General features: G+C 63.1%; 45 protein-coding genes and 2 pseudogenes. 19 read left to right on the plus strand and 28 right to left on the minus strand.

All coding sequences use genetic code 11. The features are described from left to right. The first annotated feature begins 128 nt into the window (after window positions 1-128). Window positions 129-935, plus strand: a complete 807-nt coding sequence (locus tag ACIPZ8_RS10505) for a pentapeptide repeat-containing protein (protein WP_400722355.1) — start codon at window positions 129-131, stop codon at window positions 933-935. Between the two features lie 163 nt (window positions 936-1,098). On the opposite strand, the pseudogene ACIPZ8_RS10510 reads toward ACIPZ8_RS10505, so the two are convergent. Together ACIPZ8_RS10510 and ACIPZ8_RS10515 are read right to left on the minus strand one after the other, a co-directional pair. Beyond that, a pseudogene (locus ACIPZ8_RS10510) lies at window positions 1,099-1,596 on the minus strand (cytochrome b/b6 domain-containing protein). Further along, window positions 1,547-1,831: a PepSY domain-containing protein gene (locus ACIPZ8_RS10515; RefSeq protein WP_400722358.1), complete on the minus strand. Its 285-nt coding sequence runs from the start codon at window positions 1,829-1,831 to the stop codon at window positions 1,547-1,549. Before ACIPZ8_RS10515 ends, ACIPZ8_RS10510 begins: the two are co-directional and overlap by 50 nt. Window positions 1,832-1,987: 156 nt before the next feature. On the opposite strand from ACIPZ8_RS10515, the gene ACIPZ8_RS10520 reads away from it, so the two are divergent. After that, the gene (locus ACIPZ8_RS10520; protein ID WP_400722361.1) at window positions 1,988-3,166 is read left to right on the plus strand and encodes an acetyl-CoA C-acetyltransferase; all 1,179 of its coding nucleotides are present in this window, start codon (window positions 1,988-1,990) and stop codon (window positions 3,164-3,166) included. Here ACIPZ8_RS10520 and ACIPZ8_RS10525 read toward each other — a convergent pair whose 3' ends face one another. Then, window positions 3,167-3,976 (minus strand): 5-methyltetrahydropteroyltriglutamate--homocysteine methyltransferase, encoded by an 810-nt coding sequence (locus ACIPZ8_RS10525; protein WP_400722364.1) that lies wholly within the window; start codon window positions 3,974-3,976, stop codon window positions 3,167-3,169. A gap of 229 nt (window positions 3,977-4,205) precedes the next feature. Between ACIPZ8_RS10525 and ACIPZ8_RS10530 the strand changes: the two are divergent. Next, window positions 4,206-5,693, plus strand: a pseudogene (locus tag ACIPZ8_RS10530) (methylenetetrahydrofolate reductase C-terminal domain-containing protein). Here the strand turns inward: ACIPZ8_RS10530 and yjiA are convergent. The 3 genes from yjiA to ACIPZ8_RS10545 form a co-directional block, all read right to left on the minus strand. Then, window positions 5,653-6,630, minus strand: coding sequence for a GTPase (gene yjiA, locus ACIPZ8_RS10535; protein WP_400722367.1), 978 nt, complete (start codon window positions 6,628-6,630; stop codon window positions 5,653-5,655). The pseudogene ACIPZ8_RS10530 and the gene yjiA sit on opposite strands and share 41 nt — an antisense overlap. A 78-nt stretch (window positions 6,631-6,708) precedes the next feature. Continuing rightward, window positions 6,709-6,906 (minus strand): YbdD/YjiX family protein, encoded by a 198-nt coding sequence (locus ACIPZ8_RS10540; protein WP_400722370.1) that lies wholly within the window; start codon window positions 6,904-6,906, stop codon window positions 6,709-6,711. Between the two features lie 13 nt (window positions 6,907-6,919). Next, window positions 6,920-8,986 carry a carbon starvation CstA family protein gene (locus tag ACIPZ8_RS10545; protein ID WP_027918411.1) on the minus strand — a complete coding sequence of 689 codons (2,067 nt, stop codon included), beginning with the start codon at window positions 8,984-8,986 and terminating at the stop codon, window positions 6,920-6,922. Window positions 8,987-9,204: 218 nt separating this feature from the next. Here ACIPZ8_RS10545 and ACIPZ8_RS10550 point away from each other — a divergent pair, with 218 nt between their 5' ends. From ACIPZ8_RS10550 to ACIPZ8_RS10560, 3 genes are all read left to right on the plus strand, one after another. Beyond that, on the plus strand, window positions 9,205-10,008 hold the full coding sequence (locus ACIPZ8_RS10550) for a lytic polysaccharide monooxygenase auxiliary activity family 9 protein (RefSeq protein ID WP_400722373.1): 804 nt from the start codon (window positions 9,205-9,207) through the stop codon (window positions 10,006-10,008). Window positions 10,009-10,082: 74 nt separating this feature from the next. Then, window positions 10,083-10,448, plus strand: coding sequence for a PilZ domain-containing protein (locus tag ACIPZ8_RS10555; RefSeq protein ID WP_400722376.1), 366 nt, complete (start codon window positions 10,083-10,085; stop codon window positions 10,446-10,448). Window positions 10,449-10,711: 263 nt separating this feature from the next. Further along, window positions 10,712-12,229: a nucleobase:cation symporter-2 family protein gene (locus ACIPZ8_RS10560; RefSeq protein ID WP_400722379.1), complete on the plus strand. Its 1,518-nt coding sequence runs from the start codon at window positions 10,712-10,714 to the stop codon at window positions 12,227-12,229. Between the two features lie 60 nt (window positions 12,230-12,289). On the opposite strand, the gene radA is transcribed toward ACIPZ8_RS10560, so the two are convergent. Beyond that, entirely contained in the window at window positions 12,290-13,657 is a 1,368-nt protein-coding gene (gene radA, locus ACIPZ8_RS10565; RefSeq protein WP_060485566.1) for a DNA repair protein RadA, read from the minus strand. A gap of 176 nt (window positions 13,658-13,833) precedes the next feature. On the opposite strand from radA, the gene mscL reads away from it, so the two are divergent. Further along, window positions 13,834-14,253, plus strand: coding sequence for a large-conductance mechanosensitive channel protein MscL (gene mscL, locus ACIPZ8_RS10570; RefSeq protein ID WP_110639453.1), 420 nt, complete (start codon window positions 13,834-13,836; stop codon window positions 14,251-14,253). Window positions 14,254-14,286: 33 nt separating this feature from the next. On the opposite strand, the gene ACIPZ8_RS10575 is transcribed toward mscL, so the two are convergent. Next, window positions 14,287-15,063, minus strand: coding sequence for a ferredoxin--NADP reductase (locus ACIPZ8_RS10575; RefSeq protein WP_400722382.1), 777 nt, complete (start codon window positions 15,061-15,063; stop codon window positions 14,287-14,289). Window positions 15,064-15,274: 211 nt separating this feature from the next. Here ACIPZ8_RS10575 and ACIPZ8_RS10580 point away from each other — a divergent pair, with 211 nt between their 5' ends. Next, window positions 15,275-15,985 carry an autoinducer binding domain-containing protein gene (locus ACIPZ8_RS10580; RefSeq protein WP_400722385.1) on the plus strand — a complete coding sequence of 237 codons (711 nt, stop codon included), beginning with the start codon at window positions 15,275-15,277 and terminating at the stop codon, window positions 15,983-15,985. A gap of 93 nt (window positions 15,986-16,078) precedes the next feature. Then, complete coding sequence (locus ACIPZ8_RS10585; protein WP_400722477.1) at window positions 16,079-17,203, plus strand: methyltransferase; 1,125 nt, start codon at window positions 16,079-16,081, stop codon at window positions 17,201-17,203. 32 nt (window positions 17,204-17,235) lie between these two features. Here ACIPZ8_RS10585 and ACIPZ8_RS10590 read toward each other — a convergent pair whose 3' ends face one another. Genes ACIPZ8_RS10590 through ACIPZ8_RS10600 form a run of 3 tightly spaced genes read right to left on the minus strand, consistent with a single transcriptional unit; the run spans window position 17,236 to window position 19,848 of the window. After that, the gene (locus ACIPZ8_RS10590) at window positions 17,236-17,391 is read right to left on the minus strand and encodes a DUF2474 domain-containing protein (RefSeq protein WP_060508707.1); all 156 of its coding nucleotides are present in this window, start codon (window positions 17,389-17,391) and stop codon (window positions 17,236-17,238) included. A gap of 9 nt (window positions 17,392-17,400) precedes the next feature. After that, on the minus strand, window positions 17,401-18,408 hold the full coding sequence (cydB, locus tag ACIPZ8_RS10595) for a cytochrome d ubiquinol oxidase subunit II (RefSeq protein WP_079226526.1): 1,008 nt from the start codon (window positions 18,406-18,408) through the stop codon (window positions 17,401-17,403). A 3-nt stretch (window positions 18,409-18,411) separates the two neighbouring features. Beyond that, window positions 18,412-19,848, minus strand: coding sequence for a cytochrome ubiquinol oxidase subunit I (locus ACIPZ8_RS10600; protein WP_400722388.1), 1,437 nt, complete (start codon window positions 19,846-19,848; stop codon window positions 18,412-18,414). A gap of 345 nt (window positions 19,849-20,193) precedes the next feature. Here ACIPZ8_RS10600 and ACIPZ8_RS10605 point away from each other — a divergent pair, with 345 nt between their 5' ends. The 3 genes from ACIPZ8_RS10605 (at window position 20,194) to trmA (ending at window position 23,984) form a co-directional block, all read left to right on the plus strand. Beyond that, window positions 20,194-21,414 (plus strand): MFS transporter, encoded by a 1,221-nt coding sequence (locus tag ACIPZ8_RS10605; RefSeq protein ID WP_400722391.1) that lies wholly within the window; start codon window positions 20,194-20,196, stop codon window positions 21,412-21,414. Between the two features lie 192 nt (window positions 21,415-21,606). Next, entirely contained in the window at window positions 21,607-22,902 is a 1,296-nt protein-coding gene (locus ACIPZ8_RS10610; protein WP_400722394.1) for an NCS2 family permease, read from the plus strand. Beyond that, on the plus strand, window positions 22,899-23,984 hold the full coding sequence (gene trmA / locus ACIPZ8_RS10615; protein WP_400722397.1) for a tRNA (uridine(54)-C5)-methyltransferase TrmA: 1,086 nt from the start codon (window positions 22,899-22,901) through the stop codon (window positions 23,982-23,984). Before ACIPZ8_RS10610 ends, trmA begins: the two co-directional genes overlap by 4 nt. A gap of 98 nt (window positions 23,985-24,082) precedes the next feature. Here the strand turns inward: trmA and pcaG are convergent, their stop codons facing one another. Beyond that, complete coding sequence (gene pcaG, locus ACIPZ8_RS10620; RefSeq protein WP_400722400.1) at window positions 24,083-24,688, minus strand: protocatechuate 3,4-dioxygenase subunit alpha; 606 nt, start codon at window positions 24,686-24,688, stop codon at window positions 24,083-24,085. Window positions 24,689-24,698: 10 nt separating this feature from the next. Next, a complete protein-coding gene (gene pcaH, locus ACIPZ8_RS10625) occupies window positions 24,699-25,418 on the minus strand; it encodes a protocatechuate 3,4-dioxygenase subunit beta (protein WP_400722402.1) in 720 nt (239 codons plus the stop codon). Window positions 25,419-25,606: 188 nt separating this feature from the next. Here pcaH and ACIPZ8_RS10630 point away from each other — a divergent pair, with 188 nt between their 5' ends. Then, window positions 25,607-26,497 carry a neutral zinc metallopeptidase gene (locus ACIPZ8_RS10630; protein ID WP_400722404.1) on the plus strand — a complete coding sequence of 297 codons (891 nt, stop codon included), beginning with the start codon at window positions 25,607-25,609 and terminating at the stop codon, window positions 26,495-26,497. A 180-nt stretch (window positions 26,498-26,677) separates the two neighbouring features. Further along, a complete protein-coding gene (locus tag ACIPZ8_RS10635; RefSeq protein WP_400722407.1) occupies window positions 26,678-28,597 on the plus strand; it encodes a methyl-accepting chemotaxis protein in 1,920 nt (639 codons plus the stop codon). Between the two features lie 129 nt (window positions 28,598-28,726). Here the strand turns inward: ACIPZ8_RS10635 and ggt are convergent, their stop codons facing one another. The 3 genes from ggt to ACIPZ8_RS10650 form a co-directional block, all read right to left on the minus strand. Then, on the minus strand, window positions 28,727-30,394 hold the full coding sequence (gene ggt / locus ACIPZ8_RS10640; RefSeq protein ID WP_400722409.1) for a gamma-glutamyltransferase: 1,668 nt from the start codon (window positions 30,392-30,394) through the stop codon (window positions 28,727-28,729). A 117-nt stretch (window positions 30,395-30,511) separates the two neighbouring features. Beyond that, window positions 30,512-31,408, minus strand: a complete 897-nt coding sequence (locus tag ACIPZ8_RS10645; RefSeq protein WP_400722412.1) for a LysR family transcriptional regulator — start codon at window positions 31,406-31,408, stop codon at window positions 30,512-30,514. 30 nt (window positions 31,409-31,438) lie between these two features. Further along, the gene (locus ACIPZ8_RS10650; protein ID WP_400722415.1) at window positions 31,439-32,029 is read right to left on the minus strand and encodes an NAD(P)H-dependent oxidoreductase; all 591 of its coding nucleotides are present in this window, start codon (window positions 32,027-32,029) and stop codon (window positions 31,439-31,441) included. 167 nt (window positions 32,030-32,196) lie between these two features. Between ACIPZ8_RS10650 and ACIPZ8_RS10655 the strand changes: the two genes are divergently transcribed. Next, window positions 32,197-32,511, plus strand: a complete 315-nt coding sequence (locus ACIPZ8_RS10655; protein ID WP_110639467.1) for a putative quinol monooxygenase — start codon at window positions 32,197-32,199, stop codon at window positions 32,509-32,511. Here ACIPZ8_RS10655 and ACIPZ8_RS10660 read toward each other — a convergent pair. Further along, entirely contained in the window at window positions 32,501-33,265 is a 765-nt protein-coding gene (locus tag ACIPZ8_RS10660) for a sulfite exporter TauE/SafE family protein (protein ID WP_400722478.1), read from the minus strand. The genes ACIPZ8_RS10655 and ACIPZ8_RS10660 overlap by 11 nt on opposite strands. Window positions 33,266-33,343: 78 nt before the next feature. Here ACIPZ8_RS10660 and ACIPZ8_RS10665 point away from each other — a divergent pair, with 78 nt between their 5' ends. After that, on the plus strand, window positions 33,344-34,228 hold the full coding sequence (locus ACIPZ8_RS10665; protein WP_400722418.1) for a LysR substrate-binding domain-containing protein: 885 nt from the start codon (window positions 33,344-33,346) through the stop codon (window positions 34,226-34,228). Between the two features lie 22 nt (window positions 34,229-34,250). Here ACIPZ8_RS10665 and ACIPZ8_RS10670 read toward each other — a convergent pair whose 3' ends face one another. The 3 genes from ACIPZ8_RS10670 to ACIPZ8_RS10680 all read right to left on the minus strand — a co-directional run bounded on the left by ACIPZ8_RS10670 (window position 34,251) and on the right by ACIPZ8_RS10680 (window position 35,331). Then, on the minus strand, window positions 34,251-34,658 hold the full coding sequence (locus ACIPZ8_RS10670; protein WP_400722421.1) for a type II toxin-antitoxin system HicB family antitoxin: 408 nt from the start codon (window positions 34,656-34,658) through the stop codon (window positions 34,251-34,253). Next, window positions 34,655-34,882, minus strand: a complete 228-nt coding sequence (locus ACIPZ8_RS10675; protein WP_400722424.1) for a type II toxin-antitoxin system HicA family toxin — start codon at window positions 34,880-34,882, stop codon at window positions 34,655-34,657. The genes ACIPZ8_RS10670 and ACIPZ8_RS10675 overlap by 4 nt, the downstream gene beginning before the upstream one ends. Window positions 34,883-35,055: 173 nt before the next feature. Next, the gene (locus ACIPZ8_RS10680) at window positions 35,056-35,331 is read right to left on the minus strand and encodes a metal/formaldehyde-sensitive transcriptional repressor (protein WP_400722427.1); all 276 of its coding nucleotides are present in this window, start codon (window positions 35,329-35,331) and stop codon (window positions 35,056-35,058) included. A gap of 70 nt (window positions 35,332-35,401) precedes the next feature. Between ACIPZ8_RS10680 and dmeF the strand changes: the two genes are divergently transcribed. Next, a complete protein-coding gene (dmeF, locus tag ACIPZ8_RS10685; RefSeq protein WP_400722430.1) occupies window positions 35,402-36,340 on the plus strand; it encodes a CDF family Co(II)/Ni(II) efflux transporter DmeF in 939 nt (312 codons plus the stop codon). A gap of 96 nt (window positions 36,341-36,436) precedes the next feature. Continuing rightward, on the plus strand, window positions 36,437-36,781 hold the full coding sequence (locus ACIPZ8_RS10690) for a cupin domain-containing protein (RefSeq protein ID WP_003258412.1): 345 nt from the start codon (window positions 36,437-36,439) through the stop codon (window positions 36,779-36,781). An 87-nt stretch (window positions 36,782-36,868) separates the two neighbouring features. Here the strand turns inward: ACIPZ8_RS10690 and mmsB are convergent, their stop codons facing one another. Continuing rightward, entirely contained in the window at window positions 36,869-37,759 is an 891-nt protein-coding gene (gene mmsB / locus ACIPZ8_RS10695; RefSeq protein ID WP_400722433.1) for a 3-hydroxyisobutyrate dehydrogenase, read from the minus strand. A gap of 10 nt (window positions 37,760-37,769) precedes the next feature. Continuing rightward, window positions 37,770-39,296 (minus strand): CoA-acylating methylmalonate-semialdehyde dehydrogenase, encoded by a 1,527-nt coding sequence (locus ACIPZ8_RS10700; protein WP_400722436.1) that lies wholly within the window; start codon window positions 39,294-39,296, stop codon window positions 37,770-37,772. A gap of 132 nt (window positions 39,297-39,428) precedes the next feature. Between ACIPZ8_RS10700 and ACIPZ8_RS10705 the strand changes: the two genes are divergently transcribed. Further along, window positions 39,429-40,379 carry a LysR family transcriptional regulator gene (locus ACIPZ8_RS10705; RefSeq protein ID WP_400722439.1) on the plus strand — a complete coding sequence of 317 codons (951 nt, stop codon included), beginning with the start codon at window positions 39,429-39,431 and terminating at the stop codon, window positions 40,377-40,379. A 148-nt stretch (window positions 40,380-40,527) separates the two neighbouring features. Here ACIPZ8_RS10705 and ACIPZ8_RS10710 read toward each other — a convergent pair whose 3' ends face one another. From ACIPZ8_RS10710 to recC, 6 genes are all read right to left on the minus strand, one after another. Further along, window positions 40,528-41,019 (minus strand): OmpA family protein, encoded by a 492-nt coding sequence (locus ACIPZ8_RS10710; protein ID WP_400722442.1) that lies wholly within the window; start codon window positions 41,017-41,019, stop codon window positions 40,528-40,530. Window positions 41,020-41,022: 3 nt separating this feature from the next. Then, window positions 41,023-42,303, minus strand: coding sequence for a diguanylate cyclase domain-containing protein (locus ACIPZ8_RS10715; RefSeq protein ID WP_400722445.1), 1,281 nt, complete (start codon window positions 42,301-42,303; stop codon window positions 41,023-41,025). Next, window positions 42,300-42,866: a YfiR family protein gene (locus tag ACIPZ8_RS10720; RefSeq protein ID WP_400722448.1), complete on the minus strand. Its 567-nt coding sequence runs from the start codon at window positions 42,864-42,866 to the stop codon at window positions 42,300-42,302. The genes ACIPZ8_RS10715 and ACIPZ8_RS10720 overlap by 4 nt, the downstream gene beginning before the upstream one ends. Window positions 42,867-42,937: 71 nt before the next feature. Then, window positions 42,938-45,013, minus strand: coding sequence for an exodeoxyribonuclease V subunit alpha (recD, locus tag ACIPZ8_RS10725; protein WP_400722451.1), 2,076 nt, complete (start codon window positions 45,011-45,013; stop codon window positions 42,938-42,940). Continuing rightward, entirely contained in the window at window positions 45,010-48,681 is a 3,672-nt protein-coding gene (recB, locus tag ACIPZ8_RS10730; RefSeq protein ID WP_400722453.1) for an exodeoxyribonuclease V subunit beta, read from the minus strand. Before recB ends, recD begins: the two co-directional genes overlap by 4 nt. Then, a complete protein-coding gene (recC, locus tag ACIPZ8_RS10735; protein WP_400722455.1) occupies window positions 48,678-52,142 on the minus strand; it encodes an exodeoxyribonuclease V subunit gamma in 3,465 nt (1,154 codons plus the stop codon). Before recC ends, recB begins: the two co-directional genes overlap by 4 nt. Window positions 52,143-52,311 lie beyond the last annotated feature (169 nt).

A 52,311-nucleotide genomic window follows, 5' to 3' on the forward strand; every position in this document is an offset into this window, starting at 1 on the left:
TCCCTAGTCAATGCACATTACAGAGGGAGTACTCACTTTTTTTATCTGATCAAAGGTGCCATGATCCGACACAGACAAACACCAACCCAGCCCCCAAACAAGATTTATAATCTAGAATCCTTTAGCACATGAAGAACACCTCAATTATTGCGCTACTTGCAACCATAATCGTAATAGCAATAACAGGATTTTGGCCATCAGTTTCAAGCACTGTATTACCTAATACCACGTGGGGTCTATATTCTAAAGATTTTTTCGAGAATGTATTGGTTGAAGCACACGGCACACTCATTGACCTGATCGTAGTGGGTCTTGTTTTATACTGGTTTGAGCAACGCAACACAAAAAAAGAAGAAATTACAAAAAATTTAGAGCTGCTCAAAGACTTAAGATTTTATCAGTCCGAAGGTGCACCCTATAAAACATTCGGCACAATAAGACGACTTTTAAGCTTAAACGAAACCTCACTAAACCTGTCAGAGTCAAACTTAAGCAAGCTGACTATAACATCATTCAACTTCACAAAATGCAGACTACATGCAACACTACTGATAGACACCACTCTGAAAAACGTTGAATTCTCTAACTGCTTATGTGACGGAATAATCCTAGCAGGAGCAACTTTGCAAAATACAACCTTTGCACAATGCTCATTGAGAAGAGCAAAATTTAACAATGCCAAACTAAACGGCATAGATTTCACGACCTGCGAAATTCAAGACGCAAACTTTACCAATTCAACGTTAAGAAGCTCAAACTTTAAAAATATTGACTGCCTAGGAGTGAATTTTTCCAACGCAGACTTGAGATCAGCAAATCTTATTGGCGTAAGAAATATTGATCTTCAATCACTGGAAAACGCCAAGAGCCTGAGAGGGGTAAAAACAGACAATTCAGATATTAAACGACTCATTGCGAGTCGCGTATGGCCATAATAACTGGGGAGGGAATCGAACCCTCCTCATTGATTGAGCGCTAAGCACTCCCTCACAGCACCAGCCAGTTGACCTACAGGCTAACACAAGGCACGACATGAACGCCACAGAGGCATTCATGTCATCGCATCTGCTGGAGATGGCATTAATCGCAAGACGTACATCACTGCCGGCAACGGCGGCCGGCCAGCATCGACATTGGCAGACCCTCATTCAAGCGCAGGCACTAGGCCAACGCTGCCAACAGGCACATCGGCGATGAAGCTATAGATTTCCAATGGCCAGTCTGCGCCCCCACAGCACGTCCGCTTCTACTAAGAATCCGCTCAGGCCATAGCAGCGAGCCAGGTCAGCATCAGCACCATCACCATCACCAGCGCGCCTATCATTGAATGGCCAAGGCGATCGAATGGCTTGCCTTGCAGCAAGGCGCGTGTGTGGGCAACCAGCCGGCCCAGCGCGCACTCTGCGGCCCGACGAAGCCCCACACCAGACGCAGCAACACGCAGCCAACGGCGTAGTAACCCAGCCAGCGGCGCCAGCCATCACCCTCTTCGTTGAAGAAGTAGTTGGCGAAGAACACCGTGGCGAACGACAGGTGGCGGCGGGAATCAGTAGCCCTCGACCTCGCTCTTGACCGCCTTGCCAGTGACCGGGTCATGGTAGATTTCGACTTTCTTGCCGTCCTTGTTGAAGCCGTAGATCTCGTAGCAGTTGCCTTTGGTGACCTTGAACTTGTTGATCTTGTAGCCCTGATCCTTGAGCTCGGCCTGAAATTTTTTCGGGTCTTGCCAGATGCTCTTGTCAACCATGGTGCATTGGGTGGCGGCGAACGTGGATCCGCTGGCAAGCAGCAGGGGCGAGAGTGAAAACAATACGCATGGAGAGAGTCTCATTCGGGTAAGAAGCGAGCCTGGTTCAGCTTAGCTCACACCCGGCAACGGCCCGATTGATTGGCTTTTCACATCAATCACAAAGAAAAACAAACTTAACAAATCAACCAAACCCGCCGATGCTGGCAGCACTACGCCCATTGCCCGGAGAACAACAACATGAACGACGTGGTCATCGTCGCCGCAACTCGCACCGCCATCGGCAGTTTCCAGGGGGCCCTTGCCAATGTGCCGGCCGTCGACCTCGGTGCAGCAGTGATCAAGCAGCTGCTGGAGCAGACCCGGCTGGACCCGGCCCAGGTCGATGAAGTGATCCTCGGCCAGGTGCTCACCGCCGGTGCCGGGCAGAACCCGGCGCGCCAGGCCGCGATCAAGGCAGGCCTGCCTTACAGCGTGCCGGCACTGACCCTGAACAAGGTCTGCGGCTCGGGCCTGAAGGCCCTGCACCTCGCGGCGCAGGCAATCCGTTGCGGTGACGCCGAGGTGGTAATCGCCGGTGGCCAGGAGAACATGAGCCTGGCCCCCTATGTGATGCCATCTGCGCGCACCGGCCAGCGCATGGGCCATGGCCAGCTGATCGACAGCATGATCAGCGACGGCCTGTGGGATGCCTTCAACGACTACCACATGGGCATCACTGCCGAGAACCTGGTGGACAAATACGGCCTCAGCCGCGAGCAGCAGGACGCCTTCGCCGCCGAGTCGCAGCGCAAGGCCGTGGCGGCGATCGAGGCGGGCCGCTTCAAGGACGAGATCACCCCGGTCGTGATGCCGCAGAAAAAGGGCGAGCCCAAGGTCTTCGACCGTGATGAACAGCCCCGTCCGGACACTACCGCAGAATCGCTGGCCAAGCTGCGCCCGGCCTTCAGGAAGGACGGCAGCGTCACCGCTGGCAATGCCTCCAGCCTCAACGACGGCGCCGCCGCGGTACTGCTGATGAGCGCCAGCAAGGCCCAGGCCCTGGGGCTGCCGGTGCTGGCGAAGATTACCGGTTATGCCAGCGCGGGCGTGGACCCGGCGATCATGGGCATCGGCCCGGTGTCGGCGACCCAGCGCTGCCTGGACAAGGCTGGTTGGAAGCTGGCTGACCTTGACCTGATCGAAGCCAACGAGGCCTTTGCCGCGCAGGCACTGGCAGTGGGCAAGGCGCTGGAGTGGGATGCGAGCAAGGTCAACGTCAACGGCGGGGCGATTGCCCTGGGGCATCCGATTGGTGCGTCCGGCTGCCGGGTGCTGGTGACCTTGCTGCATGAAATGATCAAGCGTGATGCCAAGAAAGGGCTGGCCACCTTGTGCATTGGGGGTGGCCAAGGGGTCGCACTGGTGATCGAGCGTTGATCAGGCCGTAGCGCGCAATTCGCGGGCAGCCGCGTCATTGACGCCACTGGCCAGCCGCGCGACGTCCTGGCACTTGTGCACGGCCTGCTCCACCGGGCTGTGCAGTAACGGGCAGGCTGTGGCCAGCCACAGCCGCTCACCCAGGCGGTCGTGGGCATCGCGCAGCAGAGCCAGGGTATTTTCCTGGTCGCATGGCGAGGCGTTACGGCCGTCGACCAGGCCGAGCGACAGCACCTTGTAGGCCGGTATGCGGTCGAGGACAGTCTGATACTGATCGGGGGCCTGCACCAGGTCGATGTGCAGGCCATCGACCGGCAGGTTGACGGCCAGGCCGAGGTTGCCTTCCAGGCCACCGGAGTAGGTGGCGATCAGCTTCTTCAGCGGTGCACGCTGAAGGATGTTGTAGACACGTTCGAAAGCGTTTTTCCAATCCTGCGGCAGTTCCTGGGCCAGGATCGGCTCATCGATCTGCACCCATTCGGCCCCCAGGGCAGCCAGGCGGTTCAAGCCCAGGTCATACAGCGGCAGCAGGTGTTCCAGCTCGTCGAGGTCAGCGTTGCCTTTGCTGGCCTGCCACAGGTAGGTCAAAGGGCCAATCACCACGGGTTTGACCACATGGCCCAACGCCGTGGCTTCGGTCACTTCGTCGAACAGTTGCTGCCAGCATTGGGCAAACGGCTGATCGCACCAGGCAAAGTCGCCAACTGGCAGCAACTCGATGCCGGCGTCTTTCTGCACTTGCCAATGGCGGGCACGCAGCTCGCGATCACTGCCAAAGCGTGGAAAGCCCAGGTTGTGTGCCAGTGCCATGTCTTGTCCCTCAGAGTTCCGAAAAAGAGTACCGAAATGAATGAGGGCATTTTCCGACCGGCTAGCGCCTGAGACAAACTCATTAAATTTGAGATGAACTCAAGAAATGCTCATGATGCCGATGAATCTGAATGTCTTGTTCAGAGCAGCACCCTACGTATTCAGACATGAGCCCGACCGATAAGCTGCCGCACAATGCCAACCTGAATACGCCAGGTGCCCTCGAACCATGAGCCTGCTGAAAGCCGCGCTGCGCGAAAAACACTTCGTCTGCGTCATGGAATTCGTCCCCAAGCCCTCGGCGGAACGCTTCGCCGCGATGGAAGCGATCATGGCCCGCGGGCAGCTGTGCGGCTGGCCCATGACCGTCGCCATTGGCGACCGCGTGGGCAGCCCGCTGGACATGTCGCCACTGGACGCCCTCGCCTCGTTCAACACCCCGCTCCCCGCCCTGCCGCACTTCTCCGGCAAAGACCGCGAGCGCCATCATCTTTTGGCACAGCTGCAGCGCATGGACGCCGCTGGCCTCGATCAGTTGCTGCTGCTCACCGGCGACCGCCTGCCTGGGCACCAACCCGGTGAACGCCCGGTGCGCTACCTGGAGTCGGTCGCGGCCCTGCTGATTGCGCGCCAGGCCTGCCCGCACTGGTTGCTCGGGGCGGCATTGAACCCGTTCAAGTACCACGAGGAAGAAGGCGGCGCACAATACTTCAAGGCCGAGAAAAAACTCGCCGCCGGCGCCGACTTCCTTACGCTGCAACTGGGCTTCGATGCCAGCAAGCATCAGGAAGCCATCCGCTGGATGCAGCGCCAGGCCTCGCCGAAACCGATGCTGGCCTGCCTGATGAGCCTGACCCACGGCCGCGCAACGATGCTTGAGCAGGTGGCGGGGGTAACCGTCTCGCCTTCGATGCGCGACCTGCTTGAAGCCGAAAGCAAGGTGTCCAAGGCTTTCGCCCAGGCGCGCAGCGTCGACCGCCTGGCCTTGCAGATCATCGGTGTGAAGCTGATGGGATATGCAGGCGTGCACCTGTCGGGGATTCACGAACTCAAGTAGTTGCTGGCATTGGAAGAGCGCCTGGAACACTGGCAGGCGCAGATCCACTCACTGGAGCACTGGGCGCCCGCCTGGGCCGACAGCTGGCAGATGCCAGGCTTGCCCATCGTTGCGTTCCATCCGCCACAGGGCAACTGGCACCAGGGTGAATCGACCGTCAGCGCCTCAGGCAAGGAAAAAGTCCGTTATCACCTGCTGCACGGCGCCCATTCGCTGCTGTTCAGCCGCACCAACTGGCTCAGCAAGGCGTTCGGCTGGACCGTGCGCCAGCCACTGTGGGCAACCAAGCGTGGGGCCCGGGTGTTGCACGGGCTGGAACGGGCGGTCAAACGCCCGCTGATTGGCTGCGATACCTGCGGCCGCTGCCGCCTGGAAGACACCCTCTACACCTGCCCCGAAACCTGCCCCAAAGGCCTGGCCAACGGCCCTTGCGGGGGTACGGCGCTGAACCGCTGCGAGTTTGGCGACCGCGAGTGCATCCACAGCGTCAAGTACCGCACCGCCAAGGCCGTGCGGCAAACCGCCGTGCTCACTGAACGACTGATCCCGTGCATCGAGGTCGAGACACGCCACCGCAGCTCCTGGCCGCAGTGGTTCGAGGCTCAGCCGTCGCGCCAGCTCAACCCGCAGCCAGCGCCTCGAACCCAGCCCGAATCTTAGCTTCGGGCAGTTCATCGGCGATGAAAACCATCACGCTCTCACGGTTTTCGCCTGTCGCCCATTCGGCATCCCAGTCGAAGCCGTAGAGTTTGAGCACGCCCTGGAACACCAGGCGACGCTCCTCGCCGGCGATGTTCAGCACGCCCTTGTAGCGCAGCAACTGTTTGCCGTGCTCTTCCAGCAATTCGTTCATGAAGTCGCTGAGGCGGTTGATGTCCAGCGCGGTCTCGGTGCGCAGCACCAGGGTAGAAATCCGGTCCGGCGTGGCCGGCTTGAGCACCGGGCGCAGGCTTGGCTTGAGGTTGGCACCCAGGTCCGGGTTCAGGTTGAAACCGCGCACATCGAGCAGCTCGGCGAGGTCGATACGGCCATGTTCGACCGCACGGATGGCTGCGCGGCCATTGATCCGCGCCAGGCGTTCGCGCAGGGCCTCCACCGCAGCCGGTTCGACCAGGTCGGTCTTGCTCAGCAGCAGGCGATCGGCAAAACCGACCTGGGCCTGGGCGATGGTCTGGGTCAAGTGCACCTCAGCGTGGGCAGCATCGACCAGGGTAATGATGCCGTCGAGGATGTAGCGATCGCGCAGTTCTTCATCAATGAAAAAGGTCTGCGCCACGGGTGCCGGGTCGGCCAGGCCGGTGCATTCGATCACCAGGCGGTCGAAGGCGATCTCGCCAGCGTCCAGGCGCTCGAGCAGCAGGTACAGCGCACGGGTCAGGTCGCCATGGATGCTGCAGCACACGCAGCCGTTGGCCAGGGTCATGACCTGTACCGGCTCGTCGCCGAGCAACTGGCTGTCGATACCGGCCTCGCTGAACTCGTTCTCGATCACGGCGATCTTCAGGCCGTGTTCGGCCTTGAGCATGTGCTTGAGCAGCGTGGTCTTGCCGGCACCGAGGAAGCCGGTAAGGACAGTAACGGGAATTGGCGTCTGCACGCAGAAATCTCCTGAAGCTGAAAATGATTGTGGGAGGCCGGTTGCCCGGCCTCCCACAGGTTCACGCATGTTGCAGGTTCAACAGCACTTGGGCCCGGACTTGCCACCGTAACGTGCTTCCTGGCGTTCGCGGAAAAATTCCTCGTACGTCATCACCGGCTGGTCCGGGTGCTTGTTGCGCATGTGCTCGACATAGTTGTCGTAGTCGGGCATGCCGACCATCAGGCGGGCTGCCTGCCCCAGGTATTTACCCAGTCGACCCAGGTCGTTGAACATCACTGCAGTCCTCTCAAGCGTCAGGCAGGGCCTGGAACGGGGTTTCCTTGTCGGTGCGTTCTTTGCGGCCGAGGGCGGCGTAGCCGACCTTGAGGGCGAAGAACAGCACACTGAACACCACCAGCAGGAACAGAATGGTCAGGCCGGCGTTGGTGTAGGCGTTGAAGATCACGTGCTGCATCTGATTGATGTCCTTGGCCGGAGCCAGGACCTGACCGGCGTCCAGCGCGGTGCTGTACTTCTTGGCCAGGGCCAGGAAGCCGACGGCCGGGTTCGGGTCGAACAGCTTGATCAGGCCCGCCGCAGTGGTGCAGATCAGCAACCAGGCAGCCGGCAGCAGGGTGACCCAGATGTAGCGCTCGCGCTTCATCTTGATCAGCACCACGGTGCCGAGCATCAGGGCGATACCGGCCAGCATCTGGTTGGAGATACCGAACAGTGGCCACAGGGTGTTGATGCCACCCAGCGGGTCGATCACGCCCTGGTACAGCAAGTAGCCCCACAGCGCCACGCAGCCAGCGGTGCCGATCAGGTTGGCAGTCCACGACTCGGTGCGCTTGAGGGCCGGCACGAAGCTGCCCAGCAAGTCCTGCAGCATGAAGCGACCGGCACGGGTACCGGCGTCCACCGCAGTGAGGATGAACAGTGCCTCGAACAGGATCGCGAAGTGGTACCAGAAGGCCATGGTGTTTTCACCCGGCAGCACCTGGTGCAGGATCTGCGCGATACCCACCGCCAGGGTCGGTGCACCACCGGCACGGGCGAGTACGGTGTGCTCGCCGATGTCGCGAGCCACCGCTTCGAGCTGCTCAGGGGTGATCATGAAGCCCCAACTGCTGACCGTTTGCGCCACCGAAGCGACGTCGGCACCCACCACGGCGGCCGGGCTGTTCATGGCGAAGTACACGCCCGGCTCGATCACCGAAGCGGCGACCATGGCCATGATGGCGACGAACGATTCCATCAGCATGCCGCCATAGCCGATGTATCGGGCGTTGGCTTCGTTGTCCAGCAGCTTCGGCGTGGTCCCCGAGGAGATCAGCGCATGGAAGCCGGATACCGCGCCGCAGGCGATGGTGATGAACAGGAACGGGAACAGGGTGCCCTTCCACACCGGGCCGGTGCCGTCGGTAAACTGGGTCAGCGCCGGCATTTTCAGCTCGGGCATGGTCACCAGGATGCCGATCGCCAGGGCGATGATGGTGCCGATCTTGAGGAAGGTCGACAGGTAGTCACGCGGCGCCAGTACCAGCCAGACCGGCAACACGGCAGCGACGAAACCGTACCCCACCAGCATCCAGGTGATCTGCACACCGGTGAAGGTGAATGCCGGGCCCCAGACCGGATCAGCTGCAATCTGGCCCCCCAGCCAGATCGATGCCAGCAGCAATACCACGCCGACCACCGAGATCTCACCGATGCGGCCCGGGCGGATGTAGCGCATGTAGATGCCCATGAACATCGCGATCGGGATGGTCGCCATCACCGTGAACATGCCCCATGGGCTTTCGGCCAGGGCCTTGACCACGATCAGCGCCAGCACCGCGAGGATGATGATCATGATCAGGAAGCAGCCGAACAGGGCGATGGTCCCCGGAATGCGGCCCATCTCCTCGCGCACCATGTCGCCCAGCGAGCGGCCGTTGCGGCGAGTGGAGAGGAACAGGACCATGAAGTCCTGCACCGCACCGGCCAGCACCACGCCGGCGATCAGCCACAGCGTGCCAGGCAGGTAGCCCATTTGCGCCGCGAGTACCGGGCCGACCAAGGGGCCGGCGCCAGCGATGGCGGCAAAGTGGTGACCGAAGAGGATGTGCTTGTTGGTCGGAACGTAGTCCAGACCGTCGTTGTTGAGCACCGCTGGGGTGGCTCGGCGAGGGTCGAGTTGCATCACCTTGGTGGCGATGAACAGGCTGTAGTAACGGTAGGCGACCAGGTAGATGGCCACCGCGGCGACCACGATCCACAAGGCATTGATCGCCTCGCCGCGACGCAGGGCGACGACACCCAACGCGCAGGCCCCTATGACCGCCAGCGCCAGCCACGGGATGTGGCGTAGCAGGCTGTTATTGTTGTTCATGGCATGCTTCCAGCTAAGTGGTTGGAATAGACAGCCTCTTGAGTCTAGGGCCTGCTTGGCAGCTTTACCATATGCAATTGTGATCGGTGCTCTGCGGCAAATGGCGCACTAGAGCGGCAAAAGTAAATCTCGCGATGTTGACCTGACATTTTTGCCAGTTGTCAGCTTTTACAGGCTGGTACATTTTCATCACTCATTAACTCGTCAGGGATGTCACCATGAAAATGTTTCTGCAAACCAGCCTTGCTTGCCTGATTGCCGCTGCAAGCCTGCAGGTCAATGCCGCTCCATCTCAACCAAGGCATGGCGCAATGGAGGTACCCGTTGCCCGGCAGTATGCCTGCTACAACGCCCAGGACTACTACTGGCCTGAGGATGGTTCAGGCATCAAGAGCGAGGGCTGTCGCGCGGCCTATCAACATGTATTCAAGAAATATGACAATGATGCTCAGCAGGCTGTCTATCAGTTCAACCAGTGGCATGAAGTTTCGAAGAACGTGACTGACTACAACAACATGGCTGCCGTGAAAGCAGCGATTCCTGACGGGCAGCTTTGCTCGGCGGGCAATGATCCCGATAAGTCCGACGCCACTAAATTGCTGAAGAGCATCAACAACCTGGCTGAAAAATCAAATTCCGGCAGTATCGGTGTCACAGCCTTGGTGAACGACAAGAGTGGCCTTGATCAACGTGCCGACTGGGCAGCCCAAATACTCAAGAAAGGTGCCGACAACAAAGCAGATTTCCGCTTCAAGATCATGGCACCACACAATCCAAGTTTCTGGCAGATTTATGTCTCCAAACCGGACTACGATCCGAAGCAACGTCCACTGAAATGGGACGATCTTGAACTCGTTCAGGAGATTGGCGACGTTCAACCTGTCAACGGCTACTACGAGATGAAGGTTGACCTCAAGGAAAATACCGGCCGCCGTGTCATCTACACCCGTTGGCAACGGGAAGACGCCGCAGGCGAAGGCTTCTACAACTGCAGCGATGTAAACATCGTTTCCAGCAAGTAGGTTCCTGTCACCGCTCCTCCGGCAGAGTTGGCCATGCCTGGTCTATAGTCAGTGCAACTGACGAGGGGCCTGCCATGACCACTTCTGCCGACGACCGCCGCCGTTTCCAGCGCATCGATTTCGACGCCCCCACCGAGCTGCGCCAAGGTGATCGCCGGTGGCCGGTGAAGCTGCTGGACCTGTCGCTCAAGGGCCTGCTGGTCGAGTGCCCCTCCCCCTGGGACGCCGACCTGACCCAGGACTTCGATGCGATCATCCACCTCGACCACAATGTCCGTGTGCAGATGCAAGTGGAGCTGCGCCATGAAGAAGCCACACGCCTGGGCTTCATCTGCCTGTACATCGACGTCGAATCGATGACCCACCTGCACCGTCTTGTGGAACTGAACGTGGCCGACAGCACCGAAATGATGCGCGAACTGCGCGAACTCATCGAATAATGCAATCTCTTAGCTAGCTAACAGCATTCCCACCCTCTGTTTCTTGTCTACCCAGACAGCTTTATGCCTGGGTAGCAACGCTTTGTACACACCCCTCTAGCTCAGCTTCTGTCGACTTGGTACGCGATCTGCATTGGCGTCTTGCACACATTGCAAGGCCAGCTGTTCGCGCTCCAATCAAAAACTTGTATACAATTTATGTAGCAATCTTTTGTAGGAAATGTCTACAGTAGTGCCACAACAATAAACAGAGAGCCTGCTCCATGACTACGTCCCCTAGCACGTCTCCCGCCCAGCGCCCCGAGGACGAAAACCTCGGTCTGGGTGCCAACCTGGCCTATGGTCTGCAGCACGTGCTGACCATGTATGGCGGGATCGTCGCGGTACCCCTGATCCTGGGCCAGGCAGCCGGCCTCAACGGTGCCGAGATCGGCATGCTGATTGCCGCTTCGCTGTTTGCCGGTGGCCTGGCGACCTTGCTGCAGACGCTGGGCATCCCGTTCTTCGGTTGCCAGTTGCCGCTGGTACAGGGCGTATCGTTCGCCGGCGTGGCGACCATGGGCGCCATCCTCAGCAGCGAAGGCGGTGGAGGCCTGCCGGGTGTGCTCGGCGCGGTCATGGCAGCGTCGGTGATCGGCTTCCTGATCACCCCGGTGTTCTCACGCATCACCAAGTTCTTCCCGCCGCTGGTGACCGGCATCGTCATCACCACCATCGGCCTGACCCTGATGCCGGTCGCCGCGCGCTGGGTAATGGGCGGCAACAGCGCTTCGCCGGAGTTCGGCAGCGTGGCCAACATCGGCCTCGCCGCACTGACCTTCGCCATCGTGCTGGTGCTGAGCAAGCTGGGCAGCGCGACCATCTCGCGCCTGTCGATCCTGCTGGCCATGGTGGTCGGTACGCTGATCGCCTGGGCGTTGGGCATGACCGACTTCAGCAAGGTCAGCCAAGGCCCGATGTTCGCCTTCCCCACCCCGTTCCATTTCGGCATGCCGGAATTCCACATCGCCGCGATCCTGTCGATGTGCATCGTGATCATGGTGACCCTGGTGGAAACCTCGGCGGACATCCTCGCCGTAGGTGAGATCATCGACACCAAGGTCGACTCCAAGCGCCTGGGCAACGGCCTGCGCGCCGACATGGCGTCGAGCATCCTGGCGCCGATCTTCGGTTCGTTCACCCAGAGCGCCTTTGCCCAGAACGTCGGCCTGGTGGCCGTGACCGGGGTCAAGAGCCGCTACGTGGTGGCCACCGGTGGCGTGATCCTGGTGGTGCTCGGCCTGCTGCCGGTGATGGGCCGGGTGATTGCCGCCGTACCGACCCCGGTACTGGGTGGCGCGGGCATCGTGCTGTTCGGCACCGTGGCCGCCAGCGGTATCCGCACCTTGTCGAAGGTCAATTACAAGAACAACGTCAACCTGATCATCGTCGCGGCCTCGCTGGGCTTCGGCATGATCCCGATCGCCGCGCCGACCTTCTACCACAACTTCCCGAACTGGTTCGAGACCATCTTCCACTCGGGCATCAGCTCGGCAGCAATCATGGCCATCCTGCTGAACCTGCTCTTCAACCACTTCAAGACGGGCAACTCGGAGAACCAGTCGGTATTCGCCGCGGCCTACGAACGCACCATCCAGTACTCGGACATCTCGTGCCTGCGTGATGGCGACTTCTTCAAGGATGGCAAGCTGTTCGATGCCGATGGCAACGAAGTGCCGGTGATGGAGCTGGACGAGCACGGCAACCAGGCGCCCAGGCGCAGTGCGGTTGCCGAACATTGACCACTGACTGAGTGGTGACGTGGGGGGAGCCGATGCGCATCGTCGGCTCCCCTTTTTCGTTTATTCGAACAATGCATCCAGGGCCTGTTCCAGCCGGGTCACGGCAATCACCTGCAACCCCGCAGGCGGCTCCTTCGGCGCATTGCCCTTGGGCACGATGGCGCGCTTGAAGCCATGCTTGGCCGCCTCTTTCAGGCGCTCCTGGCCACTGGGCACTGGCCGCACTTCGCCCGACAAGCCGATCTCGCCGAACACCAGCAGCCCATGGGCCAGCGGCCGGTTGCGCAGGCTGGACATCACCGCTGCCAGCAACGCCAGGTCCGACGCTGTCTCCAGCACCTTTACCCCGCCGACCACGTTGAGGAACACGTCCTGGTCATGGGTGGGAATGCCACCATGCCGGTGCAGTACCGCCAGCAACATGGCCAGGCGGTTCTGATCCAGGCCCAGGGTGACCCGCCGCGGATTCGCCAGGTGGCTGTCATCGACCAGCGCCTGCACTTCGACCAGCATCGGCCGGGTGCCTTCCCAGGTGGCCATGACCACACTGCCGGGCACTTCTTCCTGGGTGCGGTTGAGGAAGATCGCGGACGGGTTGGATACCTCTTTCAGGCCGCGGTCGGTCATGCCGAACACGCCCAGTTCATTGACCGCGCCGAAGCGGTTCTTTACAGCCCGCAACAGACGCAGCCGGCCGTCGGACTCGCCCTCGAAATACAGCACGGTATCGACCATGTGCTCCAGTACCCGCGGCCCGGCCAACGAACCTTCCTTGGTGACGTGGCCGACCAGGAAGATCGCCGTGCCACTCTGCTTGGCATATCGCACCAGCAGGGCCGTGCTCTCGCGCACCTGGGCCACGCCGCCAGGGGCGGACTGCAACTGCTCGGTGAAGATGGTCTGGATCGAGTCGATCACCATGACCCGCGGTTTTTCCACCCGCGCGGTGGCGATGATGGTTTCGATGCAGGTCTCGGTCATCACCTTGAGCTGGTCCTGGGGCAGGCCCAGGCGCCGCGAGCGCATGGCCACCTGTTGCTGCGACTCTTCGCCGGTGACGTACAACGCCGGCAGGCCCACGGCGATGTTGCACAAGGTCTGCAGCAGGATGGTCGACTTGCCGATCCCCGGATCACCGCCGATCAGCACCACCGAGCCATCGACCAGACCACCGCCAAGCACGCGGTCGAGTTCGGTGCTGCTGGTGGTGAAGCGGGGGATCTCTTCGACGCTGACTTCGGCCAGGGTCTTGATCTGCGCCTGCTGCCCGGTCCAGCCGGCACGGCCGCTGGGGGCCGCCGCGCCGCCGCTTTCGATCATGGTTTCGACCAGGGTGTTCCAGGCCCCGCAGTCGGCGCACTGGCCGGCCCATTTGGGGAAGGTCGCGCCGCACTCGGTGCAGCCATACAAGCGCTTGGCCTTGGCCATGGGCAGGGTCTCCTGGAAAAAACCGCCATGATAGCCGAGGCCGACGTGTCTCGAACCGCTCGAGATGCGACAAAACTATTCGTTCTAACCGCAGTCACTATCCCCGAAGCCAACGCATGAAGCGTTTTAGTGGCTTACACTGCGTTAACCTCACCATTTGTTACAAGGAATCAAACATGGGCATGCTCAGTGAGTTCAAGGCCTTCGCGGTGAAAGGCAATGTCGTCGACATGGCGGTCGGTATCATCATCGGCGCAGCCTTCGGCAAGATCGTCTCCTCGTTCGTCGGGGACGTGGTCATGCCACCACTGGGGCTGCTGATCGGCGGCGTCGACTTCAGCGACCTGGCGATCACCCTGAAGGCTGCCGAAGGAGATGTACCGGCGGTGGTACTGGCCTACGGCAAGTTCATCCAGACCGTGATCGACTTCGTCATCGTTGCCTTCGCCATCTTCATGGGTGTGAAGGCGATCAACCGCCTCAAGCGCGAAGAGGCCGTGGCACCGACCACGCCGCCAGTCCCCACCCCGCAGGAAACCCTACTGACCGAGATCCGCGACCTGCTCAAGGCGCAGAACCAGAATCGGTTGCCCTGAAATGGCTGGGGCCGCATCGCGGCCCCTCATGCATTACCAGTAGTTTTCCACCGCCACCTGCCCCGGCCGCTTGCTCAGGCTCAGTTGCAGGTCACGTGCCTTGAGCACCTTGCGTGTCTCGTCGATCATGTCGGGGTTGCCGCAGAGCATGATCCGCGAATGCTCGGGCGACAGCTCCAGCCCCGCCGCCTTTTCCAGCCCGCCATTCTCGATCAGCGTGGTGATACGCGCATTCAGGGCCCCTGGGTGCTGCTCACGGGTCACCACCGGAATGAACTGCAGCTTGCCAGCGAACTCGGCCAGGTAATCCCGCTGCTCCAAACCGGCGATGTCATCTACATATGCCAGCTCTTTCGCCTCGCGGACCGAATACACCAGCTTGATGTTGTCGAAGCGCTCCCAGGCTTCGAAGTCCTGCAGGATCGACATGAAGGGCGCAATGCCGGTCCCGGTCGCCAGCAGCCACAGGTCGCGGCCGCCGACGAAACGGTCGAGGGTCAGGTAGCCGAATGCCTGACGGTCGATCAACAGGCTATCGCCCTCGCCCAGGCGGCTCAGCTCGCTGGTGAACTCCCCCCCCGGTACCACGATTGAAAAGAAATCGAGGTATTCGTCATGGGGGGCGCTGACCATCGAATAGGCACGCCAGACTACGCTGCCATCGGCCTTGGTCACGCCCAGCCGGGCAAACTGGCCGGCCCGGAAGCGAAACCCTGGATCGCGCGTAACCCGCAGGCTGAACAGGTTCGGCGTCAGCGGCTGGACGTCGAGCAGGGTCTGGCGGGTAAACTTGTCGGCACTGGCGGTCATGACGGGCTCCGTGTAAGGCGTGCGCCCAGTGTCGCGCAAAGCGGCCTGGATAAAAACCGCCGGAAAGTAGGGGCACAACACGGCGGCCGTGTCGGACGACATGAAAAATACGGCCTCTATAACAAAAAATCCCAACATAGCAGTCGGACTTTTCCTACAATCATCCCGGTATGCAAACGGATCGGCCCACCACATCCAGGGAGTGTGACGGATGCTTCAATGGAATCATGAGCATCTACATCAGTTGATCAGCGAAAGCACGCCGCAAAAGGTTTTTGACCTTGCTGTGCACCTGGCGCAGGACCTGGACATGATGTTCCTGGGGCTGAAAGTCCGCATTCAACTGGCTGCGCAATCGCCACGGCTGTATCTCTACAGCAACTATCCAGTCGCATGGATCGAGCGCTACCAGCGTGACGACTTCTACAAGCAGGATGCAGCGGCGAGCCGAAGCCACTCCTCGACCATGCCGGTTTTGTGGACCGACGACCTGTACCGCGAAGTACCCGATTTCCGTGAGCAGGCTTGCGCACACGGGCTGCGCCATGGCTGGACACAGTCCTTGCATGACCTTCAGCACAATGAGAGCCAGGTCAGCATTTGCAGGCCCAGCAAAGAAGTGAACATCGCCGAGCTGTATGACAAAGCCGGCAAGGTGCAGTGGCTGTGTCACTCCCTGCACGCGATCATCAGCGAACATCACCTGGCCAAGCTCAGCGCGCCACTGAAAATGAGCGAGCGCGAAATCGAGGTGCTCAAGTGGTCGGCCGCCGGCAAGACCGCCGCCGACGTCGCCTGCATCCTGTCGCTGTCGCAAAGCACGGTGAACTTCCACATTCGCAGCGTGATCACCAAGACCAACGCCGCCAACAAGGCCGGTGCCATCGCCATCGCCATGATGCGTGGCCTGATCGAACAGTAGCCAGGCCTGCGGCCTCGGGCAAAGCCCTGTAGAATCGCGTACCAAAGCTCGTGGCGAACCGCCATGGGCAGATCCGTACCCGAGCCAGACGCCATGCCCCTGTTGACCACCCCCTACGCCGAACTCGACCTGATCCGCCAGCCGGACCAGGCCAACGACCCGCTGCAAGCCTTCGATGCCGCCGATGAATACCTGCTCGAACAGCTGCATGCCCAGGGCCTGGATGCCGGCTGCCGGGTGCTGGTGCTCAACGACAGCTTCGGCGCCCTGGCGGCCAGCCTGGTCGATCATCTGCAGGTAGTCAGCAGCGGCGACTCGCACCTGGCGCACATGGCGCTGGAGAAAAACCTGGCACGCAATGGCAAGGCGTTCGACAGCGTACCTTTCGTGCCGGCCAGCGAGCACTGGCAAGGCCCCTTCGACCGCGTGCTGGTGCGCGTGCCGAAGACCCTGGCACTGCTGGAAGAGCAACTGATCCGCCTGCAAGGCCACCTGGCACCCGGCGCCCAGGTGATTGCCGGCGCCATGATCAAGCACCTGCCGCGCGCGGCCGGTGACCTGATGGATAAGTACATCGGCCCGGTACAGGCTTCGCTGGCGCAGAAAAAGGCCCGTTTGCTGACCGCCACGGTCGCCGACCGCCCTGTCGCCAGGTCGCCCTACCCGACCCGCTACCGGCTCGACACGCCGGCACTGGACCTGGTCAACCATGCCAATGTGTTCTGCCGCGAGGGCCTGGATATCGGCACCCGTGCCTTCCTGCCCCACTTGCCGCACAACCTGGGCAACGCCCGCGTAGCCGACCTGGGCTGCGGCAACGGCGTGCTGGCCATTGCCAGCGCGCTGGCCAACCCGGACGCGCACTTCACCCTGGTCGATGAATCGTACATGGCGGTGCAGTCGGCGCAGGAGAACTGGCACGCGGCGCTGGGTGAGCGGCTGGTAACGGTCATGCCGGGGGATGGCCTGGCCGGGGTGGAAAAACAGTCGCTGGATGTGGTGCTGTGCAATCCACCGTTCCACCAGCAGCAGGTGGTGGGCGACTTCCTCGCCTGGCGCATGTTCCAGCAGGCGCGCGAGGCGCTGGTGGTGGGCGGCGCGCTGTACATCGTCGGCAACCGCCACCTGGGCTACCACAGCAAACTGGCGCGGTTGTTCCGGGGTGTCGAGCAGGTGGCCGCGACGCCGAAGTTCGTGATCCTGAAAGCCCGCAAATAGGCTTCTGGGGCCGCTGCGCGGCCCCAGCGATCTCAATGGGTGGTCAGGCCAGCGGCCCCCATGAACAGGCGCATCACCCAGGCCGCCACACCCAGCGCCGCTACACTCATCGCCCAGATCAGCACCAGCCAACCCAGCCGCTGCCACAGCGGTTTCTTGTCTTCCAGGCCATGTTTACCGGTCATCATGCGGCCCTCCTAGTGATAGCCGTCTTCATGGGTCACCTTGCCGCGGAACACGTAGTAGCTCCAGAAGGTGTACATGAGGATGAACGGCAGGATGAACAGCGTACCCACCAGCATGAAGCCCTGGCTCTGCGGCGGCGCTGCGGCATCCCAGATCGAGATCGACGGCGGGATGATGTTCGGCCACAGGCTGATGCCCAGCCCGCTGTAACCCAGGAAAATCAACACCAGGGTAAGCAGGAACGGCGTGTAGTGCGCATTGCGCGCCACCGCCTTGAGCAAACCGTAGAAGGTCACCAGCACCAGCAGCGGTACCGGCATGAACCAGAACAGGTTGGGCATGCTGAACCAGCGGTCGGCAATCTGTGGATAAGCGATCGGGGTCCACAGGCTGACGATGCCGATCACCGCCAGCAGCACCAGCGCCAACGGCCGGGCGAGGTCATGCATCTTCAGTTGCAGGTCGCCCTCGGTCTTCATGATCAGCCAGGTACAGCCCAGCAGGGTGTAGGCGACGATCAGCCCAAGGCCGCAGAACAGGCTGAACGGTGTCAGCCAGTCGAGGGTGCCACCGGCGAAGTGCCGGTCGACCACCTTGAAGCCTTCGAGGAAGGCGCCCAGCGCCACGCCCTGGAAGAAGGTGGCGACCAGCGAGCCGCCGATGAACGCCTTGTCCCACACATGACGCTTGTCGGCCTTGGCCTTGAAGCGGAACTCGAAGGCCACGCCACGGAAGATCAGGCCGATCAGCATCAGGATCAGCGGCAGGTACAGCGCTTCGAGCACCACGGCGTAGGCCATCGGGAACGCCCCGAACAGCCCGGCGCCGCCCAGCACCAGCCAGGTTTCGTTGCCGTCCCAGACGGGCGCAACGGTATTCATCATCACATCGCGGTCACGCTCGCCCTTGACGAAGGGGAAGAGCATGCCAATGCCCAGGTCGAAACCATCCATCACCACGTACATCATGACGCCAAAGATGATGATCACGGCCCAGATCAGCGGAAGGTCGATACCCATGGCTCAGTTCCCCTTGCTCAGGCTGGCAGACTCGGCCTCACGGCCATCATCGGCGGCGGACAGCGGCCGCGCCGGCGTGCGTTGGGTGCCAGGGCCACCGGGGCTGTGTTCATCACCCTCGCCGGTCTGCGGGCCTTTGCGCACCAGGCGCATCATGTAGCCAAGGCCGGTGCCGAACAGGGCGAAGTACACCACCACAAACGCCACCAGGGTGAAGCCGAGCTGTGCATAACTGTGGTTGGACACGCCATCGGCGGTGCGCATCAGGCCATACACCACCCACGGCTGGCGGCCGATCTCGGTGGTGAACCAGCCGGCGAGCAGCGCGATCAGGCCGGACGGCCCCATCCACAGGGCCAGGTACAGGAAGGGCCGCGACGTGTAGAGGGTGCCGCGCTTGCGCAGCCACAAGCTCCACAGGCCGACGAAGATCATCAGCAAGCCGAGCCCGACCATGACCCGGAACGACCAGAAAACGATGGTCGAGTTGGGCCGGTCCTCAGGCGGGAACTCCTTCATCGCCGGCACCTGCTTGTCCAGGCTGTGGGTCAGGATCAGGCTGCCGAGCGCCGGGATCTCGACCTTGAAGCGGGTGGTTTCGGCCTTCATGTCTGGGATGCCGAACAGGATCAACGGGGTCGGCTCACCGGGCACGTTCTCCCAGTGGCCTTCGATCGCGGCGATCTTCACCGGCTGATGCTTGAGCGTGTTGAGGCCGTGGAAGTCACCGATCACCGCCTGGATCGGGGCGACGATCAGGGCCATCCACATGGCCATCGACAGCATCTTGCGCACAGCCGGGTTGTCACGCCCGCGCAGCAGGTGCCAGGCCGCCGAAGCACCGACGAAGAACGCAGTGGAAACGAATGCGGCAGTCGCCATGTGCATCAGGCGATAGGGGAACGAGGGGTTGAACACCACCGCCAGCCAGTCCACCGGCACCACCCGGCCATCGATGATTTCGTGGCCCTGCGGGGTCTGCATCCAGCTGTTGGAGGCGAGAATCCAGAAGGTCGAGACCAGGGTGCCAAGCGCCACCATCACCGTGGAGAAGAAGTGCAGGCCACGGCCGACACGGTTCCAGCCGAACAGCATGACGCCAAGGAAACCCGCCTCGAGGAAGAAGGCAGTCAGCACTTCATAGGTCAGCAATGGGCCGGTGATGGCACCGGCAAAGTCGGAAAAACGGCTCCAGTTGGTACCGAACTGATAGGCCATGACCAGGCCGGAGACCACGCCCATGCCGAAGTTCACGGCGAAGATCTTCGACCAGAAGTGGTAGAGGTCACGGTAGACCTGGTTGTGGGTCCGCAGCCAGAGGCCTTCGAGGACTGCCAGGTAGCTCGCCAGGCCGATGGTGATGGCCGGGAACAGGATGTGGAACGACACGGTAAAGGCAAACTGCATTCGGGCGAGCTCTAAGGCCTCTATTCCGAACATGGTGCTTCCTCTTCAGATAATCCGGCGTCCGGGCTTGTGGCCCCGTCGCCCACTGCCCCCACGGTAGTCGAGTGCGGCACGTTGGAATTGTTCTGTTCGATCGCAGGGATTCCGGCCCGAAGGCCAATTCGTTAGATCTGGAACGATTGATCCAGATCAACGACTGCTAGGAAGCATAGTCCCGAATGGCCCGCTGGGCCGTGTGGTTGATTGCCGCGTGACCCGTTGCCCCACCCTCTTTCGCGCCGTGTGAAAAAGTGCCGATCACGGCAAACAGTAACCGTTTGTTACAAACAGATGATACGCTGCGGGCCCCTCTACTGCGCCGAGGCCAACAGGTTTCCGATGTCCGATTCCGCACCGCAGTTGTTGCGTCATCACCGCCCCTTCATCGCCTTCTGGCTGGCCCGGGTGTTCACCGCCAGCGGCTTCCAGATGCTCACAGTGGCCATTGGCTGGCACCTCTACCAGCTGACCGGCAATGTGCTCGACCTGGGCCTGGTCGGCCTGGTCGAATTCGCCCCGCGGGTGCTGTTCATGCTGCACACCGGGCACGTCGCCGACCGCTACGACCGGCGCAAGGTCGCGGCCCTGTGCCAGAGCCTGCAGGGGCTGATCGCCCTGGCGCTGGCCGTGGGCAGCGCCACCGACAACGTCAGCCGCGAGCTGATCTTCGCCCTGGCCTTCCTGCTCGGTGCCACCCGCTCGTTCGAGATGCCGGCGACCCAGGCGCTGCTACCCAACGTGGTGCCGCCGGGGCTGTTCCCGCGGGCGGTGGCGGCCTCGGCCTCGGCGACCCAGGCGGCCACCATCGTCGCCCCGGCCGTGGGCGGTTTCCTGTACGCCTTCGGCAGCATCTGGGTGTACGGCCCGACCGTCGCCCTGTACGCCATCGCCTGCCTGTTGATGCTCAGCCTCGACTCGCGCCAGCAGGTGCCTCAGCGCGGCCGCGCCAGTCTCGAATCGCTGATGGCCGGCATCCGCTTCATCCGCAGCCGGCCCGACATCCTCGGGGCCATCTCGCTGGACCTGTTCGCCGTGCTGCTGGGTGGCGCCACCGCCCTGCTGCCGGTGTTTGCCAAGGACATCCTGCTCACCGGCCCGTGGGGCCTGGGCCTGCTGCGCTCGGCGCCGGCGGTGGGGGCGCTGCTGATGTCACTGTGGCTGGCGCGCTTCCCGGTCGAGCGCAAGGTCGGCCGCACCATGTTCACCGCTGTCGGGGTGTTCGGTGTGGCGACCATCGCCTTCGGCCTGTCGACCTCGTTCTGGTTCTCGCTGGCGGTGCTGGTGGTGCTGGGCGCGGCGGACATGATCAGCATGGTCATCCGGGGTGCCTTCGTGCAGCTGGAGACGCCGGACGAGATGCGCGGGCGGGTGAGCGCGGTGAACGGGTTGTTTATCGGCGCTTCCAACCAGCTGGGTGAGTTCGAGTCCGGGGTCACCGCGCACTGGTTCGGCACAGTGCCAGCGGTGGTCCTGGGCGGCGTGGGCACGCTGGTGGTAACCGGGCTGTGGATAAAGTTGTTCCCTACACTGGCCAAGCGAGATCGCTTGCACAACGGCTGATCGCTCTCCCGCGAAGAGGCCGGTACAGGCTATAAAGCACCCATTCCCCAACGGCGATAGGCCCCCGCCGATCATGCTGGTATGATGCGCGGCTTTTTTCCGCCCCGCACAAAAGCACAGCAATTGGTACGGTCTGTGCTTTGCTGATGGGGTCGATACATTCACGGCGCGAGGGCGCCCTGGGGAGCGGGCATGCTGGACAGGCTGTTTCAACTAAAAGCACACAACACCAACGTGCGCACTGAGATTCTTGCGGGCGTCACCACCTTCCTGGCCATGGCCTACATCCTGTTCGTCAACCCGAGCATCCTCGGCGAGACCGGCATGGACAAAGGCGCGATCTTCGTTGCCACCTGCCTGGCCGCCGCCATCGGCTCGACCACCATGGGCCTGATCGCCAACTACCCGATCGCCCTGGCACCGGGCATGGGCCTGAACGCGTTCTTCACCTACACGGTGGTCCTGCACATGGGCCACACCTGGCAGGTGGCCCTTGGCGCGGTGTTCCTCTCGGCGGTGATGTTCTTCCTGCTGTCGATCTTCCGCATCCGCGAATGGATCGTGAACAGCATCCCGCTGCCGCTGCGTTCGGCGATTGCGGCAGGTATCGGCCTGTTCCTGGCGTTCATCGCCCTGCATAACGCCGGCATCGTCGTCGATAACCCGGCGACCCTGGTGGGCCTGGGCGACCTCAAGCAGCCGGCGCCGATCCTCGCCACCCTGGGCTTCTTCCTGATCGTCGGCCTCGAGTCGCTGAAGGTCCGTGGCGCGGTACTGATCGGCATTCTGGCCGTGACCATCGCCTCGATCCTGATGGGTGTGACGCCATTCGGCGGCGTCGTGTCGATGCCACCATCGCTGGCACCGACCTTCCTTCAGCTGGACATCAAGGGCGCCCTAGACGTGGGCCTGGTCAGCGTCATTTTCGCCTTCCTGTTCGTCGACCTGTTCGACAACTCCGGCACCCTGATCGGCGTTGCCAAACGTGCCGGCCTGATGGGCAAGGACGGCCACATGCCGAAGATGGGGCGTGCCCTGATCGCCGACAGCACCGCCGCCATGGCCGGTTCCCTGCTGGGCACTTCGACCACCACCAGCTACATCGAATCCGCTGCTGGCGTGAGCGCCGGCGGCCGTACCGGCCTGACCGCCATCGTGGTCGCCATCCTGTTCCTGCTGGCGCTGTTCTTCGCCCCGCTGGCCGGTAGCGTGCCGGCCTTTGCCACCGCGCCGGCGCTGCTGTTCGTCGCCGTGCTGATGGCCTCGGGCCTGGCGGAAATCAACTGGGACGACGTCACCGAGGCCGCCCCGGTGGTGGTGACCGCCCTGGCCATGCCGCTGACTTACTCGATCGCCAACGGCATCGCCTTCGGCTTCATCTCCTGGACCGCCGTCAAGCTGATCTCTGGCCGCCACCGCGACCTGAACCCGGCCCTGGTGATCCTTTCCATCCTGTTCGTCATCAAGCTGGGCTGGTTCAACGCATGAGTGCTGTCTTCGATCCTTCCGCCTACGACACCCAGCTCGAGGGCAAAGTCGCTCGCCTGCGCGAGCTGCTGGCGCCCTTCGGCGCGCCGGAACCGGCCGTTTTCGACTCGCCGCGCGAGCATTACCGCCTGCGCGCCGAGTTCCGCCTGTGGCGCGAGAATGGCCAGCGCCACTATGCGATGTTCGCCCCGGGCGACAAGCACAAGGCGATCCTGATCGACGACTTCCCCATTGCCAGCCAGCGCATCAATGAGCTGATGCCGCGCCTGAAGGCCGCCTGGCGAGCCAGCGAGGAACTGGGCAATCGCCTGTTCCAGGTGGAGTTCCTCACCACCCTGGCTGGCGATGCCATGGTCACGATGTGCTACCACCGCCCGCTGGACGAAGCCTGGGAAGTGGCTGCCCGCCAGCTGGCCGAAGACCTCGGCGTGAGCCTGATCGGCCGTTCGAAGGGCAAGCGCCTGGTGATTGGCCGCGACTACGCGGTGGAAAAACTCGATGTGGCCGGTCGCGTATTCAGCTACCGCCAGCCGGAGGGCGCGTTCACCCAGCCCAACGGCGCGGTGAACCAGAAGATGCTGAGCTGGGCGTTCGAGGCCATTGGCGAGCGTGAGGACGACTTGCTGGAGCTGTATTGCGGCAACGGCAACTTCACCTTGCCGCTGGCCACCCGCGTGCGCCAGGTGCTGGCCACCGAAATCAGCAAGACCTCGGTCAATGCCGCGCTGAGCAACCTCGACGAGAACGCTGTGGATAACGTGCGGCTGGTGCGCCTGTCGGCGGAAGAGCTGACCCAGGCGCTGAACGAGGTGCGGCCGTTCCGTCGGCTGGAAGGGATCGACCTGAAAAGCTATGAGTTCGGCACCGTGTTCGTCGACCCGCCGCGTGCGGGGATGGACCCGGACACCTGCGAGCTGACCCGTCGGTTCGAGCGGATCCTGTACATCTCGTGCAACCCGGAGACGCTGGCGGCGAACATTGCCCAGTTGCAGGACACGCACCGCATCGAGCGTTGTGCGTTGTTCGACCAGTTCCCCTATACCCACCACATGGAAAGCGGCGTCCTGCTGGTTCGGCGTTAAAGCATTCGCGGGACAAGCCCGCTCCTACAGGTATTGCACAGCCTCTGTAGGAGCGGGCTTGCCCCGCGAATGGGCCGCAGAGCGGCCCCTGGCTTCACTCAGAAGTCGAAGAAGACCGTCTCCCCTTCCCCCTGAATACGGATATCGAAGCGATACGCCGTCTTCCCGTCCACCTCGCAACGTTTGGCAATCAAGGTTTCGCGGCGCTGTGGCTGCTCGATCAGGTTGAGCACCGGGCACTTGGCGTTGGCCTCGGCCTCGTCATCGAAATACAGGCGCGTGTGCAGGTGGATGTTGATCCCCCGGGCAAACAGGCTGATGTTGATGTGCGGCGCCATCGGCACGCCTGCGGCATTGTTCACCACTCCTGGCTTGACCGTGTGCACGGTCCACTCGCCGGCATCGAAGGTGGTGGCGGTGCGGCCGAAGCTGTTGAAGGCGTTTTCCAGGTTGTAGGCATCCTGGTACTGGCCATTGGCGTCGGCCTGCCACAGTTCCAGGAACGAATCACGCACCAGGTAGCCGTTGCCGTCATACACCTGGCCGATCAGCAGGATGTGCTCGCCCGCAGCGTCCGGCTTGGCCAGGCGGTTCCAGATTTCCTGGTCGCGCGTCGGGTTGCCGGCCGCTTCCAGGGCCAGGCCGATGTGGACGTAGGGGCCGGCAGTCTGCGAGGGGGTTTCCGGCAGCAGTTCGATAGGCATGGCGGGGTCCTCAGCAGTTTTCGAAGTGGGTCTTGCGCTGGCCGCGCAGCACGATGTCGAAGCGGTACGCCAGGCAGTCCATCGGGTTGGCGTTGCTCATGTCGAGCTTGGCGATCAACTGCTGTACGGCTTCAGGGTTGGCGATCGACTTGACGATCGGACACATCGGGATCAGCGGGTCACCTTCGAAATACAGCTGGGTGATCAGCTTGGTGGCGATCGACGGGCCGCTGATGGCGAAGTGGATGTGCGCCGGGCGCCAGTCGTTCGGGCCGTTGCGCCATGGGTACGGGCCCGGCTTGATGGTGCGGAAGCTGTAGTAGCCGTCGCGGTCGGTCAGGCAACGGCCGACGCCACCGAAGTTCGGGTCCAGCGGCGCCAGGTAGCGGTCGTTCTTGTGTCGGTAGCGGCCGCCGGCGTTGGCTTGCCACATCTCCACCAGGGTGTTCGGCACAGGCTTGCCGTACTGGTCGACGACGCGGCCGGCAACGATGATGCGCTCGCCGATGGGCAGGCCACCGTTGTTGAAGTTCAGCAGCAGGTCATGGTCGTTGGCACCGAAGCCCAGGTGGGAAAAGTCCGGGCCGGTGGTTTCGCTGATTGACTGCGGGATGCTGACCAGTGCCTGGCGCGGCGAGCGGGCAATGGACGTCTTGTAGTCGGGCGTCAGGGCCTTGGGGTGCCAGTTGCGATCACGGATCACGAAGCGGCTGTTGTCCTGGGCGGGCATGCCGGATTCCTCTCTTGGAATTATGAAAACGCCTGTACACGGCAGGCGGACTTGCAGTTTCAGATAGGTCGCGCGGGATGGATATTGAAATCAGCCGCCCATTACATAACCAAACGGTTATGTATTAGTCGCTTTGGCTGGGGTGATCTAATCTTTATCCCCATGTTTCACGCTCTGGAGAGCACTTCATGGAATGGCGAAAAGGCCGGCGCAGCGACAACGTGGTCGATGCACGCGGCGAAGGTGGCGGCGGCGGCATGCGTTTTGGCGGCGGCAAGGGGCTGGGGCTCGGCGCGGTGCTGCTGATCGTCGGCATCGGCTGGCTGACCGGCCAGGACCCGCTGCAGATCCTTGGCCAGCTCGCTGGGCAGATGGATCAACAGCAACAGCAGACAGCGCCAAGTGGTGCCGGCGGCAAGGCGCCGCCAGCCAATGACCAACAGGCGCAGTTCGTCGCCTCGATCCTGGGCGACACCGAAGACACCTGGAAGGCCCTGTTCGCCCAGGCTGGCAAGCAATACCGCGATCCCAAGCTGGTGCTGTTCAGCGGCCAGGTGAATTCGGCCTGCGGTTTTGCTTCCGCGGCAGTCGGGCCGTTCTACTGCCCGGCGGATCAGCGTGTCTACCTGGACATGTCGTTCTTCCGCGAGATGGAAACCCGCTTCGCTGCAGCGGGCGATTTTGCCCAGGCCTACGTGATCGCCCACGAGATCGGCCACCACGTGCAGACCTTGCTGGGGGTATCGGCCAAGGTCGATGCTGCGCGACGCAGCGGCCAGCGCATGGAAGGCGACAATGGCCTGCTGGTGCGTCAGGAACTGCAGGCTGACTGCCTGGCCGGGGTGTGGGCCTATCAGGCGCAGAAGCGGCTGAACTGGCTGGAGCCCGGCGATGTCGAGGAGGCCCTGAACGCGGCCAATGCCATTGGTGATGACCGGCTACAGCAGCAGGGCCAGGGGCGCGTGGTGCCCGACTCCTTCACCCATGGCACCTCGGCGCAGCGGGTGCGCTGGTTCAAGGCCGGGTTTGCCCAAGGTAATGTGAACAGCTGCGACACCTTCAGTGCGCGTAGCCTTTGAGATTTTGGGGCCGCTTTGCGGCCCCCTGCGATTGTCCAAATAGTTACAAATCAGCTGAAAAAGCGATTCAGCTTTCCGTGGGTCGTGCCGATAACACCTGCACGAGTCAGCGGGCCCCCAGAACAACAACGCCCTGCGATCGATGATCAAGTGAGCGAATGAATTTTCTGGAGAGCGTGCATGAACAGCTGGTTCGCCAATATCAGCGTCAACCTCAAACTCGGCCTGGGCTTCGGCCTGGTGCTGGTCCTTACCGGCCTGCTGGCCCTGACCGGCTGGACCAGCCTGGGCAGCCTGATCGACCGCAGCAACTGGATGGGCGACATCGGCCAGCTCAACAAGGACCTGACCGACCTGCGCATTTCGCGCCTGCAATACATGATCGCCAACGGCGATGACGCCGCCGCTGCCAACACCCAGGCCAAGCTCGACGCCTTCAGCAAGCAGCAGCAATACCTGGTCACCACCTTTACCAGCCCGGCCAACGTCGTGCTGCTCAAGGAGCTGGGGCAGACCATCAGCGAGTACAAGGTGTCGCTGAACAAGATGCGCGCGGGCTACAAGAACTCGCTGGCCGCCCGTGATGCGATGAACGTGTCGGCGGCCAAGGCCGATGACGCCATGGAAGTCCTCAGTCAGGACGTCATGTCCCGCCCCGAAGCCGACAGTGTGCGCCTGGCCCAGTACCAGCTGATCAGCAAGGCGCGCCAGCAACTGCTGCAGGTGCGCATCGATGTGCGCGGCTACATCGCCGACAACACCGCCGCCAACGAGCAGGCCGCCCTGCGCCAGCTGGAGGGTGCGCTGGCCGACATCGACAACCTCAAGCGCCAGCTGCCAGCTGAGGCCACCCGCGTGCAGCAGTTCGAGCAGTCGGTGCTGACCTATCGCGATGCCGTGCGCCAATTCCGCGATGCAGTCGCCGATATCACCGTTGCCCGTGCGGAAATGACCGTGCAGGGTGCCGACATCGTCAAGCGCAGCGACGCGCTGTACAAGATCCAGCTGGAGCGTCGTGACGCCGAAAGCATTCAGGCCCGCAGCCTGCAGACCATCGCCACCCTGCTGGCACTGCTGGCCGGCGTCATCGCCGCCGTGGTCATCACGCGCCAGATCACCCGTCCGCTGCGCGATACCCTGCAAGCCGTTGAACGCATCGCCGGTGGCGACCTGACCCACGACCTGCGCGTCACCCGCCGCGACGAAATCGGCGTGCTGCAGCAAGGCATCGCGCGCATGGGCACCACCCTGCGCGAGCTGATCAGCGGCATCCGTGACGGTGTCACCCAGATCGCCAGCGCTGCCGAAGAGCTGTCGGCAGTGACCGAGCAGACCAGCGCCGGCGCCAACAGCCAGAAGGTCGAGACCGACCAGGTGGCCACCGCCATGCACGAAATGGCCGCCACCGTTCAGGAAGTGGCGCGCAACGCCGAACAGGCTTCGCACGCGGCCACCGGTGCCGACGACGAAGCCCGTGCCGGTGACCGCGTGGTGGGCGAGGCGATCAGCCAGATCGAGCGTCTGGCCGAGGAAGTGCACCGCTCCACCGAGGCCATGAACCTGCTGCAGCAGGAAAGCCAGAAGATCGGCAGCGTGATGGACGTGATCAAGTCGGTGGCCGAGCAGACCAACCTGCTGGCGCTCAACGCCGCGATCGAGGCGGCCCGCGCCGGTGAGGCCGGCCGTGGCTTCGCCGTGGTGGCCGACGAAGTGCGTGGCCTGGCCCAGCGCACGCAGAAGTCCACCGAAGAGATCGAAGAGCTGGTGGCCAGCCTGCAGCACGGTACCCAGCAGGTGGCCAATGCCATGCAGGGCAGCCGCACGCTGACCGACAGCAGTGTCGAGCTGGCACGCAAGGCCGGTGCCTCGCTGGAGAACATCACCGGCACGGTGTCGAACATCCAGTCGATGAACCAGCAGATCGCGGCGGCGGCCGAGCAGCAGAGCGCGGTGGCTGAAGAGATCAGCCGCAGCATCCTCAATGTGCGGGATGTGTCCGAACAGACTGCAGCGGCCAGTGATGAGACCGCTGCGTCCAGCGTCGAGCTGGCGCGCCTGGGTGGTCATCTGCAGATGCTGGTCAGCCAGTTCCGCGTCTGACCTCAAGGCCCAGGGGCCGCTTTGCGGCCCTTTCGCGACACAAGGCCGCTCCTACAGTGAAACGCGATTTTCTGTAGGAGCGGCCTTGTGTCGCGAAAGGAGGGCAAAGCCCTCCCGGCAATCTCGATATTACTTCACGATCATCCCTACTCCACGCCCACGCGGATCGGAAGCGGTCTCGACCTTCGCCCCGTCCACCCGGATCGCCTGGATATCGCCCATCTCCCAGCCCTGATCCTCCAGCACATAGCCCATCTTCTTTAGCTCATCAGCCACCGGCCCGGTCAGCGGCGCGTAACTGTCGAAGTAGAGGGTGTCCTTGGGCAGCAACTGATGGTGCACACGCTGCGCCGCCACGGCCTTCTCCAGCGGCATGCCGTAGTCGTACAGGTTGTTCATCACCTGGAAGATCGAGGTGAAGATCCGCGAACCACCCGGGGTACCGATCACCAGCTCGACTTTGCCGTCGCGGGTCATCAGGCTGGGGCTCATCGATGACAGCATGCGCTTGCCCGGTTCGATGGCGTTGGCGTCACCGCCGACCACGCCAAAGGCATTCGCGGCGCCCGGCTTGGCGCTGAAGTCATCCATCTCGTCGTTGAGCAGGAAGCCCGCGCCCTTGACCACCACACCGCTGCCGTAATCGAGATTGAGGGTGTAGGTGTTGCTGACGGCGTTGCCCTGCTTGTCGACGATCGAGAAGTGCGTGGTCTGGTGCGGCTCCAGGCCCGGTTTGACCTTGTCGGTTGCGGAAATGGCCTTCGGGTTGACCTGGGCGGCGCGCTTGGCCAGGTAGTCCGTGGCCACCAGCTGGTCGACCGGCACCTTGGTGAACGCCGGGTCGCCGAGGTAGTCGGCACGGTCGGCGAACACACGCTTTTCAATCTCCGAAAGCAGGTGGATGTACTGCGCCGAGTTGTGCGCCACACCCTTGAAGTCTGCCGCGCGGTCTTCCTTGATGCCCAGCAACTGGGCCAGGGCCACGCCGCCGGAGCTTGGTGGTGGCGCGGTGTAGACCACATTGCCGCGCCAGCTGATGGCGACCGGCTCGCGCCACACGGCCTTGTAGTCCTTGAGGTCGTCCTTGGTGATCAGGCCCTTGTCGGCCTGCATCTGCGCCACCAGCAGGTCGGCGGTCTTGCCCTGGTAGAACTCGCTTACGCCTTTGTCGGCGATGCGTTCGAGGGTCTGGGCCATTTCCGGCTGTTTGAACAGCTCACCGACCTTCATGTTGCCGAAGTAGTCGTTGAAGTTGGTCGCGGTCTTGAACATGCCTTGGGCATCGTTGCGGTACTGGTACTGCTTTTCGGCGACCTTGAAGCCGTTTTTCGCATAGCCGATGGCCGGGGTCAGCAACTCGCTCCAGGGCAGCTTGCCGAACTTCTGGTGGGCCTCCCACAGGCCCATCACGGTGCCAGGTACGCCTGCGGCGCGCACGCCAACCAGGCTCAGGTTCTCGATCACCTCGCCCTTGTCGTCCAGATACATGTTGCGCGTGGCGGCCTTGGGTGCCACTTCGCGGTAGTCGAGGAAGTACGGCTTGCCGTCGACGAACAGGGTCATGAAGCCACCGCCGCCGATGTTGCCCGCCTCAGGGTAGGTCACCGCCAGGGTGAACGCCGTCGCCACCGCAGCATCCACCGCGTTGCCGCCCTTCTTGAGAATGTCGGCGGCTACCTGTGCACCATATTGATCGGGTGCGGCTACAGCGCCGCCTTCCAACGTGGCGGCGTAAGTCGAGGAACAGCTCAGGATCGCGGCTGCCAGAGCCAGGTACTGGAACGGGACGATACGCATGACACTTCCTTGGTGTTGTTTTTGTTGAGCAGTCAGTAAGGCCGAAGCGCTGCGACTGTGCAATCAAACGCCGGAAGTTTCGCCGCCTGTGGACAGGATCTGTCGCGTTCAGGCAACTCAGCAGGCGTACATCGCCAGCTTGCGCTGGATGAAATCGAGGAAGCACTGGATACGCAGGGCCAGCTGCGTGTTGCGGTAGTACACCGCGTGGATCGGCTGGCGGTAGCCGTTGTTGGCGTCGCCCAGCAGCACCTTGAGGCGCCCGGCGCGGATGTCTTCGTGGGTCATGAAGTGCGACAGGGCGACGATGCCCTCCCCGGCCAGCGCCAGCTGGCGCAGGGTCTCGCCGCTGGAGGCGATCAGCGCCGGGCGAATGCTCCAGCGGTCGCCCTGGGCGTGGCGCAACGGCCACTGGTTGAGCGACTCGGGCTGGCTGAAGCCGAGCAGAGCGTGGCTGTTCAAGTCTTCGACCGTTTCCGGCGTGCCGTGTTGTTCCAGGTACGCCGGGCTCGCCAGCACCTGAACCGGGCTGCAGCCGAGCGAACGGGCGTGCAGGCTGGAGTCGGCGAGGTCACCGATGCGGATGGCCACATCGGTGCTCTGCTCCAGCAGATCGATGATCAGGTCGTCGGTGTTCAGCTCCAGCTCGATGGCCGGGTACTGACGACGGAATTCGCCGATCCACGGCAGGATGGCATGCAGCATGAACGGTGCGGCGGCATTGATGCGCAGGCGCCCGGATGGCGTCTGGCGGTTCATCGACAGATGCTCCTCCATCTCGTCCATCTGCTCCAGCACCCGGCGCGAGCGTTCGAGGAAGAAGCGCCCTTCTTCGGTAAGGTCCATGCGCCGGGTGGTGCGATTGACCAGGGTGGTGCCGAGCTTGGTCTCCAGGCGTGACAGCGTGCGGCTGACGGCCGACGGGGTCTGGCCCATCTGCTCAGCGGCGGCGGAAATCGAGCCGCAGTCGATGACGGCGACGAATACCTGGAGTTCTTCGGATCGGGTTTTCACGTCTGGGCCCGTGGTGGATGCTTGCAGCGATTAGATCGCCTTGCCAAAGACCTTGTCCAGATGCGCGGCATAAGCCGCCAGCGCCGCCGGCACGTCCGGGCGCTTCATCACATCCACCGCCAGGAAGGTTGGCAAGCCGCTCATGCCGAGGAACTGGTTGGCCTTGTGGAACGGGAAGTACACCGCATCCACTCCTTTGCCCTCGAAGAAGTCGCTCGGGTCATCGAACGCCTGCTGCGGGGCGTTCCAGGTCAGCGACAGCATGTACTGCTTGCCGTGCACCAGGCCACCGCTGCCGTATTTCTGCGAGTGGTCGGAACGGGTACGGCCATCATTGGCGTAAAGGCTGCCGTGGCCGGCGGTGAAGACGTCGTCGATGTATTTCTTCACGGTCCACGGTGCGCCCATCCACCAGCCCGGCATCTGGTAGATGATCACGTCGGCCCAGAGGAATTTCTCCACTTCGGCCTGGGCGTCGTAGCCACCGTCGATGAAGGTCTGCTGCACGTCGTAACCGGCGCGGTCGAGATGGGCAAGCGCAGCGTCGTGCAGGGTCTGGTTGAGGCGGCCGTCGGAATGGGCGAACTGTTTGCCACCGTTGAGCAGAAGGATCTTTTTCATGCTGGGCCTCCCGGGCCGAGTCAAAAATTCAGGGCCGCAGGTTAGAGGCTCGCAGGCGCGGGATACAGCAGGCGCGGGGCAAAAAACAATTGACCTGAAGTCAAGAATGCTCGAAGTATTATTGCCGTAGAATCGTTTCACCCCCCTATTTTAGTGAGAACCGATCCATGAGCGAGCAGCACGCATTCATCCTCAAGGCCAAGACCCGTCCGGAAATGGCCGAAGCGTTCGAAACCCTGTTCCGCGCCTACGTCGAACCAAGCCGCCAGGAACCCGGCTGCATCGAATACCACATGCTGCGCGACCAGCAGGACCCGAGCCTGTTCGTGTTCTATGAGGTGTGGGCCGACAAGGCTGCGCTGGATGTGCACTCGGCACTGCCGCACATGGTCGCGTTCTTCGAAAAGCGCATGGACTATCTGGAGCGCGATTTCGACATCCAGCCGATCGTGATGCTCAGCGCCTCGTCCGCTAACCGTTGATCAGCAGATGGCCGCCCAGCGCGGCCAGGCCAATGAAGAAGCAGCGCTTGAACAGCGCTGCGCTGATGCGCTGGCGCAGCCACTGGCCAGCAAGCATGCCCAGCAATGCCGGTGCCAGCATCAGCAGTGATGCACCCAATGCCTTGCCACCCAAGGCATCCTGGCCCGCCAGGCCAACGGCCAGCGCCAAGGTCGAAACGGTGAACGACAGGCCCAGCGCCTGAATCATCTCGTCACGATTCAGGCCTAGGCTCTGCAGGTAGGGCACCGCTGGCATCACGAAGACACCCGTGGCCGCAGTGACCACACCGGTCACCAGCCCGCAGACCGGCCCCAACCACCCTTCCCGCTGCGGCGCCACTCGCAGGGCGGGGCCTGCCAGCCCGTACAGCGCATAGATCACCAGCGCCGCCCCCAGTGCATGCACCGCCCACGGCCCGCTGTCGATACCCAGCCAGACACTGCCAAGCAATGTTCCAACGAAGATCATCGCCAGCATCGGCCCGAGCCTGCGCAGCAGTGCAGGCAGATGCCCACCGGCCGCGAGTTGCCAGAGGTTGGTAAGCGTCGAAGGCACGATCAACAGCGCCGCAGCCTGCGCCGGTGGCATAGCCAGCCCCAGCAGGCCCATGGCGACAGTCGGCAGGCCGAGACCGATTACCCCCTTTACGGCCCCCGCCAAGAGGAAGGTGATGACCACCAGCAATGACAAAGCCGGGCCGATGTTCTGGTAAAAGGCGATCAAGGTATCCATGGCCGCCATGATGGCGCCCTGCGGTTGGACTGAAAATCTGCCATATACTCAGCCAGACTCTTGCCAGGACAGAGGCAGATGCATTTCGACCTGATCGACCTCCGGCTTTTCCAGCACACCGCCGAATGCGGCAACATCACCGCCGGAGCCCGCCGCAGCCATCTTTCGCTGCCAGCTGCCAGTGCACGTATACGCGCGATGGAAGCGTCGCTCGGTACGCCGTTGCTCGAGCGCAACCGCCGCGGCGTGCAGCCGACGCCCGCCGGGCAGGCGCTGCTGCAACATGCGCGGCTGATCGGCCAGCAGGTCGAGCGCCTGCAGTTCGACCTCGCCCACTATGCGCGCGGCCAGCAAGGCCAGGTGCGGCTGCTGTGCAACACAGCGGCGCTGACCGAGTACCTGCCGGAGTTGCTGGCCAGCTACCTTGCCGACAACCCCGGGATCAGCATCGATGTGCAGGAGTTGCCGAGCCTGCGCATCGTGCAATCGATCACCCAGGGCATGGCTGATCTGGGCATCATTTCCACCGCCGCGCCCAGCGCCCATCTGCAGACCTTGCCCTTTCGCGATGATCCGCTGGTGCTGGTGACACCCCTGGATCATCCCCTCGCCGCAGAGCCCGCCCCGAGCTTTGTCGACTGCCTTGCCCATGGCCATGTCGGGCTGGGAGTGAACAGTGCCCTGGCGTTGTACCTGGAAGAACAGGCCCTGCGCGAAGGCCACCGCATGCAGGTACGGGTGCGGGCCGAAGGGTTTGACGGGGTGATTCGCATGGTCGCCGGTGGTGCCGGTATCGGCGTGGTACCGCTGGCATCGGTGCAGCGCTGGAAGGGCGTGTTGCCGATGCACTGGGTGGCGCTGCGAGAGGACTGGGCCAACCGGCGGTTGCTGTTGTGTGCCCAGGATTTTGCCGGGTTACCGGGCTATGCGGCGGGGTTGGTCGAGCGATTGATGCATGCCTGAACGTCCAACATCGCCTCGTGGTTCAGTGCGCGAGCGCCAACTCTCGCAGTGCGGCCGAGGCGAGAAATCCGGAACGGGAGGCATATCGATGATCGCGCTTCACTTTTTCATCGATCCGCTGCAGCAGGTTTTCCGGCAGTGTTGCGTTGAACCGCACAGCCTTCCCCAGATACGGCGTTATATCGAAATCAACAACAGCCCAGACCCCACCGGAAAAATCGGGATTCGCCACATGGACATCGACTTCCTGCGCTTGCGGTAGCGCTTCGTTATCAGCAACCAAGCCTTCGAAATGAAGCGCCAGCGCCTCCTGAACGTTCTCCAGCGCTTGAGCGACACTCTCTCCGGCAGAGAAGCAGCCTGGAACATCGGGAACGGTCACGCCGTAGTCCGAATCGGCGTCCTTGTGCAATACGACCGGAAATTTCATTGCGCGTCTCCACTGATGTTCGCGCTGACGAAGCCACTGGACTGCTTCAAGCCAGCTTGTTTCAAGATGCTGTGTACGGTGCCTTTAGGCAGATCGCTCTTGGGATGAGGAACTGTCACCCTCCCCTTCTTGAACGGATGCCTGAACTGGTGATGGCTGCCCTTCACCTCGACTTCATGCCACCCATCCGCCTCAATGAGCTGGATCACTTCACGACTGCGCATTCACCCTTCCTTCGGCAGTCGATGTGTATGATACACACCAAATTGACCAAAACGAAGCGCAGCACACACTATGCACACTTCCGGCGACCAGCGGATGGTTCTGATCACCCAGCAGGCTTCAACTTATAGCTCTGTAGGAAACCTACACTCCTACCGTATACCCCCAGGGGGTATCACTTCAGATAAGACCGCAACAACGCCGCCACCTTGTCCGCCTCTTCCTGCCGTTCCTCGGCGCTCAGCCCTTCCGCCACCAAGTGTTCGCGGATGTGCCCTTCCATCACCTCGGCCATCAGCCCGTTCACCGCGCCGCGTACGGCGGCGATCTGCTGGAGGATCGCCAGGCAGTCCTTGTCCTGCTCCAGCGCGGTCTCCAGAGCTGAGGCCTGGCCTTTGATCTTGCGCACGCGGGTCAGCAGCTGCTTCTTGCTCTTGATCGTATGTGCCATATGCTTTCACACCATGCTAGGTATACTGGGGTATAGTATATTTCTCGACATTCCGGGAGCATGATAAACCATGGCGACACAAACCTCTGGCCGCTGGCAGCACAGCCACCAGTTCCACACCAGCAACCTCGGCGCCGAGCGCAAGACACGCCTGGCCGTGTGGCTGACGGCAGTCATGATGGTGGCGGAAATCGCCGGTGGCTGGTTCTTCAACTCCATGGCCCTGCTCGCCGACGGCTGGCACATGAGCTCCCATGCCCTGGCCCTGGGGCTGTCGCTGCTGGCCTACGCTGCGGCGCGTCGCTATGCCAAGGATCAGCGCTTCGCTTTCGGCACCTGGAAGATCGAGATCCTTGGCGGCTACTCCAGCGCCTTGCTGCTGCTCGGCGTGGCCGGGCTGATGGCCTTCCAGTCGGCCGAGCGCCTGCTGACGCCGGGGCCGATCCACTATGACGAGGCGATCTTCATTGCGGTGATCGGCCTGGCCGTGAACCTGATCTGCGCCTGGCTGCTGCGTGACGACCACGATCATCACCACCACGGTCATGGCCATGACCATCATCACGATCACGGCCATCACCACCACGACCTGAACCTGCGCTCGGCCTACCTGCATGTGATCGCAGATGCCGCCACCTCGGTGCTGGCGATCGTCGCCCTGCTGGCCGGCAAGTTCTGGGGCGCCAGCTGGCTCGACCCGGTGATGGGCCTGGTCGGGGCTGTGCTGGTGGCGCTCTGGGCCCGCAGTCTGCTGCGCGATACTGGCCGCGTCCTGCTGGATGCCGAGATGGATGCGCCAGTCGTCGAAGAGATTCGCGAGGTGGTCGCCGAACTGCCGGTGCCCGCCACCATCACCGACCTGCACGTGTGGCGCGTAGGCAAGGACCAGTACGCCTGCATCCTCAGCCTGGCCACCGAGGCCGCACTGAGCGCCGATAGCGTGCGCCAGGCGCTGGGCGTGCATGAGGAACTGGCCCACATCACCGTCGAGGTCAACGCCCTGGCATAGCGCGGGCAGGCAGCTGGACGTCGAGCCCAGGCAACTGCGGCTCGGCGGATGGCCCTATGGTGACGAGTCATTCAGCCAGTCACCAGGAGTTGTGCCATGTCCGATTTCATCACCGTCCTGCGCGAAACCTGCCCGACGCCGGTCGTGGACGCCACCAAGTGGAAGCGCATCGGCGGCGATCCGCACACCGTCAACCTCAACGCCTACCTGTCGGCCGACGGCAGCAAGATCATGGGCACCTGGATCTGCACCCCAGGCAAGTTCGAGGTCAACTACGAGAAGTGGGAGTTCTGCCACTTCCTCGATGGCTACTGCATCATCACCCCGGAAGGCGAAGAGCCGAAGCACCTGAAAGCAGGTGATGTGTTCGTGATCGAACCGGGAATGAAAGGCACCTGGGAAGTGGTCGAGACCGTGCGCAAGTATTTCGTCTTCGCCTGATAAAAAACATCGCAGGAAGGGTGCCCTTCCCTCTGGTGCGCAGTTACAGAGGGAAGGCCGCCCGGCCCGCGATGAAGTCCTCGCTCGTCAATCCTTCTTGCGGTAACCCTCGACGATCGCCGAGAAGTCCTTGCCGCCGTCGCCACGCAGGCTCATGGCCTGGTACAGCTGCTGGGCCACGGCGCCGAGGATCACCGGCTGGTGAGCCTGGCGTGCCGCCTCGGTGGCCAGCCCCAGGTCCTTGAGCATCAGTTCGGCGCCAAACCCACCGGTATACCCACGCGAGGCAGGTGCAGTCTCGATGATGCCCGGCCACGGGTTGTAGGTATCGGAACTCCAGCAACGCCCGGTCGAGCTGTTGATGATCCCTGCCAGCACCTTGGTGTCGATGCCCAGCGCATTGCCCAGGGCCATGGCCTCGGACACGCCGATCATCGAGATGCCCAGCAGCAGGTTGTTGCAGATCTTGGCGATCTGCCCGGTACCGACCTCACCGCAATGCACGATGTTGCGGCCCATCTGCTCCAGCACCGGCTTGAACGTGGCGAACAGCCCGGCGCTGGCGCCGACCATGAAGGTCAGCGTGCCCGCCGCCGCGCCGCCGGTACCACCGGACACCGGCGCATCGCCCATGTCCACCCCTTTGGCCGCAGCGGCCTTGGACACATCACGTGCGGTCTGCGGGTCGATGGTGCTGCAGTCCAGGGTCGGCGTGCCAGGGCGGATGCCCGCCAGCACACCGTCGTCTTCGTTGAGGTACACGGCGCGCACATGGGCCGCCGCCGGCAGCATGGTGATCACCAGCTCGCTGCTGGCCGCCGCGTCCCGGGGCGAAGCGCTGACCTGCCCGCCCAGCTCGGCGAGCTCGGCCAGCACGGTCTTGTTCAGGTCGAACAGGTTCAGCTGGTGCCCGGCCTTGATCAGGTTGCGGGCCATGGGCGCGCCCATGTTGCCCAGGCCGATGAATGCGATACGCATAGCGAACTCCTTAGCGCAGGCTGATGGTGGTGTTCACACCGTCGTTGACGCTGTCGTCATCGAACCAGCGGGCGGTGACGGTCTTGGTCTGAGTGTAGAACTGCACCACTTGCTTGCCGTACGGACCGAGGTCGCCGAGCTTGGAGCCGCGCGAGCCGGTGAAGCTGAAGAACGGTACCGGTACCGGGATCGGGATATTGATACCGACCTGGCCGATGTCGATCTCGCTCTGGAACTTGCGCGCCGCCGCGCCGCTCTGGGTGAACAGGCCGGTGCCATTGCCGAACGGGTTGGCGTTGACCAGGGCGATGGCTTCGTCGAGGGTGTCGACTTCCAGGGTCACCAGCACCGGGCCGAAGATTTCCTGGGTGTACACCTGCATGTCGGTCTTCACCCCGGAGAACAGGGTCGGGCCGACGAAGTTGCCTTGCTCGTAGCCCGGCACCTTCACACCACGGCCATCGAGTTCGAGCTTGGCGCCTTCCTGGATGCCGCTTTCGATCAGGCCCAGCACCCGCTCCTTGGCGCGCTTGGAAACCACCGGGCCGACATCGGTGCCCGGCTCGCAACCGGCATTGACCTTGAGCTTGCTAGCCGCCTCCTTGATATCCGGCAGCCAGTCACGTGCCTTGCCTACCAGCACCGCCACCGAGGTGGCCATGCAGCGCTGGCCCGCCGCGCCGAAGGCGGCGCCGACCAGGGCGTTGACGGTTTGCGTGCGGTTGGCGTCAGGCAGCACCACGGCGTGGTTCTTCGCGCCCATCATCGACTGCACGCGCTTGCCGTGCTGGCTGGCCAGGTTGTACACGTGGGTGCCGACTTCGGTGGAGCCGACGAAGGAAATCGCCTTGATGTCCTGGTGGGTGCAGATCGCATCCACCACCTGCTTGCCGCCGTGCACCACGTTCAGCACCCCGGCCGGCACGCCGGCTTCCAGCGCCAGCTCGACCAGCAGCATGGTCGACAGCGGGTCCTGTTCGGAAGGCTTGAGGACGAAGGTGTTGCCGCAGACGATGGCCATCGGGAACATCCACAGCGGGATCATCGCCGGGAAGTTGAACGGGGTGATGCCAGCGCACACACCGATCGGCTGGCGCAGGGTGTAGGTGTCCACGCCACCGGCGACGTTCTCGGCAAACTCGCCCATCTGCAGGGTGCCGATGGAAGCCGCATGCTCGACCACTTCCAGGCCGCGGAAGATGTCGCCTTCGGCGTCGGCGAGGGTCTTGCCCTGCTCAGCGCTGAGTACCTGGGCAATGCGTTTGGTGTGTTCGCGGATCAGCGCCTGCAGCTTGAGCATGATGCGCATGCGTGCCCCGATCGGGGTGTCACGCCAGGTCTTGAAGGCGCGCTGGCCAGCGGCCACGGCGGCATCCACTTCTTCGACGGTGGCGAACGGTACCCGCGCCAGCACCTCTTGGGTAGCCGGGTTGACGATATCGCGCCATTCGCTGGTTTTCGACTCGACCCACAGGCCGTCGATCAGCAGCTTGACCTGTTCGACCTTGGTCTTGTCAGGGGATTGTGGTGCGTTCATCTGCGTTCTCCTTGGAATTATTGTCAGGACGAGATCGCCAGCGCCGGGCAAAGACGAGGTGGCGCCTTGGGGCTTTTTTCGAGTATAGATGTGCAAACATCCAACAAGAACGCACAAAAAAACCGGATCAACATGCAAAAAGACCTGACCTCCCTCAGTGCGCTGAACTGGGACGACCTGAAGTTCTTCCTCGAAGTGGCGCGTACCCGCAAGGCCAGCAGCGCGGCCAAGCGCCTGGCCGTCGACTACACCACGGTGTCGCGGCGCATCAGCTCGCTGGAGGGGGCGCTGGGCACGCTGCTGTTCGAGAAGTCACGCACCAACGGCTTCGTCCTGACCGCCGAGGGGCAGCGCCTGCTGAGCTACGCGGAGTCGATCGAGAGCACCTTGCACATGGCCTGCGAGCAGGTCTCCGGCTCCGGCGTGGCGCTGTCGGGGCATGTGCGCATGGGCTGTACCGAGGGCTTCGGCAGCTTCTTCGTTACCCCGCAATTGAGCCATTTCGTCGATGCCTACCCGGCGATCTCGGTGGATATCCTGCCGCTGCCGCACTTCATCAGCCTGTCCAAACGCGAGGCAGACATCGTCATTGCCCTGGAACGGCCGGAGCATGGGCCTTATGTGTGCTGCAAGCTGTGTGACTACCGGTTGCGGTTGTATGCGACCCAGGATTACCTCGACAGCCATGCGCCGATCCGCCAGGTCAGCGACCTGGTGAGCCACCCGTTCATCAGCTATGTCGACGACCTCGCGTTCAGCTCGGAGCTGCTGTACCTGGCCAACCTGATTCCCAATGCCAATGCGCATTTGCGCAGCACCAGCGTCATAGCCCAGTACACGGCGGCGCTGCAGGGGCGTGGGTTGGCGATCTTGCCGTGCTTCCTGGCGGCGCAGGATGCGCGGCTGGTGACGGTGTTGCCGGAGGAGATCGAGGTGACGCGGCAATTCTGGATGTATTGCCGGGAGGATTTGAGGAAGTTGAAGCGGATCACCCTGTTGTGGGATTACATCCGTGGGGTGACTGAGGCGAATGCGCCGTTGTTGATGGGTGAGACACGCGAGATGCGCTTTGCAGAGGATTGATGGAGGTATTTATGTGTTCGCCACAGCATTTCCGGCGCCTATGAGATCGAGCGCCGCCCGCGCGGCGCTCGATCTCATAGGCGATGAAAGCCCAAAGGCAGGCACCTACCAGCCACACCGCGCTACCTTCTTAGCAGCTAGGCCTATATCAATAAGATGCCACCACAATCGACACCCGGCGGTTCTCGGTCCGCCCCGCACTGGTGCGGTTGTCCGCCACCGGCTGCGTGCTACCCAGCCCACGGGTATGTATGTTCTGCGCCAGCATGCCAACGTCGATCAACGCCTTGGCCACGCTCTGCGCGCGCCGTTCGGACAGCTGCTGGTTGTACGCCGCCTTGCCCGAGGCATCGGCATGACCATCGACCCGCACGCGCTGAATGCCCACGCTCAGCAAGGCCTTGCCAACTCGCTCGACGATCGTCTGACTCGGGCCATTGAGGCTGTCCAGGTCGCTGCCGAACAGCACCTTGCCCGACAGGTCGAACGCCCAGCCCTCGTCGGTGGGGGCAAAACCTTCGCGCTTGAGCACGGCAATCTGCTCGGCGGTCAAGCCTTTGGGCGGCGTGCTCTGGCACCCTGTCAGCGCCAGCATAGCCAGCAACATCACGACGAACGAAAAACGCAAACGCTGTATCACGGTTCAACTCCTGTTCCTGAAATCGGCGGCGGACCGTTCCGTCTGCGCCGCTTGCCACTGGCCACGGCGCTTGCGCTTGGCCTGGTACATCGCCGCATCTGCAGCATTGAGGAGACTGGCAGGGTCACTGCCGTCATCCGGGTAATAGGCGATGCCGACACTGAGCGACGTGGTGAGTCTTTCGCCGCCCTCGAGCAACATCGGCAGCTGCATGCTGGCGATGATCTTCTCGGCGATACGTTCGGCGTCCTCGCGAGTGTGCAGCGGGGTCAACAGCACGGCGAACTCGTCACCACCCAGGCGGGCCACCAGGTCGTGCTCGCGCAGCTGCGCGCGCACGCGGTCGGCAACGTTGATCAGCACTTCGTCGCCCACGGCATGGCCGAGGCTGTCGTTGATCTGCTTGAAGTGGTCACTGTCGAGGAACAGCAACGCCAAATGGTCCTGCTGCCGTGCAGCGTTGCGCAGGCTGCGGCTGAGGCGGCCCTCGAAGAACGCGCGGTTGGGCAGGCCGGTGAGGCTGTCGTGGCTGGCCTGGTGAGCCAGGGTCGCGTTCTCGTTCTGCAGGTGGCTGTGCCAGACCTCCAGCTCATCGAGCAACGCGTTGAAGTCGTTGCCCAACTCGTTGAGCTCGGCAATGGGCGCTTCCGGCACCCGGCGGTCGAAACTGCGTTCGCGACGGGCGGCATGGGCGACGCTGGCCAGGCCGCGCAGCGGGCGGACGATATCGCCGAGCATGCGCTGCGACAGGTACAAGGCAACGAAGGCACTGAGGATCGTGCAGAACAGGATGCCGCCAAGGCCGCTGAGCAGGAACAGCAGCAGGCTGCGACCCTGACCGATCAGCTCGATATGCCCGACCTTCTGTTGCTGGTGCAGGATTGGCAGGTTGATCGGCTCACCCAGCAAGGCCGTCGCCACCTGCGCCTCCAGGTGCCCAAGCACGCCCTCATCACGGCGCTGCCAATGCGCCAGTTGCTCGCCGTCGTTGTTGAAGACCTTGGCATCCGCCACTTCTTCCGTCTTGGCGATCAGTTCCAGCGCCTCATTGGCCGCAGCGCTGTCGTCGAATACCACAGCGGCTTCGACGGTGTAGTTGATCGAACGGGCAATCAGGTGGAGGTTGTGGTTGGCGTATACACGCAGGGCCAATACGCCGAGCAAGGTCAGCGAAATACCGACCAGGCCCACCGCCAGCAGGGCCACGCTGAGGTGGCCACGGCCGAGCACCGAGCGCAAGGTCGGGCGCACGCCGTGCTTCTTGCTCATGGCGGCGCGCTTCATGGCACAGCTCCGCGACGCCGTGACAGCTGCAACACGCTGGGGTGGATTCGCACGCCGGAACGCGCCACGGAGTCCAGGTTGACCTCAAAGGCGACTTGCTGATCGCTCACCCGCAGGCAGAACAGGCTACCGACCGTGCACGGGTCGTCGGCTTCGCTGATGCTGAGTACCGGGTGGCCACTGACGGCCTGGAACAGGCGGTCACGCTGGGCATCGTCGAGCTTGCCGATGTACACGGCGTCACAGGCCTGGGCGACCTGCCGGTCATCAGCCAGCAGGCGGCGTACCTGCAAGGGTTGGCCAGAGTTCTGCACGCTGCCCTTGATCAGGTCGTCGGCGTATTCGGTGGGGCCGACCAGGCAAAGGCGCAAGGGCACTGGCTCGGTCGGCCAGCGCGCATAGCTGAGGATCCCTAGCACCACCTGGGTGACCGCCCTGGCACGTTGCTGGGCCTGTGCGGCGGTGGCCGAACCGTCCGCCTGGGCAGGGCCGGCCAATAGCGACAGGCCAACTAGCAGCAGCGAAAGCGCACAGCCTGTCAACCGCTCCCTGGCGCCTGTCATGTGAGAATTCTCTCAAAAAGCCTGTCTGAGTCGGCGCAACGATAGCACAACGCTGGCTCTCTGTAGGAGCGTCAGGCCTGCTCGAGCATCAGGCCGGAAATACGCCGTACCTTGCGCAGTACCGCTTCCTCGAAAATGCCCTGGCGCGGCTCGATCAGACTGAAGCAATGCTTGGCCCGGGTGATGCCGGTGTACACCAGTTCCTTGGTAAGCACCGGGTTGAGTGCATCCGGCAGCACCAGCGCGGTGTGGCTGAATTCGGAGCCCTGGGACTTGTGTACGGTCATGGCGTAAACGGTTTCCACCTCGTTGAGGCGGCTAGGCAGGACGAAGCGCACCCCACCACTGCCGTCGTTGCGTGGGAAGGCCACACGCAGCAGCGCTTCACCGTGCTCGTCTGGCAGGCGCAGGGCGATGCCGATGTCACCGTTCATCAAGCCCAAGCCATAGTCGTTGCGCGTGACCAATACCGGGCGGCCTTCATACCACGCCTGCCGGCTGTCGATCAGCCCGGCATTGTGCAGCACCCGCGCCACCCGCTCGTTGAGGCCTTCTACCCCCCAGGCCCCCTTGCGCACGGCGCACAGCAACTGGAAGTCTTCGAAACTGTGCAGCACCTTGGCGGCCCACTGTTCCCAGTGTGGATCGTCGAACCCAGTACCCGGTGCCGGGCGATAGCGGCCAATGGCACGCAGGTAGCTGCGATAGCCCTGTGGTCCTTCATTACCGCGGTTGAGGCCGTCGAGAATCAGCCGGTCGAAGGCCCGATCCTGCTCGCCGCGCAGCGCCAGGCCGAACACGTCCGCTGGCGGCATGCTCAGCAGGTCGCGTGCCGCCTGGGCCTCCTGACGGTTGACCAGGCGCGCCAGCTGGCCGATGCCGCTGCCCTCACCAAAACGCCGCGAGAAACGCAGCATCACCACTTGCTGGGCCAGCGGATTGTGTTGTGCATCGCCGGCTTTCAGACCACTGGCAGCCAGCGATTGGCCACCGATCTGTTCCAGCCAGGCCTGGGTCGCGGGCGAATAGCAGCCCTCTTCGGCATCCCGGCACAGGTCACCGAGCACAGCGCCAGCCTCGACCGAGGCCAACTGGTCCTTGTCCCCCAGCAGAACCAGCCGCGCCTTGGGCGGCATAGCCTGCAGCAGGTTGGCCATCATCTCCAGGTCGATCATCGACGCTTCGTCGACCACCAACACATCCAGCGGCAACGGGTTGCCGGCGTGATGACGGAAGTGCCGCGAGCCGGGGCGGCTGCCGAGCAGGCGGTGCACGGTGCTGACGTCGGTGGGGATCTGCCCGCGCACTTCGGCGCTCACCTGCAACCGCTCGACCTGCTGGCCGATGGATTCGGTCAGGCGTGCGGCGGCCTTGCCGGTCGGCGCGGCCAGGCGAATGCGCAGCGGCCTGCCCTGCTCTACCGCTGGCGCCTGCAGCAGCGCCAGCAAGCGCACCACGGTGGTGGTCTTGCCGGTGCCGGGGCCTCCCGTGATGATGCTGAAGCCTGCGCGGGTGGCCAGGGCGCAGGCGAGTTTCTGCCAGTCCACCTGGCCAGCCAGGGCGCCTTCGTCGAACAGCTGCGCCAGGCGCGCGGGCAGGTCGGCCGGGGCCGCTTCGTCCTGGCTCAGGCGTTGGCGCAAGGTCTGGTCGATCTGTCGCTCGTAGCTCCAGTAGCGACGCAAGTACAGGCGCTGGCCGCTGAGCACCAGCGGGCGCGCCTGCTGGCCCGGCGTATCGCCGGCGGCCACCAGCGGGCTGGCGGCAATGCGCTGCAGCCAGGTGGGCAAGCCGAGGTTGGCCAGCAACTGCGAGGGCAACAGCAACGGGCCGGTCAGGGCATCGCCTTCCGGCGGCAGCGACAGCGCGAAATCAGGCTCGGCGAGGGTCTGTTGCAGGTCGAGGCAGACATGCCCGTGGCCCAGCTGGTGGCTGGCCAGGGCTGCCGCCAGCAGGAGCAGCGGGTCACTGCCAGGGGCGCGCTCCTCAAGAAAACTGACGAACGCCCGGTCAAGCGCACGCAGCCAGCCCCGCTCGACCCAGCGATCGAGCAACTGCACGAGGTCCGCGCTGTTGTGCTGGGGGGCCAGGGCCAGCAGATGCTCAGCGTGCAGTGGCGTAGGCAAGAGATCGTCAAGGGTTCGGCTCATGTCACGGCTCCGGCAAACAGGTCCTGCTGCTCGGGCGCGTGCACGCCACGGAACAGCGCGTCGAGGGCCTCGATCAGCTCGCGTGATGGCTTGGCGAAGTACACACCGTGGCCACTGCGGCTGGCGCCGCGCAGGAAGATGAACAGGGCTCCGCCGACATGGCGGTCGTAATCGTAATCAGGCAGCCGTGCGCGCAACTGGCGATGCAGGGCCAGCAAGTAGAGCACGTACTGCAGGTCGTAGCGGTGTTCGAGGATGGCTTTTTCCATGGCCTGGGTGTCATAGGCCTGGATATCCGGGCCGAGCCAGTTGGACTTGTAGTCGGCCACGTAATAGCGCCCATCGAGCTCGTAGGCCAGGTCGATGAAACCTTTGAACATGCCATTGAGCACGGTCGGCTGCGCAGCCGGGCGTGCCGTACCGGGGTGGGTATGCCGGGCCACCAGGCGGTCGAGTTGCTCGGCGTCGACATTGTGGCTGGCGAACCAGAACTCCATCTCGATCTGGTAATGCTGCAACTGCGCGAGCGTCAACTGCGCAGCGCCGGCCGGCAGGGGCTCGTCGAGCAGGCGCTGCAGCCACTGGCTGAGTGTCGGGATCCAGCCGGCCCAGTCGCGGCGGTTGCAACGCTGGCCAACGGTACGCTCGATGAGCTTGGGGTTGCCGGCGACTTCGCCAAAGCCTTCACGGCCAGCCCACTCCAGCAGCCCATGGAGGAAGGTGCCCGGGTTGGGGCCACGGGGGAAGCGATGGATGTCGCCACCGTCGGCAGGCACTTCGCGGATCAGCTGGGTATCGGCCACTTCGTCATCGAGCAGTTGCTGGGCCTGAGAGCTGTCGGTGCCGAGGGTCTGTTCGCCAACGCGCAAGGCACTGTAGGACGCAATCCACCAATGTTCGGCGGCGGCGCGGCGTGGCTTGCGTGCGGGTAACAGTTCGTGTTCGGCCTGGGACGCACGGTAGCGCTCATCGCCGGCCTCCGGCAGAGCCGGGCAGGCAATATGCTCGCAGCCTGCCAGCAAGCCCTGCAGGCACACCTTGAGGTGCTCCGAGCCAGGCAGGGCCAGACCGCCACCGAGCAGGTAGCCCAGCGCCGAGCGGTGCAGCTGCGAGCTCTTCTGGTTGCCGCGCTTGAGGTCGGCGACACCCAGCCAGCAGGCATGCTGGGCACGCGTCAGGGCCACATAGAGCAGGCGCAGGTCTTCGGCCAGGCGCTCCTCGTCGGCCAGGGCGATCTGCGCGGCATCGGGGGTCAGCGTCAGTTGTGCATTGCCCAGGCTGTCGTGCCAGGCCAGTGGCAGGCGGCTGCCGTCCACCGGTTTGCTGGTGCAGATGAACGGCAGGTAGACCAAGGGGTATTCCAGGCCCTTGGACTTGTGGATAGTCACCACCTTGACCAGCTGCTCGTCGCTTTCCAGGCGCAGGATCTGCTCTTCGCCCGCCTGGCCGGCGTTGGCCAGGTGCTCGGCCAGGTGGCGGATCAACGCCTGTTCACCGTCCAGCTCGCCGGCTGCCTGCTGCAGCAATTCGGCCAGGTGCAGCAGGTTGGTCAGTACGCGTTCACCATCCGTGCGGCCGATCAGCATGCGCGGCAGCTCGAAGTCGTGCAACAGGTGCCGCAGCATGGGCAGTACACCCTGGCGCTGCCAGATTTCGCGGTAGCGGCGCAAGCGCATGACCCAGCCTTCCCACACCCGCTCGTCCTGGTTCAGCTGATCCAGTTCGGCCAGCGACAGCTCCAGGGTCAGGCTGGCCAGGGCGGCCTTGAGCAGGCGCTCGGAATCCGGTTCGGCGCAGGCCTTGAGCCAGGCCAGCAAGTCATGGGCCTCCTGGGCGGCAAATACCGAGTCCTTGTCGGACAGGTACACGCTGCGCACATCGCGGGCGGCAAGCTCACTGCGCACCAGCTGCGCTTCATGGCCATCTCGCACCAGGATGGCGATGTCCGAGGGCTGGCACGGGCGCAGTTCGCCCTGATCATCGCTGAAACCGGTCACCCCACGCTGGCCGCCGTTCAACACGGCAACGATATGGCTCGCGCAGCTGGCTGCCAGCTGCTGCCGGTAAAGCGTGCTGGATACCGGCTCTTCACTCTGCAGCTGCCAGCATTGCAGTGCCGCACACGCCTCGCCGTCGATCAGCAGGCGTTCGCGGCGGCCCTTGGCGCGGACCTCGACAAACGGCAATGGGTTATCGTCGGCTTCGCGGAACAGGAAGGCGCCCTTGCCCTGTTCGCGCGCTTCGGCCTGCAGGAACACCTGGTTGACTGCCGCGACCATCGCCTGGCTGGAGCGGTAGTTGGTGTCCAGGCTGTGCAGCCGGCCGGCGGTGGCACGCCGGGCCGACAGGTAGGTGTAGATGTCGGCGCCACGGAAGGCGTAGATCGCCTGCTTGGGGTCGCCAATCATGAATAGGCCGGTTTCCGGGTGGTTCTCGCTGATGCGATAGATGCTTTCGAAGATGCCGTACTGGACCGGGTCGGTGTCCTGGAACTCGTCGATCAAGGCCACCGGGAACTGCTCACGGATCAGCGCCGCCAACCGTTCACCCGACTCCGTGCCCAACGCATGCTGCAGCCGTAGCAGCATGTCGTCGAAGCCCATTTCGGCACGCCGGCGCTTTTCCACTTCAAAGCGTGCCGCAACCCAGGCCGCAGCGTGTTCGAGCAAACGCGCCTCCGGGCTGACCAGGGCTTGCAGCTGTTGCTGCAGATTCTGCATGGCATGAAAGGCCGGGTGGTCGGGCGGATCACCGGTCTTCCAGGCTTCGGCCATCCCGGCCGGGGTCAGGCGGGTAAAGCCGGTACCCAGGTCGAGCTCCACCTCTTGTTCATCAATGGCCCAGATACGCAGTTTCTCGAACCAGGGCTCGAAGAAGCGCGCCTGCAGTTTGCGGCCATCGGCCTGTTTCGCGGCCACGGCGTCGCGGCAGATCTGCTGCAGTTCGTCCGCCCATTGCGCCCACGGTGCCTTGAGTTGGCGCAACTGCTCGACCCGCTGTTGCAACGCGGCATCGATCAGCGCTTGCGGTTCCGCTTCGTCCTGCTGTGCACGCACACGGCCGAACAGCGGGCGGATGCGCGGCAGCAGGGCATCGGGGCTGACCCAATGGCTGCGCACCCAGTTCAGCGCTTCGCCGTGCATGCCATAGCAGAAGCGCCGCCAGTAATCGCGCATGACCTGGCCGAGCAGGTCGCTGTGGTCGGTTTCCAGGCTCTGGGTAAACAGGCTGCCGCTGTCGAAGGCATGCTCACGGAGCATGCGCTGGCACCAGCCATGGATGGTCGACACCGCCGCTTCATCCATCCACTGCACAGCGACTTCCAGGCGATTGGCGCAGCGTGCCCAGTGTTCTTCGGCATAGTCGTCACGCAGCTGATGCAGCAGCGGGTCGCCACCGTCCAGCTCGCCGCGGAAGAACCGCGCCGCCTCGGCAAGGCGGGTGCGGATACGCTCGCGCAACTCCTTGGTGGCGGCATCGGTGAAGGTCACCACCAGAATCTGCGGCGGCAGCAGTTCGCGGCCAAAGCCTTGCTCACCACCGTGGCCGAGAATCAGGCGCAAGTACAGTGCGGAAATGGTGAATGTCTTGCCCGTGCCAGCGCTGGCTTCGATCAGCTGGCTGCCATGCAGGGGAAAACTCAGTGCCAGGGGGCGGGCCTGGGTCATGCTTCACTCTCCGGATTGCCCTGGGCTTGCCAGGCGGCGCTGAACAGGGGGCGGTACAAGGTTTCACACCAGCCTTCAAAGGTTTCGTCGGCGCTGAGTGCGGCGAAATCGCGGAACTGTCGGGCCAGGGCAACACTTTCGCTGCGCTCGCCGAAACTGGTACGGCCATCGCCCTCGTAGGCACGGGTGGCGGCTGCCAAAGCCTTTTCCGGATCTTCCTGAGCCAGCCAGGCAAAGGCGGTCTTGGCAGCGACAGGCAGCGGAGCATTCATCGCGGCCTGACGCGCTACCAGCAAGTGGCCCAGTTGTTCGGCAGCCTGAGCCTGTGGCAAAGGGCCGAGCAGCAGGGTGATGTCACTGGCCAGCAATGCGCTGTGCAGGGGATAACCGGCGGCGCAGGCAGCCAGGTGCATCACCCAGCTGGCAATCAGGCGGTGCCACTTTAAGTTGTTGCGCCCGGCGCTGATGGTGTTGGGCACTGTGGTGATGCTCAACAGGCTGTGGTCGTCGGCCTGGTAGACCCGGCCCAACCAGCCCTCAAGACGGTGGTTGGCGTGCTCGAAGTGAATCGGCAGCGCGCCGTCGACCACCGTTGGCCAGCGCTGCAACAGTTGGCGATGACGTTGCAGCAGATCGGGCAGTGGCTGGATCAGTTCGGCTTGCAGCAGTTCGCCGAAACCCGCCAGGGGCAGCAAGCCGCAGGCTTGCAGGCGGCGGGCCTGGGCCTGCAGCGCTCGTTCGGCATTGTCAGGGTCGCCAAGGGCAGCGCCCAACAGGCTTTCGCTGGCGCTGTAGCGCTGCAAGGCATCGAGGACGAATGGCTCTTCGTCTGGTGTGGGTGCTTCCAGGGCTTCAAAGAACACTTTCAGGCGCTGGCTGAAGAAATGCCGGACTGGGTGACGCAAGAAATCCTGCAACTGGGTCAGCGTCAGTGCTTCATCGCTGACATAAGGTGGCAGGCCGGGATCGGGCTGCTCGTCGTCGGTCGTTTGCTGATGCAGCAATTGCCACTCATGGGCATAGCTGAACAGCGCGCTGCCCTTCTGGAAATAGCGCGCACTGAAAGGCTGTAGCGGGTGCTCCTGGGTCAAGGCGTGGAGCAGTTGTTCGCCCTCGGCATCGCCCTTGAGGCGCCAACCAGCAGCCAGGTGATCGCGCAACTGGCCGATCAGCACCGAGGCCGGTCGCTCACTGTTATCACGGATGCTGCGGCCCACCCAGCTGATGTAGAGCTGGTCACGTGCCGACAGCAGTGCTTCGAGCAGCAGGTAACGGTCGTCCTCGCGGCGTGAACGATCACCGGGGCGGTAGTCGCTGGCCATCAGGTCGAAGTCCAGCGGCGGCTGGGCACGCGGGTAGTCGCCATCGTTCATGCCCAGCAGACAGACGACGCGGAAAGGAATTGCCCGCATCGGCATCAAGGTGCAGAAGTTCACCGAACCGGCGAGAAAACGCTGGGACAGCTTGCCTTCGTCGAGGCCCGACAGCCAGGCCTCACGGATCACCGTGAGTGGCAACTGGTCTTGCAGACCTACGGTTTCACAGACTTCCAGCCAGCTGTCGCGCAATTCCTGCAGCTGCATCAAAAGATATTCGTCGTGCTCCTCCTCGGCGAGGAAGAACACTTGCAGCAAAGCGTTGAGACGTTCGCCCCACTCGCTGGCAGTGGCAGGCTGGGACAAGGCCTGGTTGGCCACTTCCAGGGCATCGAGCAGCGCGACCAAGGGGCCGATCAAGGCGGCATCCAGGCCGCCGATTTCATCGTAGGGTTCGATCCCGTCGCAGCCCTCCCCCACGCCCACCGCGTAACCCAGCAGCATGCGCCGCAGACCGAAGCGCCAACTGTTCTGTTCCAGGCCCTGGGGCAACCCGAAGGTGGCACGCTGGTCGGCGTTCAACCCCCAGCGAATGCCCGCGCCTTCGATCCAGCGGTGCAGGGTGGGCAAGTCACTTTCGCGGATGCCGAAACGCCCGCGGACCGCCGGTACGTCGAGCAGGTCGAGCACTTCGCTGACCGCAAAGCGGCTGTCCGGGAGCTTGAGCAGGTGTTCCAGGGCAATCAGCAGGGGGTCACGGCCACGCTGGCCCTGGTCGGTCAGGGTGAACGGAATGTAGCGTGGGTCGTTGCGCAGCAGTTGGCCGAACACCGCACGGATATGCGGCGCGTAAGTGTCGATTGCCGGGAGCATGACGATGACGTCACGTGGGCGCAGTGTGGGGTCGGCACTGAAGCGGGCCAGCAACTGGTCGTGCAGGATTTCCACCTCGCGCTGCGGACTGTGCGCCACGTGGAAACGCACCGAACGGTCCTTGGCCAGGTCAACTTCGGGCCACAGCTCACGGGTTTCGGTGAGCGGGCGCAACTCGAGAATATCGTCCTGCAACTGGTTCAGCAGCGTGGTGGGCTGAGCTTCGCTAAACAGGTCGATACGGCCGTCGCTGAATACACCTTGATAGCTGCCAGGGTCGTCATAGCTGTCCAGCAGATTGATGTAGTCGCGGCCTTGCTTGCCCCAGGCAGCCAGTAGTGGGTGGGCGTGTTGATGCAGCGACTCGTCGTCCAGCTGCAGGGGCATGCCTTGCTTGCGCTGCTGGCGCTTGTACTGGTGGCGTAGCAGGTCTTTGTCGGCAACGATGTCGGCCCAATGGTGACGGCAAGGGTTGTGAACGCAGAGCAATACCTGACTGAAACGGGCCAGACCGGCAAGTGCCTCCAATGCCTGGGCAGGCAAGGACGAAATACCGAACACGATTACCCGCGAAGGGAGCCCGTGGGGTGCCGTTTCCAGGCTGTTGATGCGTTCGATGAAGCGCTGGTGCACCCCTGCCCGGCTCTGCGCCATGCCCTGTTCACCGACATCCTCAAGCAATGCTCGCCACAGTTCGGCCTGCCAGCGGTTACCTTGAGCGAGCGGCTTTCGCTCACCACGAGCGGTATTGAGGATATGCTCGCCGGCTGCCCAGTCCTTGAGCCAGTCGGCGCGGTAGACCTGGTATTGGTCGAACAGGTCGGCCAGGCGCTCGGCCAGCTGATAGCGCTTGCGCAGGTCACTGTCATCGGTGAGGAAGCGGCGCAGCGGTTCGAAATGTGGGCGCTCGATCAGCGCAGGTAGCAGGCGCATCAGGCGCCAGGTCAGCGGTGCCTTGTCGAGCAGCGACACTTCAGGGATCTCGTCGCGTCCGAGCACCTTGCGATACAACTGCCACATGAAGCTTCCAGGCAGTTGCACATCGATGGCAGCAGCAATACCGCAACCACCCATGTCATCGTCCTGTGGGTCCTCGGCAAGGGCCAGCTTGAGCCATTGGGCAATGCCATTGCTCTGTACCAGGGCGATTTCGTTTTCCAGCGGTGCCAGCGGATAGCGGCGCATCCAACTCACCACCAGGCTGCGCAGGTCGTCCAGGCGGTTGCCATGGACGATCATGAAACCGGGCTGCAGCGAGGTGGTGTTGGGCATGGAGAAGTCCCTGGAAAGAGAATGGGGAACGATATCACGGCTGGCTGCCGATACTGCCCCAAGTAAAAGCCAGAAAAGACAAAACCCCTACCTGCATGCGCAGATAGGGGTTTTGCGAAATGAATCTTGACGATGACCTACTCTCACATGGGGAAACCCCACACTACCA

This window comes from Pseudomonas sp. NPDC089422 (assembly GCF_044749405.1).
Lineage (GTDB): Bacteria > Pseudomonadota > Gammaproteobacteria > Pseudomonadales > Pseudomonadaceae > Aquipseudomonas.

Excerpts from the sequence above, each read along its gene's own strand:
- ACIPZ8_RS10675 (WP_400722424.1), bottom strand. The coding sequence starts at position 34,882 with ATGCGCAGTCGTGAAGTGATCCAGCTCATTGAGGCGGATGGGTGGCAT.
- ACIPZ8_RS10690 (WP_003258412.1), top strand. The coding sequence starts at position 36,437 with ATGTCCGATTTCATCACCGTCCTGCGCGAAACCTGCCCGACGCCGGTC.
- ACIPZ8_RS10630 (WP_400722404.1), top strand. The coding sequence starts at position 25,607 with ATGGAATGGCGAAAAGGCCGGCGCAGCGACAACGTGGTCGATGCACGC.
- ACIPZ8_RS10525 (WP_400722364.1), bottom strand. The coding sequence starts at position 3,976 with ATGGCACTGGCACACAACCTGGGCTTTCCACGCTTTGGCAGTGATCGC.
- ACIPZ8_RS10515 (WP_400722358.1), bottom strand. The coding sequence starts at position 1,831 with ATGAGACTCTCTCCATGCGTATTGTTTTCACTCTCGCCCCTGCTGCTT.
- ACIPZ8_RS10715 (WP_400722445.1), bottom strand. The coding sequence starts at position 42,303 with ATGAAGCGCGCCGCCATGAGCAAGAAGCACGGCGTGCGCCCGACCTTG.
- ACIPZ8_RS10520 (WP_400722361.1), top strand. The coding sequence starts at position 1,988 with ATGAACGACGTGGTCATCGTCGCCGCAACTCGCACCGCCATCGGCAGT.
- recC (WP_400722455.1), bottom strand. The coding sequence starts at position 52,142 with ATGCCCAACACCACCTCGCTGCAGCCCGGTTTCATGATCGTCCATGGC.
- pcaG (WP_400722400.1), bottom strand. The coding sequence starts at position 24,688 with ATGCCTATCGAACTGCTGCCGGAAACCCCCTCGCAGACTGCCGGCCCC.
- cydB (WP_079226526.1), bottom strand. The coding sequence starts at position 18,408 with ATGGGTATCGACCTTCCGCTGATCTGGGCCGTGATCATCATCTTTGGC.
- mscL (WP_110639453.1), top strand. The coding sequence starts at position 13,834 with ATGGGCATGCTCAGTGAGTTCAAGGCCTTCGCGGTGAAAGGCAATGTC.
- ACIPZ8_RS10590 (WP_060508707.1), bottom strand. The coding sequence starts at position 17,391 with ATGATGACCGGTAAACATGGCCTGGAAGACAAGAAACCGCTGTGGCAG.
- ACIPZ8_RS10555 (WP_400722376.1), top strand. The coding sequence starts at position 10,083 with ATGACCACTTCTGCCGACGACCGCCGCCGTTTCCAGCGCATCGATTTC.
- ggt (WP_400722409.1), bottom strand. The coding sequence starts at position 30,394 with ATGCGTATCGTCCCGTTCCAGTACCTGGCTCTGGCAGCCGCGATCCTG.
- ACIPZ8_RS10700 (WP_400722436.1), bottom strand. The coding sequence starts at position 39,296 with ATGAACGCACCACAATCCCCTGACAAGACCAAGGTCGAACAGGTCAAG.
- ACIPZ8_RS10605 (WP_400722391.1), top strand. The coding sequence starts at position 20,194 with ATGTCCGATTCCGCACCGCAGTTGTTGCGTCATCACCGCCCCTTCATC.
- ACIPZ8_RS10505 (WP_400722355.1), top strand. The coding sequence starts at position 129 with ATGAAGAACACCTCAATTATTGCGCTACTTGCAACCATAATCGTAATA.
- ACIPZ8_RS10665 (WP_400722418.1), top strand. The coding sequence starts at position 33,344 with ATGCATTTCGACCTGATCGACCTCCGGCTTTTCCAGCACACCGCCGAA.
- ACIPZ8_RS10720 (WP_400722448.1), bottom strand. The coding sequence starts at position 42,866 with ATGACAGGCGCCAGGGAGCGGTTGACAGGCTGTGCGCTTTCGCTGCTG.
- radA (WP_060485566.1), bottom strand. The coding sequence starts at position 13,657 with ATGGCCAAGGCCAAGCGCTTGTATGGCTGCACCGAGTGCGGCGCGACC.
- recB (WP_400722453.1), bottom strand. The coding sequence starts at position 48,681 with ATGACCCAGGCCCGCCCCCTGGCACTGAGTTTTCCCCTGCATGGCAGC.
- ACIPZ8_RS10560 (WP_400722379.1), top strand. The coding sequence starts at position 10,712 with ATGACTACGTCCCCTAGCACGTCTCCCGCCCAGCGCCCCGAGGACGAA.
- ACIPZ8_RS10680 (WP_400722427.1), bottom strand. The coding sequence starts at position 35,331 with ATGGCACATACGATCAAGAGCAAGAAGCAGCTGCTGACCCGCGTGCGC.
- recD (WP_400722451.1), bottom strand. The coding sequence starts at position 45,013 with ATGAGCCGAACCCTTGACGATCTCTTGCCTACGCCACTGCACGCTGAG.
- ACIPZ8_RS10650 (WP_400722415.1), bottom strand. The coding sequence starts at position 32,029 with ATGAAAAAGATCCTTCTGCTCAACGGTGGCAAACAGTTCGCCCATTCC.
- ACIPZ8_RS10600 (WP_400722388.1), bottom strand. The coding sequence starts at position 19,848 with ATGTTCGGAATAGAGGCCTTAGAGCTCGCCCGAATGCAGTTTGCCTTT.
- dmeF (WP_400722430.1), top strand. The coding sequence starts at position 35,402 with ATGGCGACACAAACCTCTGGCCGCTGGCAGCACAGCCACCAGTTCCAC.
- ACIPZ8_RS10670 (WP_400722421.1), bottom strand. The coding sequence starts at position 34,658 with ATGAAATTTCCGGTCGTATTGCACAAGGACGCCGATTCGGACTACGGC.
- ACIPZ8_RS10550 (WP_400722373.1), top strand. The coding sequence starts at position 9,205 with ATGAAAATGTTTCTGCAAACCAGCCTTGCTTGCCTGATTGCCGCTGCA.
- ACIPZ8_RS10655 (WP_110639467.1), top strand. The coding sequence starts at position 32,197 with ATGAGCGAGCAGCACGCATTCATCCTCAAGGCCAAGACCCGTCCGGAA.
- ACIPZ8_RS10610 (WP_400722394.1), top strand. The coding sequence starts at position 21,607 with ATGCTGGACAGGCTGTTTCAACTAAAAGCACACAACACCAACGTGCGC.
- ACIPZ8_RS10660 (WP_400722478.1), bottom strand. The coding sequence starts at position 33,265 with ATGGATACCTTGATCGCCTTTTACCAGAACATCGGCCCGGCTTTGTCA.
- ACIPZ8_RS10635 (WP_400722407.1), top strand. The coding sequence starts at position 26,678 with ATGAACAGCTGGTTCGCCAATATCAGCGTCAACCTCAAACTCGGCCTG.
- ACIPZ8_RS10705 (WP_400722439.1), top strand. The coding sequence starts at position 39,429 with ATGCAAAAAGACCTGACCTCCCTCAGTGCGCTGAACTGGGACGACCTG.
- ACIPZ8_RS10585 (WP_400722477.1), top strand. The coding sequence starts at position 16,079 with ATGCCCCTGTTGACCACCCCCTACGCCGAACTCGACCTGATCCGCCAG.
- ACIPZ8_RS10545 (WP_027918411.1), bottom strand. The coding sequence starts at position 8,986 with ATGAACAACAATAACAGCCTGCTACGCCACATCCCGTGGCTGGCGCTG.
- ACIPZ8_RS10580 (WP_400722385.1), top strand. The coding sequence starts at position 15,275 with ATGCTTCAATGGAATCATGAGCATCTACATCAGTTGATCAGCGAAAGC.
- mmsB (WP_400722433.1), bottom strand. The coding sequence starts at position 37,759 with ATGCGTATCGCATTCATCGGCCTGGGCAACATGGGCGCGCCCATGGCC.
- pcaH (WP_400722402.1), bottom strand. The coding sequence starts at position 25,418 with ATGCCCGCCCAGGACAACAGCCGCTTCGTGATCCGTGATCGCAACTGG.
- ACIPZ8_RS10540 (WP_400722370.1), bottom strand. The coding sequence starts at position 6,906 with ATGTTCAACGACCTGGGTCGACTGGGTAAATACCTGGGGCAGGCAGCC.
- trmA (WP_400722397.1), top strand. The coding sequence starts at position 22,899 with ATGAGTGCTGTCTTCGATCCTTCCGCCTACGACACCCAGCTCGAGGGC.
- ACIPZ8_RS10575 (WP_400722382.1), bottom strand. The coding sequence starts at position 15,063 with ATGACCGCCAGTGCCGACAAGTTTACCCGCCAGACCCTGCTCGACGTC.